The 56,980-nt window shown below is 70.7% G+C and carries 51 protein-coding genes and 1 rRNA gene (1 of these 52 cut by a window edge); 19 read left to right on the top strand and 33 right to left on the bottom strand.

What is annotated here, in order from left to right:
* The 7 genes from ccsB to hemL all read right to left on the bottom strand — a co-directional run.
* Window positions 1-822 carry the 5' portion of a c-type cytochrome biogenesis protein CcsB gene (gene ccsB, locus ACFYYF_RS05255; protein ID WP_388771687.1) on the bottom strand. It extends 300 nt beyond the left edge of the window, so the window shows 822 of its 1,122 coding nt (coding positions 1-822); it begins with the start codon at window positions 820-822; its stop codon lies off the left edge, out of view.
* The gene (locus tag ACFYYF_RS05250; RefSeq protein ID WP_388771685.1) at window positions 819-2,645 is read right to left on the bottom strand and encodes a cytochrome c biogenesis protein ResB; all 1,827 of its coding nucleotides are present in this window, start codon (window positions 2,643-2,645) and stop codon (window positions 819-821) included. Before ACFYYF_RS05250 ends, ccsB begins: the two co-directional genes overlap by 4 nt.
* 3 nt (window positions 2,646-2,648) lie before the next feature.
* On the bottom strand, window positions 2,649-3,386 hold the full coding sequence (locus tag ACFYYF_RS05245; protein WP_361677359.1) for a cytochrome c biogenesis protein CcdA: 738 nt from the start codon (window positions 3,384-3,386) through the stop codon (window positions 2,649-2,651).
* Window positions 3,387-3,436: 50 nt separating this feature from the next.
* On the bottom strand, window positions 3,437-4,054 hold the full coding sequence (locus tag ACFYYF_RS05240; RefSeq protein WP_388771682.1) for a TlpA family protein disulfide reductase: 618 nt from the start codon (window positions 4,052-4,054) through the stop codon (window positions 3,437-3,439).
* Window positions 4,055-4,120: 66 nt separating this feature from the next.
* On the bottom strand, window positions 4,121-5,383 hold the full coding sequence (locus tag ACFYYF_RS05235; RefSeq protein ID WP_388771680.1) for a hypothetical protein: 1,263 nt from the start codon (window positions 5,381-5,383) through the stop codon (window positions 4,121-4,123).
* Between the two features lie 192 nt (window positions 5,384-5,575).
* Window positions 5,576-6,277, bottom strand: coding sequence for a histidine phosphatase family protein (locus tag ACFYYF_RS05230; protein WP_361677166.1), 702 nt, complete (start codon window positions 6,275-6,277; stop codon window positions 5,576-5,578).
* Complete coding sequence (gene hemL, locus ACFYYF_RS05225; RefSeq protein ID WP_365493569.1) at window positions 6,274-7,590, bottom strand: glutamate-1-semialdehyde 2,1-aminomutase; 1,317 nt, start codon at window positions 7,588-7,590, stop codon at window positions 6,274-6,276. The genes ACFYYF_RS05230 and hemL overlap by 4 nt, the downstream gene beginning before the upstream one ends.
* A gap of 583 nt (window positions 7,591-8,173) precedes the next feature.
* Here hemL and ACFYYF_RS05220 point away from each other — a divergent pair.
* From ACFYYF_RS05220 to ACFYYF_RS05210, 3 genes are all read left to right on the top strand, one after another.
* A complete protein-coding gene (locus tag ACFYYF_RS05220) occupies window positions 8,174-8,611 on the top strand; it encodes a hypothetical protein (RefSeq protein WP_019061278.1) in 438 nt (145 codons plus the stop codon).
* 568 nt (window positions 8,612-9,179) lie between these two features.
* Window positions 9,180-9,788 carry a hypothetical protein gene (locus ACFYYF_RS05215; protein WP_361677171.1) on the top strand — a complete coding sequence of 203 codons (609 nt, stop codon included), beginning with the start codon at window positions 9,180-9,182 and terminating at the stop codon, window positions 9,786-9,788.
* Between the two features lie 488 nt (window positions 9,789-10,276).
* Complete coding sequence (locus ACFYYF_RS05210; protein WP_388771677.1) at window positions 10,277-10,975, top strand: class F sortase; 699 nt, start codon at window positions 10,277-10,279, stop codon at window positions 10,973-10,975.
* A 25-nt stretch (window positions 10,976-11,000) separates the two neighbouring features.
* On the opposite strand, the gene ACFYYF_RS05205 is transcribed toward ACFYYF_RS05210, so the two are convergent.
* Window positions 11,001-11,393: a hypothetical protein gene (locus tag ACFYYF_RS05205; protein ID WP_361677177.1), complete on the bottom strand. Its 393-nt coding sequence runs from the start codon at window positions 11,391-11,393 to the stop codon at window positions 11,001-11,003.
* A 98-nt stretch (window positions 11,394-11,491) separates the two neighbouring features.
* The gene (locus ACFYYF_RS05200; RefSeq protein WP_388771674.1) at window positions 11,492-12,394 is read right to left on the bottom strand and encodes a peptidase inhibitor family I36 protein; all 903 of its coding nucleotides are present in this window, start codon (window positions 12,392-12,394) and stop codon (window positions 11,492-11,494) included.
* 583 nt (window positions 12,395-12,977) lie between these two features.
* Between ACFYYF_RS05200 and ACFYYF_RS05195 the strand changes: the two genes are divergently transcribed.
* From ACFYYF_RS05195 to ACFYYF_RS05185, 3 genes are all read left to right on the top strand, one after another.
* A complete protein-coding gene (locus ACFYYF_RS05195) occupies window positions 12,978-14,939 on the top strand; it encodes an amino acid transporter (protein WP_388771673.1) in 1,962 nt (653 codons plus the stop codon).
* A gap of 193 nt (window positions 14,940-15,132) precedes the next feature.
* Entirely contained in the window at window positions 15,133-15,858 is a 726-nt protein-coding gene (locus ACFYYF_RS05190) for a response regulator transcription factor (protein WP_388771670.1), read from the top strand.
* On the top strand, window positions 15,859-17,322 hold the full coding sequence (locus ACFYYF_RS05185) for a sensor histidine kinase (RefSeq protein ID WP_388771667.1): 1,464 nt from the start codon (window positions 15,859-15,861) through the stop codon (window positions 17,320-17,322).
* A 519-nt stretch (window positions 17,323-17,841) separates the two neighbouring features.
* On the opposite strand, the gene ACFYYF_RS05180 is transcribed toward ACFYYF_RS05185, so the two are convergent.
* Window positions 17,842-18,537: an FMN reductase gene (locus tag ACFYYF_RS05180; RefSeq protein ID WP_388771665.1), complete on the bottom strand. Its 696-nt coding sequence runs from the start codon at window positions 18,535-18,537 to the stop codon at window positions 17,842-17,844.
* On the bottom strand, window positions 18,534-19,640 hold the full coding sequence (locus tag ACFYYF_RS05175; protein ID WP_388771662.1) for an LLM class flavin-dependent oxidoreductase: 1,107 nt from the start codon (window positions 19,638-19,640) through the stop codon (window positions 18,534-18,536). Before ACFYYF_RS05175 ends, ACFYYF_RS05180 begins: the two co-directional genes overlap by 4 nt.
* Before the next feature lie 158 nt (window positions 19,641-19,798).
* Here ACFYYF_RS05175 and ACFYYF_RS05170 point away from each other — a divergent pair, with 158 nt between their 5' ends.
* A complete protein-coding gene (locus ACFYYF_RS05170; protein ID WP_388771660.1) occupies window positions 19,799-21,220 on the top strand; it encodes an MFS transporter in 1,422 nt (473 codons plus the stop codon).
* Window positions 21,221-21,233: 13 nt separating this feature from the next.
* Here the strand turns inward: ACFYYF_RS05170 and ACFYYF_RS05165 are convergent, their stop codons facing one another.
* Window positions 21,234-22,124 (bottom strand): NADP-dependent oxidoreductase, encoded by an 891-nt coding sequence (locus tag ACFYYF_RS05165; protein WP_388771657.1) that lies wholly within the window; start codon window positions 22,122-22,124, stop codon window positions 21,234-21,236.
* Window positions 22,125-22,246: 122 nt separating this feature from the next.
* Between ACFYYF_RS05165 and ACFYYF_RS05160 the strand changes: the two genes are divergently transcribed.
* Complete coding sequence (locus ACFYYF_RS05160; protein WP_361677203.1) at window positions 22,247-22,660, top strand: helix-turn-helix domain-containing protein; 414 nt, start codon at window positions 22,247-22,249, stop codon at window positions 22,658-22,660.
* On the opposite strand, the gene ACFYYF_RS05155 is transcribed toward ACFYYF_RS05160, so the two are convergent.
* On the bottom strand, window positions 22,633-23,136 hold the full coding sequence (locus ACFYYF_RS05155) for a MarR family winged helix-turn-helix transcriptional regulator (protein WP_388771654.1): 504 nt from the start codon (window positions 23,134-23,136) through the stop codon (window positions 22,633-22,635). The genes ACFYYF_RS05160 and ACFYYF_RS05155 overlap by 28 nt on opposite strands.
* A gap of 575 nt (window positions 23,137-23,711) precedes the next feature.
* Here ACFYYF_RS05155 and ACFYYF_RS05150 point away from each other — a divergent pair.
* The 3 genes from ACFYYF_RS05150 (at window position 23,712) to ACFYYF_RS05140 (ending at window position 25,097) form a co-directional block, all read left to right on the top strand.
* Entirely contained in the window at window positions 23,712-24,050 is a 339-nt protein-coding gene (locus tag ACFYYF_RS05150) for a YnfA family protein (RefSeq protein ID WP_365493604.1), read from the top strand.
* 76 nt (window positions 24,051-24,126) lie between these two features.
* A complete protein-coding gene (locus ACFYYF_RS05145; RefSeq protein WP_361677212.1) occupies window positions 24,127-24,894 on the top strand; it encodes an SDR family oxidoreductase in 768 nt (255 codons plus the stop codon).
* Window positions 24,891-25,097: a hypothetical protein gene (locus ACFYYF_RS05140; RefSeq protein WP_388771649.1), complete on the top strand. Its 207-nt coding sequence runs from the start codon at window positions 24,891-24,893 to the stop codon at window positions 25,095-25,097. The genes ACFYYF_RS05145 and ACFYYF_RS05140 overlap by 4 nt, the downstream gene beginning before the upstream one ends.
* A gap of 74 nt (window positions 25,098-25,171) precedes the next feature.
* Here the strand turns inward: ACFYYF_RS05140 and ACFYYF_RS05135 are convergent, their stop codons facing one another.
* Entirely contained in the window at window positions 25,172-26,365 is a 1,194-nt protein-coding gene (locus tag ACFYYF_RS05135) for an RtcB family protein (protein WP_388771647.1), read from the bottom strand.
* 202 nt (window positions 26,366-26,567) lie between these two features.
* Here ACFYYF_RS05135 and ACFYYF_RS05130 point away from each other — a divergent pair, with 202 nt between their 5' ends.
* The 3 genes from ACFYYF_RS05130 to ACFYYF_RS05120 all read left to right on the top strand — a co-directional run bounded on the left by ACFYYF_RS05130 (window position 26,568) and on the right by ACFYYF_RS05120 (window position 29,997).
* On the top strand, window positions 26,568-27,413 hold the full coding sequence (locus tag ACFYYF_RS05130) for a DUF3558 domain-containing protein (RefSeq protein ID WP_388771644.1): 846 nt from the start codon (window positions 26,568-26,570) through the stop codon (window positions 27,411-27,413).
* 147 nt (window positions 27,414-27,560) lie between these two features.
* The gene (locus tag ACFYYF_RS05125) at window positions 27,561-28,457 is read left to right on the top strand and encodes a DUF3558 domain-containing protein (protein ID WP_388771642.1); all 897 of its coding nucleotides are present in this window, start codon (window positions 27,561-27,563) and stop codon (window positions 28,455-28,457) included.
* Between the two features lie 190 nt (window positions 28,458-28,647).
* The gene (locus ACFYYF_RS05120) at window positions 28,648-29,997 is read left to right on the top strand and encodes a DUF2637 domain-containing protein (RefSeq protein ID WP_388771641.1); all 1,350 of its coding nucleotides are present in this window, start codon (window positions 28,648-28,650) and stop codon (window positions 29,995-29,997) included.
* An 87-nt stretch (window positions 29,998-30,084) separates the two neighbouring features.
* On the opposite strand, the gene lysS is transcribed toward ACFYYF_RS05120, so the two are convergent.
* Window positions 30,085-31,827, bottom strand: a complete 1,743-nt coding sequence (gene lysS / locus ACFYYF_RS05115) for a lysine--tRNA ligase (protein WP_388771639.1) — start codon at window positions 31,825-31,827, stop codon at window positions 30,085-30,087.
* Between the two features lie 168 nt (window positions 31,828-31,995).
* Between lysS and argS the strand changes: the two genes are divergently transcribed.
* Complete coding sequence (gene argS / locus ACFYYF_RS05110) at window positions 31,996-33,765, top strand: arginine--tRNA ligase (RefSeq protein WP_388771637.1); 1,770 nt, start codon at window positions 31,996-31,998, stop codon at window positions 33,763-33,765.
* Between the two features lie 148 nt (window positions 33,766-33,913).
* Window positions 33,914-34,792: a DUF4253 domain-containing protein gene (locus tag ACFYYF_RS05105; RefSeq protein WP_388771635.1), complete on the top strand. Its 879-nt coding sequence runs from the start codon at window positions 33,914-33,916 to the stop codon at window positions 34,790-34,792.
* A 13-nt stretch (window positions 34,793-34,805) separates the two neighbouring features.
* Here the strand turns inward: ACFYYF_RS05105 and ACFYYF_RS05100 are convergent, their stop codons facing one another.
* The 8 genes from ACFYYF_RS05100 to ACFYYF_RS05065 all read right to left on the bottom strand — a co-directional run bounded on the left by ACFYYF_RS05100 (window position 34,806) and on the right by ACFYYF_RS05065 (window position 44,489).
* Window positions 34,806-36,014 (bottom strand): PLP-dependent aminotransferase family protein, encoded by a 1,209-nt coding sequence (locus tag ACFYYF_RS05100; protein ID WP_388771632.1) that lies wholly within the window; start codon window positions 36,012-36,014, stop codon window positions 34,806-34,808.
* A gap of 189 nt (window positions 36,015-36,203) precedes the next feature.
* A complete protein-coding gene (locus ACFYYF_RS05095; RefSeq protein WP_361677242.1) occupies window positions 36,204-37,106 on the bottom strand; it encodes an SAM-dependent methyltransferase in 903 nt (300 codons plus the stop codon).
* 160 nt (window positions 37,107-37,266) lie between these two features.
* Window positions 37,267-38,259 (bottom strand): porphobilinogen synthase, encoded by a 993-nt coding sequence (hemB, locus tag ACFYYF_RS05090; RefSeq protein ID WP_361677245.1) that lies wholly within the window; start codon window positions 38,257-38,259, stop codon window positions 37,267-37,269.
* Window positions 38,260-38,700: 441 nt separating this feature from the next.
* Window positions 38,701-40,404: a uroporphyrinogen-III synthase gene (locus ACFYYF_RS05085; protein WP_388771629.1), complete on the bottom strand. Its 1,704-nt coding sequence runs from the start codon at window positions 40,402-40,404 to the stop codon at window positions 38,701-38,703.
* Window positions 40,401-41,360: a hydroxymethylbilane synthase gene (gene hemC, locus ACFYYF_RS05080; RefSeq protein ID WP_361677251.1), complete on the bottom strand. Its 960-nt coding sequence runs from the start codon at window positions 41,358-41,360 to the stop codon at window positions 40,401-40,403. The genes ACFYYF_RS05085 and hemC overlap by 4 nt, the downstream gene beginning before the upstream one ends.
* Window positions 41,357-43,066 (bottom strand): glutamyl-tRNA reductase, encoded by a 1,710-nt coding sequence (locus ACFYYF_RS05075; protein ID WP_388771626.1) that lies wholly within the window; start codon window positions 43,064-43,066, stop codon window positions 41,357-41,359. The genes hemC and ACFYYF_RS05075 overlap by 4 nt, the downstream gene beginning before the upstream one ends.
* On the bottom strand, window positions 43,063-43,824 hold the full coding sequence (locus tag ACFYYF_RS05070; RefSeq protein WP_361677257.1) for a redox-sensing transcriptional repressor Rex: 762 nt from the start codon (window positions 43,822-43,824) through the stop codon (window positions 43,063-43,065). The genes ACFYYF_RS05075 and ACFYYF_RS05070 overlap by 4 nt, the downstream gene beginning before the upstream one ends.
* A 365-nt stretch (window positions 43,825-44,189) precedes the next feature.
* Window positions 44,190-44,489, bottom strand: a complete 300-nt coding sequence (locus ACFYYF_RS05065) for a glutaredoxin family protein (RefSeq protein ID WP_361677260.1) — start codon at window positions 44,487-44,489, stop codon at window positions 44,190-44,192.
* A gap of 186 nt (window positions 44,490-44,675) precedes the next feature.
* Here ACFYYF_RS05065 and ACFYYF_RS05060 point away from each other — a divergent pair, with 186 nt between their 5' ends.
* The 3 genes from ACFYYF_RS05060 to ACFYYF_RS05050 all read left to right on the top strand — a co-directional run bounded on the left by ACFYYF_RS05060 (window position 44,676) and on the right by ACFYYF_RS05050 (window position 48,572).
* Window positions 44,676-45,617, top strand: a complete 942-nt coding sequence (locus ACFYYF_RS05060) for an HAD-IB family hydrolase (RefSeq protein ID WP_361677263.1) — start codon at window positions 44,676-44,678, stop codon at window positions 45,615-45,617.
* A 700-nt stretch (window positions 45,618-46,317) separates the two neighbouring features.
* Window positions 46,318-47,088, top strand: a complete 771-nt coding sequence (locus tag ACFYYF_RS05055) for an ECF subfamily RNA polymerase sigma factor, BldN family (RefSeq protein WP_388771622.1) — start codon at window positions 46,318-46,320, stop codon at window positions 47,086-47,088.
* 254 nt (window positions 47,089-47,342) lie between these two features.
* Window positions 47,343-48,572 carry a DUF5667 domain-containing protein gene (locus tag ACFYYF_RS05050; protein WP_388771620.1) on the top strand — a complete coding sequence of 410 codons (1,230 nt, stop codon included), beginning with the start codon at window positions 47,343-47,345 and terminating at the stop codon, window positions 48,570-48,572.
* Between the two features lie 105 nt (window positions 48,573-48,677).
* Here ACFYYF_RS05050 and ACFYYF_RS05045 read toward each other — a convergent pair whose 3' ends face one another.
* The 10 genes from ACFYYF_RS05045 to rrf all read right to left on the bottom strand — a co-directional run.
* Window positions 48,678-49,736 (bottom strand): lysophospholipid acyltransferase family protein, encoded by a 1,059-nt coding sequence (locus ACFYYF_RS05045; protein WP_388771618.1) that lies wholly within the window; start codon window positions 49,734-49,736, stop codon window positions 48,678-48,680.
* Between the two features lie 14 nt (window positions 49,737-49,750).
* Entirely contained in the window at window positions 49,751-50,812 is a 1,062-nt protein-coding gene (locus tag ACFYYF_RS05040; RefSeq protein WP_388771615.1) for an NAD-dependent epimerase/dehydratase family protein, read from the bottom strand.
* A gap of 464 nt (window positions 50,813-51,276) precedes the next feature.
* Window positions 51,277-51,375, bottom strand: coding sequence for a 30S ribosomal protein bS22 (locus ACFYYF_RS05035; protein WP_003948845.1), 99 nt, complete (start codon window positions 51,373-51,375; stop codon window positions 51,277-51,279).
* Window positions 51,376-51,518: 143 nt separating this feature from the next.
* Window positions 51,519-51,728: a helix-turn-helix domain-containing protein gene (locus ACFYYF_RS05030; RefSeq protein ID WP_093781815.1), complete on the bottom strand. Its 210-nt coding sequence runs from the start codon at window positions 51,726-51,728 to the stop codon at window positions 51,519-51,521.
* 129 nt (window positions 51,729-51,857) lie between these two features.
* Window positions 51,858-52,673 carry a phosphatase gene (locus ACFYYF_RS05025; RefSeq protein WP_388771612.1) on the bottom strand — a complete coding sequence of 272 codons (816 nt, stop codon included), beginning with the start codon at window positions 52,671-52,673 and terminating at the stop codon, window positions 51,858-51,860.
* 86 nt (window positions 52,674-52,759) lie between these two features.
* A complete protein-coding gene (locus tag ACFYYF_RS05020; protein ID WP_388771607.1) occupies window positions 52,760-53,932 on the bottom strand; it encodes an acetoin utilization protein AcuC in 1,173 nt (390 codons plus the stop codon).
* On the bottom strand, window positions 53,883-55,106 hold the full coding sequence (locus tag ACFYYF_RS05015) for an MFS transporter (protein WP_361677284.1): 1,224 nt from the start codon (window positions 55,104-55,106) through the stop codon (window positions 53,883-53,885). The genes ACFYYF_RS05020 and ACFYYF_RS05015 overlap by 50 nt, the downstream gene beginning before the upstream one ends.
* A gap of 207 nt (window positions 55,107-55,313) precedes the next feature.
* On the bottom strand, window positions 55,314-56,045 hold the full coding sequence (locus ACFYYF_RS05010) for a VC0807 family protein (protein ID WP_388771604.1): 732 nt from the start codon (window positions 56,043-56,045) through the stop codon (window positions 55,314-55,316).
* Between the two features lie 134 nt (window positions 56,046-56,179).
* Window positions 56,180-56,824 carry an HAD family hydrolase gene (locus ACFYYF_RS05005; RefSeq protein WP_388771602.1) on the bottom strand — a complete coding sequence of 215 codons (645 nt, stop codon included), beginning with the start codon at window positions 56,822-56,824 and terminating at the stop codon, window positions 56,180-56,182.
* A 68-nt stretch (window positions 56,825-56,892) separates the two neighbouring features.
* Window positions 56,893-56,980 (bottom strand): 5S ribosomal RNA (gene rrf, locus ACFYYF_RS05000); the annotation flags it as partial.

Below are 56,980 nucleotides of genomic sequence, written 5' to 3'. Positions count from 1 at the left end.
CGAGGCCGAGGCGGGCAGCCGCTCCATGACGGAGGTGGCGAACCGGCCGGGCGTCCCGCCCTTGACGAGCTTGTTCTCGTACGAGTCCTTGAAGAGGTAGAGGATCGTGCCGACGGCGCCCACGTAGAAGACGGCGCCGCACAGGATCGCGGTCGAGACGTGGATGTACAGCCAGTACGAGTGCAGCGCGGGGACCAGCTGGTCGCTCGCGGTGTACAGGACGGTGACCGCGAGGCCGAGGTCGAGCAGGACCGAGGTGATCAGCGGGAGGCCGAGCCAGCGGACGTTCTTCTTCAGCGCGAGCAGGAGCAGGAAGACCCCGACGGCGACGGTGGAGAAGGTGATGTTGAACTCGTACATGTTGCCCCACGGGGCCCGCCGCACCGACAGGGCGCGGGCGAGCACACCGGCCGCCTCGACGCCCCAGGCCAGCACGCTGAGGGACACCGCGATGCGCCCGTAGAGGTCGCCCTGCTCGTCCCCGCCGTGCGCGCCGGGTCCGTCGGGCACGTCCCGCGAGCCCGTCGCGGACCGGGTGACGACCTTCGGCCGCTCCAGCACGGAGGTCCCGCCGGCCTTCCGCACGGTGACTTCGGGAGCCGCCGCGGCCGCCTTCTCGCCGTCCGCGGTGAGCGCGTCGGCGGTGCGGGCGACCTTGCTGCGGCTGCCGAACAGCCACTCGGCGATGAAGGCGAAGAAGGCCAGGGTGTAGACGGCCATCGCGGAGTAGATCAGCGTGTTGCTGATGTTGGCGAGGTGTTCGTTGGTCGCGGTGGCCAGTTCGGTCACGGCGCCCAGGTCGTGTGCGGTGGCGAGCGTCACTGCTTCTCGGCCCCTTCGGCGGCGGGTACGGGGGATTCGGCGTCGGCGTCGGTGGGTGCCGCGTCTTCGTCGGGCTTGGTGGGTGCCTGTTCGTGCACGAGCGCGGCCAGGTCGCCGAGCTCTTCCGGCAGTTTCGCGGACTCGCTGCGGCCGAGTCCGGCCATCTCGACGACGGTGACACCGTCGTCGCCGGCGGTCGCCCGCACCCAGACACGGCGGCGCTGGATGAACAGCGAACCGGCGAGTCCGAGGATCGCGGCGAACGCCCCGGCCAGCGCCCAGTCACTGCCGGGCTGCTGGGTGACCTGGAAGTTCGCCCACTCCTTGATGTCCTTGTCGAAGGTGATCGAACCGGCGCCGTCCGGCAGGGTCATCGTCTCGCCGGGCAGCAGCCGCGCCTTGAGGATCCCGCCCTTGGCGTCCTTGAACTGCTTCATGTGGGACGTGTCGAGCTGGTACACGTTCTGCGGGAGGCCGGCGTCGACCCCGAGGCTGCCGTGGAAACCGTTCAGCGCGAGCACGGGATAGTCGAGCGCGGGGAACTGGGAGAACATGGTGCCCTTGCCCGCCCCGGCGAAGGTCGGCACGAAGACGCCGGAGAAGCCGAGCTGTTCGGTCGTGCCCTGGGCGTTCTTGTAGCCGTCCATGACCTTGATCGCGCCGACCGAGGTGACGTTCCCGTCCTGCGGCAGCATGGGCACCGCGTCGTGGAAGACGACCTTGCCCTTGCCGTCGCGGACGGTCACCGTGGGCGCGTAGCCGTGGGCGGTCAGATAGACCTTCGTGTCGTCGATCACGAGCGGCTCGTTGACCTTGACGAGCGCCTTGCGCTCCTTGCCGTAGGCGCCCTCGCTGTAGGTGATCGCCGCCTGGTACGTACGGGGCGTGCCCTTGTTGGGGCCGGACCGCTCGTAGGTGCCGGTGAAGTTCTTCAGGTCGAAGCTGAACGGCGTCAGGTCGTCGGTGCTGAAGAGGTTGCCGGACTTGAAGTCGTCGTAGGACAGCAGCGTGTTGGAGAAGCCGTCGCCCTCGACGATCAGCTTGTCGCCCTCGGACTTGAAGAGCTGGCCCCAGGCGAAGGCGACGAGCATCACGATCAGCGCGAGGTGGAAGAGCAGGTTGCCGGTCTCGCGGAGGTAGCCCTTCTCGGCGGCGACGGCGTCCTTGTCGACGTGCGCCCGGAACCGCTTGTCCTTGAGCACCTTCAGGGCGATCTCGCGGACCTGCTCGGGCTCGGCCGCGGTGCGCCAGGTCGTGTACGCGGGCAGCCGGGTCAGCCGCCGGGGGGCGCCCGGCGGACGGCCGCGCAGCTGTCCGACGAACTGCCAGGTGCGGGGCACGATGCAGCCGATGAGCGAGACGAACAGCAGGATGTAGATCGCGGAGAACCACACCGAGCTGTACACGTGGAACAGGCCGAGCCGGTCGTAGAGCGGGCCGAGCACACTGTGCGCGTCCTTGAACTGCTGCACCTTCGCGGCGTCGGTGCCGGACTGCGGGATCAGCGAGCCCGGGATGGCGCCGAGCGACAGCAGGAAGAGCAGGATCAGCGCGACCCGCATCGACGTGAGCTGGCGCCAGATCCAGCGGACCCAGCCGGTGACCTCACGGCCGGTCCAGGCGATCCATCCCAGGGCGCCGGGGGTGCGCGCGCCGCCGAAGGAGCCGGGCATCGCCGTCTCCACGGGCGCGGTGGACAGCTGCGCCCCGGCCTCGCCGATCTCGCGGGCGTCCAGCGTCTCCGGGGAGGCCGGAACGTCCTCGCCGGCCGGCTCCCCGGCGCCGGCCGGGCCGGTCGTCTTGCCGGTGTCAGTGCTGCTCATGCGTCAGATCCCTACCGTGAAGCCGTCGGACCAGGTCTGCATCTGCTGCACGATGCCGTCCCAGGCACCGGTCAGCAGGAGAAGGCCGGTCACGATCATCATTCCGCCGCCGATCCGCATCACCCAGGTGTAGTGACGCTTCACCCAGCCGAACGCGCCGAGCGCCTTGCGGAAGGCGACCGCGGCGAGCACGAAGGGCACCCCCAGGCCGAGGCAGTAGGCGACCGTCAGTATGGCCCCGCGTCCGGCGCTCGCCTGGTCCATGGAGAGCATGTTCACCGAGGTGAGTGTCGGTCCCAGGCACGGCGTCCAGCCGATGCCGAAGAGCGCGCCCAGTATCGGTGCGCCCGCGAGTCCGGTCACCGGCCGCCGGTGGAAGCGGAACTCGCGCTGGGTGAGCCAGGGCATCAGCCCCATGAAGAACACGCCCAGCGCGATCATCAGCGCGCCGAGGATCTTGCTGAGGGTGCCGTTGTACTCGTGCAGCGTCGAGCCGAAGTATCCGAACAGCGCGCCGCCGGAGACGAACACGGCGGTGAAGCCGAGCACGAACAGACTGGCGCCCGCGACCATCCGTCCCCGTCGGGCGTCCGCCAGGTCGGTGCCGCTGACGCCGGTGACGTACGACAGATAGCCGGGAACCAGCGGCAGGACGCACGGCGAGAAGAAGGAGACGAGTCCGCCGAGCACGGCGATGGGCAGCGCGAGCAGCAGCGCGCCGCTGTAGACCGTGGTGTTCATGTCGGTCGAGGCGGCGAGCTGCGTGGATGTCTGGAGCAGGGACACGTCGGTCACTTCTCCGCGAGAACGGGGTCGAGCATCTCGCGCAGCTTGTCCTCGCTGAGCGCCTGCAGCGTGCGGGCCGCGATCTTCCCGTCCCGGTCGATGATGATCGTGGAGGGGATCGTCTGCGGGTTGAGCGTGCCCTTCTTGAAGCGGAGCATCAGCTTGCCCGTCGGGTCGTACAGGCTGGGGTACGGGACGCCCTGCGCCTTCTCGAAGGCCCTGGCCGGGGAGGTGCTGGGGTCACGGGTGTTGATGCCGACGAACTGCACGCCCTGGGCGGCGGTGTCCTTGGCGACCTTGACGAGGTTCGGCGTCTCGGCGCGGCACGGCGGGCACCAGGATCCCCACACGTTGAGGACGACGACCTTGCCCTTGTAGTCCGCGACGTCGAGCTGCTTGCCGTCGATGGTCTCGCCCGAGAGGTCGGGGGCGGCGTCCCTCGACCCCTTGGCGACGGTGGAGATGCCGTCCTTGCCGGGGACGAAGTTGCTGTTGTCCCCGCCACCGGAGGTGCCGCCGGCTCCGCACGCGGACAGCACGAGCGCGGCGACGGCGGCCCCCGCGGCGTAAAGGGCGGCGCGGGGGCGGTTCGGGCGCTGGTCTGCGCGGCAGGCGGCACTCATGTGAAAAGTTTCGCATGCCCGTTTCGGGGATCTTCCGCACCCCCCTTGCGGGTGGAAACCCGCATTTCAGGCGGCCTGCGCCCGAAGGTAGCGGTGCCAGCCGCCGACGGGCTCCTCGGCCACGTCCATGGCCTGGAGTTTCGCCAGCACGTCGGGCCGCTGGACGTCGAGCCAGTCCACGAACTGCCGGAAGGAGACGATGCGCACGTCGGCGCCGTCCTGCTTCTGCCGGGCGATGTGCGTGAAGACGTGCTCGACGGCGTCCATGTAGATGCCGCCGTTCCACTCCTCGAAGTGGTTGCCGATGAAGAACGGCGCCCGGTTCGTCTCGAAGGCCCGCTTGAATCCCGCCACGTACGACGCGGACGCCTGGGTGCGCCAGCCCGGGTAGTTGTACGAGGGGGCCCGGGTGGTGGCGATCGACTGGTTGGCCAGGATGTTGTAGTCCATCGAGAGGACCTCGAAGCGGTGCCCCGGGAAGGGCATGGCCTGCAGGGGCAGGTCCCACAGGCCGCCCTTCTTCTGCGGCCAGCGCTGGACGCCGCCGGGCGAGGAGGCGTCGTAGCGCCAGCCGAGCTCCCTGGCGGTGGGCAGCAGGCTGTTCTGGCCGAGCAGGCACGGGGTGCGGGCGCCGATGAGCTCCTTCTCGTAGTCGAAGGGCAGCGGGGGCAGGTCGGTCCAGCCCGTGTTGGTGCGCCACTCGGTGACGAAGGACTTGGCCTGCTCGATCTCGCTGGCCCACTGCCGGGCCGTCCAGTTGCCGACCGAGCCGGAGCCGCCGCAGAAGTGGCCGTTGAAGTGGGTGCCGATCTCGTGGCCGTCGAGCCAGGCCTGCCGGATCAGCTTCAGGGTGGAGCGGACGTGGTCGTCGCTCAGGTACCCGATGTCCGAGGCTCCGCGCGGGTTGTTCGGCGGGTCGTAGAGGCGCTTCTTCGACTCGGGCAGCACGTACAGGCCGGAGAGGAAGAACGTCATGTGCGCGTCGTTCTGGCGGGCGAGCCGGAGGAAGCGGTCGAAGAGGCCGGTGCCGACCTCGCCGGCTCCGTCCCAGGAGAAGACCACGAACTGCGGCGGGGTCTCGCCGGGTTCCAGCGGCACGGGAGCCCCCGGCTGGCGCGGCTGCTTGCCGGTGTAGGCGGTGGAGCCGTCACCGATGAGGCGCACGGCCGGCTTCTTCGGGGCGCCCGGCCGCCCGGTGCCCGCCGTGGCGGAGGCGTCGGGATGCCTCGCGGCGTCCTTGCCCGACGTGGTGCCGCACGCGGCAAGTCCGAGCGCGGTCGCGGCACCCGCACCGAGGCCGATCATTCCCCTTCGGCTGACGTCCCGCATACGGTCCTCTTTTCATCGCACCCTCTCAGCTGACTTTCAGCTGGCATCCCATGAGAGGGCACGATGAAGTCCGAGGTTCCGCTTAACGCGCGGTGATTTATATGATTTTACGAAGATACGCTCATTTGGTCCGGGTTTTGGATGCGCCCGCCGGCCCCCGGGCGTCGGCCCCCGGGCGCCGGACCGCGCGCATCAGGCCCCGAACGCCTTGCTCTTGCCCGGCACCGGCTTGGCGCCCGCCAGGAGATGAGCCGGCACCAGATCGCGCGCGGGCTCGGTGTAGCCCACCGACACGATCTTGTCGCCGCGGTAGGTGAACGTCGTCAGCGACGCCAGGGTGCACTGCCGCTTGCGCGGGTCGTGCCACAGCCGCCGCTTCTCCGCGTAGCTGCGGACGATCCAGATCGGCAGCTGATGACTCACCAGCACCGCCTCGTGGCCGCGCGCGGCGTCCTTGGCGGCGTCCAGCGCACCCATCATGCGGACGACCTGGTCCACGTACGGCTCGCCCCAGGACGGCTTGAAGGGGTTGACCAGGTGCTTCCAGTTCTCCGGCCGCCGCAGCGCGCCGTCCCCGACGCCGAAGGTCTTGCCCTGGAAGACGTTGTCGGCCTCGATGAGCCGCCCGTCGGTCGCCAGATCGAGCCCGTGGGCCTTCGCGATCGGCGTGGCCGTCTCCTGCGCCCGCTCCAGCGGCGAGGCCACGACATGCGTGACATCGCGCGTGCTGAGGTGCTCGGCCACCCGGTCGGCCATCTGCCGTCCCAGCTCGGACAGGTGATATCCGGGCAGCCGCCCGTAGAGCACCCCGTCCGGGTTGGCGACCTCGCCGTGCCGCATCAGATGAACGACCGTGATGTCGCCCGCGCCGTTCGTACCGGTGGTCTCGCTCATGCCGTGGCCTCCGCCGCTGCCCGTGCCGCCGCCGGAAGGGCGTCGGCGATCCTCTGAACCGCCCGGTCGTCATGGGCCGTCGACACGAACCACGACTCGAAGGACGACGGCGGCAGGTAGACACCCTGCGCCAGCATCGAGTGGAAGAACGCGGTGTAGCGGAAGGACTCCTGTCCCTTCGCGTCCTCGTAGTCGCGCACCTCGCGTCCCGTGAAGAACACGGAGAACATGTTGGAGGCGCTCTGCAGACGGTGGGTCACACCCTCCTTGGCGAGCGCCTCGCTCACCAGCGTCCGGATCCGCTCCGACACCGCGTCGATCGTGTCGTACGCGGCCTGGTCGAGCAGCCGCAGCTGCGCGAGCCCGGCGGCCGTGGCGACGGGATTGCCCGAGAGCGTGCCCGCCTGGTACACCGGCCCGGCCGGCGCGAGGTGCGCCATCACGTCCGCGCGGCCACCGAACGCGGCGGCCGGGAAGCCGCCGCCCATCACCTTGCCGAACGTCATCAGGTCGGGACGCACGCCGTCGATCCCGTACCAGCCGGCCCTGCTCGTGCGGAAGCCGGTCATGACCTCGTCGGAGATGAACAGGGCGCCGTTCTTCGCGCAGGCGTCCTTGAGGCCCTGGTTGAAGCCGGGCGCCGGCGGCACCACACCCATGTTGCCGGGCGAGGCCTCGGTGATCACACAGGCGATCTCACCGGGGTGCGCGTGGAACGCGGCCTGCACGGCCTCGAGGTCGTTGTAGGGCAGGACGATGGTGTCGGCGGCCTGGGCACCGGTGACGCCGGGCGTGTCGGGCAGCGCGAAGGTCGCGACCCCGCTGCCCGCCGCGGCCAGCAGCGAGTCCACGTGGCCGTGGTAGCAGCCGGCGAACTTGATCACCTTCGTACGCCGGGTGAACCCGCGGGCGAGCCGGATGGCCGACATGGTGGCCTCGGTGCCGCTGGAGACGAGCCGGACCTGCTCGACGGGCTCGACACGGGCGACGATCTCCTCGGCGAGGGCCACCTCCCCCTCACCGGGCGTGCCGAAGGACGTACCGCGCGCGACGGCCTCCTGAACGGCGGCGACCACCTCGGGGCGGGAGTGCCCGAGGATCATCGGACCCCAGGAGCAGACGAGGTCGACGTACTCACGGCCGTCGGCGTCGGTCAGATACGGACCGGTACCGGACACCATGAACCGGGGCGTACCGCCCACGGCGCGGAAGGCGCGCACCGGAGAATTCACGCCACCTGGTGTGACGGCCGACGCACGGTCGAACAGCGACTGCGAGGCTGGGGCTTCGTAGGGATAAGGCAGTTCGGTCATGACCTGCGACGTCTCCGACTCCGGGGGGCTAGTGACCTCCTCAGGGTAGGCCAGGGGCCCCGGTGGACCGCGCGGGGAAGAGCGGGGGCGCCGTGAACGCAGCGACCCGGCCCGACGTACGGCTCCACAGAGAATGATCCCGGCCATCGCCGGGCCGGTGTGACGGAGCCCGGGACGACAACCGGGTCCCTTCCCCCGGCCATCTGCGAAACTGGGAGCACGAACGGACAGCTCACATGAACGACGGTGTTCAGGGGCCGCGAAGATCCCGCGGACAGGTGTTTCGGCGTACGTTTCGCCGTGCGACCGTGGGGGAGGTCACTGTCACGATGATCGGGTTGCGTGGCGGGGGTCGCGCGACTTAGAAAAGCAGTCGGGTGGAGATATGCATCGCGGTGGCGGACTGGGCGAGGGGACCGATGACCTCAACCCTCGGCGTGCCCGGCGGGGGAAACACCGACGTGAGGCGGAGGAAGCGGCGGCCGGCAGAGCCGGCCAGGTACAGGGCTCGCAGGGTGACCCCGACGAGCGGATCGATCGCGCGGTCGAGCGACTGCGGGCGGAGAGCGGGAATGGTGGCCGAGTGGGGGTGACGTACAAATATTTCGGCGCGCCGGACGGCGCCACGGCCGCCAGGGTCCCGATCTCGATGCGCCCCGAGGAACTCGGCGGCGACGAACTCGGCATGAACGGCATGTTCACCAAGATCAAGCCGGAGACGATGGCCGCGATGGTCCTCACCGGCATAGAAGGCGTCCCCCTGAACAAGGTGCCGCCGCTGGAGCTCGTCGTCCTGCACCCCGACTACGCCGTGGTCAAACTTCCGATGACCGTCGTCGACCCGCTGCGCGGCATAGGCGAGGAGGCCGTGGGCGCGGCCGCCTTCATCTGGTCCACCGTCCCGGACCGCGGCGGCCCGCGCGACGCGTTCAACGTCTACCAGCTCCTGCACGAGTGGCAGGACTTCTCCCACCGCCTGCACGAGGCGGGGCATCAGCCGTACTGCCTGGTGTGGCCCTGATCCAGATCCAGATCCAGGGGCCCTGAGGCAACGGGCGGGGTTTGCGAACCCCGCCTTTCTCATGCCTGGACGACGATCCCGGGCGACGGCCCTGGGTGACGGCCCGAGTGTGGGCCCTGAGTGACGGCCCTGGGTGATGCCGTGCACGGCAGTCCTGCGGCCCTGGGTGACGGCCCTGGATGACGGCTCCGGAAGACGATCCCGGGCGGTCGCCCGCTCCCCGCCTTCATCAGGACAAGAGCCTTCAGGGCAAAGGGATCTGACGGTCAGGACCCCGCACGGCTCATCGGGCGGAGCAGACGTGTCACCGCCGATCGGGTCATCCGACAAACCCCCCGCATGGCGGCTCCGTCCCGCGGCGGGCACGACGAATCGGCAGGTCAGACAGGTCGGACCGTCGGCGGGCAGGCATCGGAGTGACCGCCGGACGGGGGCCCAGCCGCGGTCCGGGCGCACTTCCCAAGTGGTGGGCCGCGCACTTCGGCTTGACGGTGGATCACGTCGCACCGGGTTTTTGCCTGCTGACAAGAGGTCAGCTCGGCCCGGTTCTGACGGAAGGACTCCGACAATGCGATCTGCCCGCATGCTCCTGGCCGCCGCGACGGCCACCGCCGCCCTCGCCATCGGCGCCCCCGGCGCGTTCGCCGGTGACTGGGACCACAGCGACTCCTCCTCCTCTTCCTCCTCCAGCAAGGAAGACTCCGGCTACGGCAAGGAGCACGAGGACTCCGGCAAGGAAGACTCCGGCTACGGCGCCGAGCACGGCAAGGACAGCGAGAGCGAGCACGGCAAGCCCAGCTGGCACCACCAGAAGCCGGAGGGCGGCGTGCACACCGGCGGCGGTGCGCTGACCCTCAAGACGGACGACTCCTCGAAGGGTGACAAGAAGTACGACCCGGAGACCTACAAGGACAAGGACTCCTCGAGCTCCGACAGCGGCAGCTCCTGGGGCTCCGGCACGGAGAAGGGCTCGGGCTCGTGGGACTCGAGCAGCAAGGGCTCGTGGGACTCGGGCAGCAAGGAGGAGGGCGGCCGGCCGCACGGCGGTGTCCACACCGGTGGCGGCGGTCTCGCCACGTCGTCCGGTGTCACCGCGGGCGGAGTGGGCGTCCTGGGCCTCGCGGCCGCGGGCGTGTACATGCTGCGCCGTAGGAGCACGAACGGTGGTGTGGCCTGACCATGCCTGACGACATAGCGGTCCGGGCCGCCACCCCCCTCACCCTGTGGCGGCCCGGCCGGTCCCTCCCCCGGCCGACCGGCTTGCCGTGCCGGTTGTCCTGCCCGTCCCGCCGGTTGTCCTACTCGTCCCGCCGGCCGTCCTGATCGCCCCACCGGCAGTTCCTGTTCGTCCCGTCGGCCGTCGTGCCCGTCCCGTCGGCTCTCGTCGCTCGCCCCACCGGCCGTCCTGATCGCCCCACCGGTCGTCCTGCTCGTCCCGCCGTCCGTCCTGCTTGTCGTGTCGGCCGTCCGGCTCGTCCCGTCGACCGTCCTGCTCGTCGTGTCGCCGGCCCTTCGCCGGCCCCGCTTCCGTCCCCGGTGTTGCCCGTCCCGCTTCCGGTGGCTGTCTGAACGATCCCGCTGAACTTGCTTCCGTCAACCGTCCCGCTGTCCCCGGCACTCCCGCCCAGTCCGCTCCGCTGCCCCGATCCGATGAGGTGGTACCCGATGGCAGCCCGGTTGTCCTCTCCAGCCGAGACCCCGCCCACGTCACCCGCGCGGACCTTCCGACGCCGTGCGACGTGGGTCGTGTGGTGCGCCGGCATCGCGGTCCTGCTGGCCACGAACGTGCTCCACCGCCAGGACGAGTCGTCCGGCCCCTCCCCCACCACTCCCGCCGCGGCGGCCCCCCGGCACGTGCACGCGCCCGGGTCCTCGGCCTCCCCCTCGAACGACCGGCCGGCCGCGAAGCATCTCCCGCGGGCCGAGCCGATCCGGCTGCGCATCCCGAAGATCTCGGTGGACGCGCCCTTCACCGAGCTCACCCTCGACACCACGGGCAAGCTCCAGCCGCCGCCCCCGGACGACACGAACCTGGTGGGCTGGTACGCCAAGGGCGTCTCCCCCGGCGAGGTGGGGACGGCGATCATCGCCGGGCACGTCGACACGAAGACCTCCGCCGCCGTGTTCGCGGGTCTCGGAGACCTGAAGAAGGGCGACAAGTTCAGCGTCGAGCGGTCCGACGGCCGGACGGCGTCGTTCGTCGTCGACAGCGCGGAGACCTACGCGAAGGACGCCTTCCCCGACGACAAGGTGTACGCCGACACCCCCGACGCCGAGGTCCGCCTCATCACCTGCGCCGGCACCTACGACCGTGCCGTCAAGGACTACACCGACAACCTGGTGGTCTTCGCCCACCTCGTCTGAGGGGCTAGCAGGACGAGCGGTCCGGCTATCGCGTCACCAGCGAGTCGCCGTAGACGTTGTAGACGGTCACCGAGACCTCCTTGCCGTCGCCCTTCGCGTAGGCGCGGTAGGCGGCGGCGACCTTCTCGGCCCTGCCGATCGCGTCGTCCTCGGCCCCGATGTCGGTGGAGATCAGAGCATGGCCGTCGGTACGTTCCTGGATGCGCTCGACGTCCTCGGTGACCCGCGCGAGGCTGTGGGCCCTGCCGTAGTCGCGCAGCGCCTTCGCGTTGGACTTCATGTCCGCGCTGTCGCCGGTCGCGGGGAACTTCTCGGGGATGGCCGACTCCTTGGGGGCCTCGCTGGTGCAGGCCGTGGCCAGCAGGCACACGGCGAGGACGGGGAGGGCCACGAAAGCGGCGGCACGGCGGATGATCACGATCGTCTCCTAGTGGGGGGAGGACGGCGGGGGCCCGGTCGGGGCCTCCGCCGTCGGACGTGGGACGTCAGGTCAGGTCATAGCTCGATGGCGTCGACTCAGTACTTGATGGCGTCGACCTTGTCGTTCCAGTTGCCACCACCCGAGAGCCAGGGGTAGTCGTAGCCCTTGAAGTTCTTGTAGAGGGAATACCCGGCGCCCAGGAACAGGTGGGGATCAGGCTGTCCGGTGCGGATGTCGTAGCACTCGACACCGCGCTGCGGGCGGTTGACGTACGCGCTCGACGTCTTGTCCCGGAAGCCCCACTCGGACAGGTGCCGGGTCTTGGCGGTGTCGTGGGTCGGGAACTTCAGCATGCGGCCCTTGTAGCCGGCGTCCGCCCACAGGCAGACGTTGCCCGCGGGGCAGGCCGTGTACAGCTTGGAGATGATGCCGGAGCCGGGGCCTGCAGGTTCCGGCTGATCGGGGGCCGGCGTGGTGCTGCCGCCGTCGCCGGTGGCGTCGTCGGTGTAGTCGTCGCCGGTGCCGTCGCCGGTGTCACCGTCGGCGGGAGCCGCGGCCGGACGGGCCGCGGCGGCCATCGCCGTCTTCTTGCCCTTCGCGGTCTTCGTGGCGCTCGCGCTCGTGCTCGTGCTGGTGCTGGTGCTGGTGCTCGGCGAAGCGTGCGCCGCGTCGGCCGCGTCGCGGTTGGAGTCCTCGACGGAGTCCCAGCACTTGGCCTCGCCCGTGTCCGGGTCCTCGCCGCAGACCTGGGCTCCCTGCCAGCCCTCGGCGAGATTGATCTTCTTGCCGTTGTAGTCGGCGATGACGCCCCCGCGCGCCTCGTCGTCCGCGGCGACGGCCTTGTGCAGCCGGGTCTCCTCGTCCGGAGACAGCAGGCCGGAGACCGGCCTCTTCCCGGCGGACGGCGCGGTGCCGTGGCCGAGGGTGCCGGCGGTGGCCGGCGTGGACATGAGAGCCGCGGTCACGGCGGCTATCCCGACATAGATCATTTTGTGCATGCCGTGACTATATGGTCATGTACATGGCGCAATTTTCCGAAAGGGCCACAAAGTCGAGTGATCATCCTCACTTCGGGCATTCGGCACCTCATCGGACATCGGGTCGGCGACCGAACCGGCCTCCGTCACTCCCCGTCACTCCCGCAAGACGAGCCGACGAGGCGTCAGGTCACCGCGAGGGGATGTGAGTTGGGTCACCGAGCGCGGTGGGTCCGCGGCGGCGGGACCGCTCCGCCGCCGTTTCGGACCGCACCCCTCGCCCACGCACCCCTCGCCCCGGCACCCCTCACGCAGCCCGTCCCCACCCCCGCGCATCCATCCCTCACCCACCAGATCCGGCCACTTTCGGCGGACATCCGGGAGGCGGGACCTGCCGAGCCCTGAGCCGATGGACACCTGAACGGGCGACGAACACCGCTCTCTCGGCGCTCCCGTGATGCGCGACCGGCCGGTCTTAACGCAAGCTTGACGCCCGAGGCCCCTTCACGCTCAGGCCTCGGGATCACTCTCTGCATACGCTGATGGGCGCCGTCTCCTCGATGGCCGGAACCGTTCGACGAGACGTACGTCAGGAGAGTCACCGATGGCCAGCACCGAGCCCGCCCCGCCGAGCCGCTTGCGGGCGTGGATGCTGGAAGGCCTGTCCGACATGGGCAAGGGCAAGGGCCGTCAGCTGCCCCGCCCGGCCACCGAGCCCGCGCCCGTGCACAAGGGACAGCGCTGGTGGCGCGTCATGTGCCTGACCGGCGTCGACTACTTCTCCACGCTCGGCTACCAGCCCGGCATCGCCGCCCTCGCGGCCGGACTCCTCTCCCCCGTCGCGACCATCGTGCTCGTCATCGTCACCCTGGCGGGAGCCCTGCCCGTCTACCGCCGGGTCGCGGAGGAGAGCCCGCACGGCGAGGGCTCCATCGCGATGCTGGAACGCCTGCTCTCCTTCTGGAAGGGCAAGCTGTTCGTCCTCACCCTGCTCGGCTTCGCCGCCACCGACTTCCTGATCACCATCACCCTCTCGGCGGCCGACGCCTCCACCCACCTGGTGGAGAACCCCCACCTGAACAGCGCCCTGCACGACAAGCAGATGGTGATCACCCTGTTCCTGGTGGCCCTGCTGGGCGCGGTCTTCCTCAAGGGCTTCCTGGAGGCGATCGGCGTCGCCGTCGTCCTCGTGGGCATCTACCTCGGGCTCAACGTCGTGGTCGCCGTGGCGGGAGTCTGGGAGGTCATCACCCACGAGCACCTCGTCACCGACTGGACCACCGCGCTGACCGCCGAACACGGCAACGTCCTGGCCATGATCGGCGTGTCCCTGCTGGTCTTCCCGAAGCTCGCGCTCGGCCTCTCCGGTTTCGAGACCGGCGTCGCGGTCATGCCGCACGTCGAGGGCGAACCGTCCGACACCGAGGAGAAGCCCGCCGGGCGCATCCGCGACACCAAGAAGCTCCTGACCACCGCCGCCGTGATCATGAGCGTCTTCCTGATCGTCACCAGCTTCATCACCACCGTGCTGATCCCGGAGAAGGAGTTCGAGCCGGGCGGCCAGGCCAACGGCCGCGCCCTCGCCTACCTGGCCCACGAATACCTCGGCAACGCCTTCGGCACGGTCTACGACGTCTCCACCATCTGCATCCTCTGGTTCGCCGGCGCCTCCGCCATGGCCGGGCTGCTCAACCTCATGCCGCGCTATCTCCCGCGCTACGGCATGGCCCCGCACTGGGCCCGCGCCGTCCGCCCCATGGTCATCGTCTTCACCCTGGTCGCGTTCCTGGTCACCTGGATCTTCGACGCCGACGTCGACGCCCAGGGCGGCGCGTACGCGACCGGTGTCCTCGTCCTGATCAGCTCCGCCGCCATCGCCGTCACCATCGCCGCCCGCAAGGCCCGCCAGAAGCACTGGACCATCGCGTTCGCGGTCATCTCGGTCGTCTTCCTCTACACGACCGTCGTCAACATCATCGAGCGCCCCGACGGCGTGAAGATCGGCGCCTGCTTCATCGCCGGCATCATGCTCGTCTCCTTCCTCTCCCGGCTCGCCCGTGCCTTCGAGCTGCGGGTGACCAGCGTGACCCTGGACGACATGGCCGAGCGGTTCGCCCGGGACATCGCGAGCCGGCGGATCCGCTTCATCGCCAACGAGCCCGACAAGCGCGACATCACCGAGTACCGCGAGAAGATCGAGCAGATCCGCGCCGACCACGACCTCCCGCCCCAGGAGGACTTCGTCTTCCTGGAGGTCACCGTGGGCGACCCCTCGGAGTTCGAGTCCGTCATGAACGTACGCGGCGAGGTCATGCACGGCCGCTACCGCGTCCTCACCCTGGAGTCCGCCTCCATCCCCAACGCCCTCGCCGCCCTGCTCCTCTACGTCCGCGACACCACCGGCGGCATCCCGCACATCTACTTCGAGTGGACCGAGGGCAGCCCGTTCACCAACTTCCTGCGCTTCTTCCTCTTCGGCCAGGGCGAGGTCGCCCCCGTCACCCGGGAGGTCCTGCGCGAGGCCGAACCCGACCGCTCACGCCGGCCGCGGGTGCACGTCGGCTGACACCTCCGGTCGGGCCCTGCGGAGCTCCGTGGGGCCCGATGGGGCCCCGGTGGGGTTCGGAGGGGGCGGAGGGCCCGGGGAACCTTTCCGGGCCCGTCCGACACACCGGAGAGCGGTGAGAGGCCGGTAAGAAGGCCCGCCCCGGACCCGCTCACCAGGTCGCACGGCGCCGACGGCTTGGCAGACTGGTCGAGTGCCCCAGAACGTACTGCTCGCCGAGGACGACCGCGCCATCCGCCACGCCCTGGAAAGGGCACTGACACTGGAGGGCTACACGGTGACCGCCGTGGCCGACGGGGTGGAGGCGCTGGCCCAGGCCCACCGCACCCCGCCGGACGTCCTCGTCCTCGACGTCATGATGCCCGGCATCGACGGCCTCCAGGTGTGCCGCGTGCTGCGCGCCGAGGGCGACCGCACCCCGATCCTGATGCTCACCGCGCTCGTCGAGACCGCCGACCGCATCGCCGGCCTCGACGCCGGCGCCGACGACTACGTCGTCAAGCCCTTCGACGTCGAGGAGGTCTTCGCCCGGCTCCGCGCGCTGCTGCGCCGCACCGGGAACGGCTCCTTCGACGAGGACACCACGGCCCCCGCCCCCCGGGAACCCCGGACGTCCGGGGCGCAGGTCTCCGCGGCCGGACTGCGCATGGACATCCAGGCCCGCCGGGCCTGGCGCGGCCGGCGCGAGCTGGAGCTGACCCGCACCGAGTTCGAACTCCTCGAACTGCTCGTCCGCAACGCGGGCATCGTCCTCGACCACTCCACGATCTACGACCGGATCTGGGGCTACGACTTCGGGCCCGGCTCCAAGAACCTCGCCGTCTACGTGGGCTACCTGCGGCGCAAGCTCGACGAGCCGGGCGCTCCGGCGCTGATCCACACCGTGCGGGGCGTGGGGTACGTCCTGAGGGAGGACTGAGTGCGACGACGGCTGCGGCAGGTGTCCTCGCTGCGGGCCACGTTCACCGTGTCCTTCGCGGCCGTCGCCGCCGCCGTCACGGTCCTCGTCGGGTTCCTGAGCTACGACGCCGCCGCGCGGCTGGTGCGGGTCGACCAGCAGACCGTCTTCGCCGAGCTGGTGCAGGACCTGCGCGACCAGGTCCGTGAACACCCCCTGCGCACAGGCGACTTCGCCTCCTCGGACACGGAACACGACGGGCCCCTGGAGGACATCATCCGGCCCAGCCGCACCGACGTGCAGGTGCTCGGGCCGGGCGGCTCGGTCGTCGACCACGGCGTGCCGCCGCTGCCCGTGAACGGCCGCGACCGGGCGGTCGCCGACGACGCCACGTCGGGCGGGCTGGTCGAGCACAAGGACGTGGACGTAGGCGGTGACCGCTACCGGCTCGCGACCGTCTCCCTCGGTGGCGGGCGGGGTGCGGTGCAGGTCGCCCAGCAGTTCAGCGACACCGAGGACCTGCTCCGGGAGCTCCAGCAGCGGACCGTACTGCTCGTCGGGGCCGTCGTGATCGCCGCGGGTCTGTTCGGCTGGTGGCTGGCCCGGCGCATCACCCGGCGCCTGGTGCGGCTCGCGGGGGCGGCCGAGGACGTGGCGCGCACCGGTCGTCTCGGCATCCAGGTGCCGGTCACCGGATACGACGAAGTGGCCCGGCTCGGGCGCTCCTTCGACCGGATGCTCGGCCGGCTCGCCCAGTCCGAGGAGGACCAGCGGCGCCTGGTCCAGGACGCGGGGCACGAGCTCCGTACGCCGTTGACCTCCCTGCGGACGAACATCTCGATGCTGCGCCGGATCGACGAGCTGCCGCCCGACGCCCGTGAGGAACTGGTCGCCGATCTGGCGCTGGAGTCCCGGGAGCTGACCGACCTCGTCAACGAGCTGGTGGCCCTCGCGGCCGGTCAGTCGGACACCGAGCCCGTGCGGCGGCTCGACCTCGCCGAACTCGCCGAGGACGTCGCGGTCGTCGCGCGCCGCCGTACCGGGCGGGACATCACCGTCCGGGCCACCGGTGACGCCTCGGTCGACGGCCGCCCAACCGCGCTGCAGCGGGCCGTCTCCAACCTCGTGGAGAACGCGACCAAGTTCGACCGGTCCGGAACGGCGCCGATCGAGGTCGTGGTGACGGGCCGGACCCCGGCGGACCCCGCGAGCCCCGAGAACTCGTCCGGCTCCGGCGGCCGTCCCCAACCCGTACGGGTCGAGGTGCTGGACCGGGGTCCCGGCATCGGCGACGAGGACCTCGCCCGCGTCTTCGACCGCTTCTACCGAACCGCCGACGCCCGGAGCCTGCCGGGCTCGGGGCTCGGCCTGTCGATCGTCCGCGAGGTCTCCACGGCCCACGGAGGCACCCCGTTCGCCCATCCCCGGCCGGGCGGCGGCACGGTGATCGGCTTCACGGTGGAAGGCACACCGGCACCGGACTGACGCCCGCGCGGGTGCGGTCCGGCGGGCGGCTCGGGGCCGTCACCGGTGGACGTCGCGGGTTCCGCCGGTGGGTGGGTCGGGGCCGTCACCGGTGGACGTCGCGGGCTCCGCCGGTGGGCGGGTCAGGGCCGTCACCGGTGGACGTCGCGGGTTCCGCCGGTGGGTGGGCCGGGGCCGCGCCGGTGCATCAGGCCGCCGCTGTCGGGCAGAGAAGTGACGGTTAGTGGCGACGGCCATCGATGTACCGACACGTCCCCTCCCGCCGGATCCCGGCTGCGGATGCGTCGTGGTGACCGCCGCCCAGGACAAACTCACTTCCGGCTCGCGCAATTCCAGCCCCGGCCGGGAAAATCCAGCCCCTCCGGCGTTTGAGGAGCGGGGTCCGGGGCGGAGCCCCGGGGGCCCACCTCTCGGGTGCCGGGCAACAATTCAGCCCCTCCGGCGTTTGAGGAGCGGGGTCTGGGGCGGAGCCCCAGGTACGGGACGGGTAGGGGCGGAGGGGGCGAAACAAACGACCCGCTACACCCGGAGCGCCGCGAGCTGTTCCTCGAACGGGACCACGTGGAACCCGTCCGCCCGCGCGGGCGATGGCTGAGCAGGGACAGGGACAGGGGTGGGGACAGCGACGACGGCGGCCTCCTCGGTGTCGGCCGAAGGCGAAGGGGAATTCGACGGGGGGCTGGGCTCCGCGGGGGCCACCAGGGCCGACATGAGGGCGGCCAGCTCACCCCCGGCCCTCTCGACCCGCTCGGCCAACCCCTCCACCCCCCAGTCCTCCGAAGCCGCATACACCCCGGTCGGCACGACAACAGCCCGCAGATAGGCGAACAACGGCCGCAAGGCATGCTCAAGGACGAGCGAGTGCCGCCCGGTCCCCCCGGTCGCCCCCACCAGCACGGGCTTGCCCACCAACGCGTCCTTGTCGAGCACGTCGAAGAACGACTTGAACAGCCCGCTGTAGGACGCGGAGAAGACGGGCGTGACGACGATCAGCCCGTCGGCGGAGGTCACGTCCTCGATCGCGGCGGACAGCACCCGCCCGGGAAACCCGTTGGTGAGGTTGTGGGCGATCTCGACGGCGAGGTCACGCAGTTCGACGACCCGCACATCCACCGCGCCGGACACCCGGCCGGCGGTCGCGGCCGCCAGCCGGTCGGCCAGCAGCCGCGTGGACGACGGAACACTCAGCCCCGCCGAGACGACGACGAGCTTCATGCGCGGCTCACCTCTTCCTTGATCGCGTCTTCCTTGGCCGCGGCCACCCGGGCAGCGTGGGTCGGTGCCTCCGGCACGTCGGCCGGACGGTTCTTGGCGAACTCCTCGCGCAGCACCGGCACGACCTGCTCGCCGAGGAGGTCGAGCTGCTCCAGGACCGTCTTGAGCGGCAGCCCGGCGTGGTCCATCAGGAACAGCTGGCGCTGGTAGTCACCGGCGTACTCGCGGAAGGCCAGCGTCTTCTCGATGACCTGCTGCGGCGAGCCGACGGTCAGCGGCGTCTGCTCGGTGAAGTCCTCCAGCGACGGCCCGTGCCCGTAGACCGGCGCGTTGTCGAAGTAGGGCCGGAACTCCCGTATCGCGTCCTGCGAGTTGGGCCGCATGAACACCTGGCCGCCGAGGCCGACGATCGCCTGCTCGGCCGTGCCGTGCCCGTAGTGCGCGTACCGCTCGCGGTAGAGCTCGACCATCCGCTTGGTGTGGTCGGCGGGCCAGAAGATGTTGTTGTGGAAGAAGCCGTCGCCGTAGTACGCGGCCTGTTCCGCGATCTCGGGCGAGCGGATCGAGCCGTGCCAGACGAACGGCGGGACGTCGTCCATCGGGCGCGGGGTCGAGGTGAACGACTGGAGCGGCGTACGGAACTTGCCCTCCCACGTCACCACGTCCTCGCGCCACAGCCGGTGCAGCAGCGCGTAGTTCTCGACGGCGAGGTTGATGCCCTGCCGGATGTCCTTCCCGAACCAGGGATAGACCGGCCCGGTGTTGCCGCGGCCCATCATCAGGTCGACCCGGCCGTCCGCGAGGTGCTGGAGCATCGCGTAGTCCTCGGCGATCTTCACCGGGTCGTTGGTGGTGATCAGCGTCGTGGACGTGGACAGGATGAGCTTCTCGGTGCGTGCCGCGATGTAGCCGAGCATCGTGGTCGGGGACGAGGGCACGAACGGCGGGTTGTGGTGCTCGCCCGTCGCGAAGACGTCGAGGCCGACCTCCTCGGCCTTCTGCGCGATGGCGACCATGGCCTTGATGCGCTCGCGCTCGGTCGGCTCCCGGCCCGTGGTGGGGTCCGCCGTCACATCACCGACGCTGAAGATCCCGAACTGCATGGTCGCTCACCCTCCAAGTTGTTGACGGTTCAACTATACCCTCGAACCACCACCCCTCTCCAGGTATTCCGCCACCGCCGGCAACCCCCTACGACCCTTGCCCCGCCGCCCCATATCCCGCTTGACCGCACCCCACCCCATGCCTCACATTTGTCTGCGTGACACAGATACTGCATGACACAAAAGAAAATTCCGGGCACCCTCCCGCCCGCGTCCGCTGGGCGGTGCTCGGCGTCGTCCTCGCCGCCGACGTCCTGGACCTCCTCGACGGCACCATCACCAACATCGCCGCCCCGACCATCGCCCACGACCTCGGCGGCGGCACCGCCCTCATCCAGTGGCTCGGCGCCTCCTACGCCCTCGCGCTCGGCGTCCTGCTCGTCCTCGGCGGACGGCTCGGCGACAAGTACGGCCGCCGCCGGCTCTTCCTGACCGGACTCGCGGGCTTCACCGCCGCCTCGGTCGCCTGCGGCCTCGCGCCCACGCCGGAAACCCTCGTCGCCGCCCGGCTCGTCCAGGGCGCGTTCGGCGCGCTCGTCATCCCGCAGGGCTTCGGCATCCTCGGGGCGACCTGGCCCCGGGACCAGATCGGCAAGGCGTACAGCCTGTTCGGGCCGGTCATGGGCCTGTCCGCCGTCGGCGGCCCCGTCCTCGCCGGGTTCATCGTCGACGCCGACCTCGGCGGTCTCGGCTGGCGCCCGATGTTCCTCATCAACCTCGTCCTCGGCGGCGCCGCGCTCCTCGCCGCCGCCCGCCTGCTCCCCCGCGACACCGGCGACCGCGCGACCACCGTCGACGTCCCCGGCTCCGCCCTCCTCGGCACCACCATGCTCGCCCTGCTCAGCGGCCTCATCGAGGGCTCGGCCCACGGCTGGGACGCACTCCCCGTCCTGCTCCTGCTCACCGGCCTCGCGCTCTTCGCGGGGTTCTGCCACCGCCAGCGCACCGCGCCCAGCCCCCTGATCAAGCCGTCCCTCCTGCACAACCGCGGCTTCACCTCGGGACTGGTCATCGGCGTCGTCTTCTTCGCCGCGGTCGCCGGTCTCCTCTACGTCGTCTCCCTCTTCCTCCAGCAGACCCTCGGCCGCTCCCCCACGGACGCCGCGCTCGCCCTGACGCCCCTGTCCGCGGGCATCGTCATCGCCTCGATCGCCTGCTACCGCCTGATCGCCCGCCTCGGCCGCCGCCTCGTGCTCATCGGCTTCCTGGTCACCCTCGCCGGAACGGCCCACCTCCTCGTCCTGGTCACCGTCTCCGGCACGGACACCGGCGGCTGGGCCCTCGTCCCGCCGCTGCTCGTCGTCGGCCTCGGCATGGGCGCCTGCTTCGGATCGCTCTACGACGTCACCGTCGGCGACATCGAGCCCGCCGAGGCCGGCAGCGCGGGCGGCTCGCTCGGCGCGGTCCAGCAGCTCGCCAACGCCCTCGGGGCCGCCGCCGTCACCACCGTCTACTTCCGGGCGGACGGCGGCGGGACCCACGCCACCACCGTGAGCCTCACCGTCGTGGCCGCCATCACGCTCCTGTGCTGCCCCCTCGTACGCCTGCTCCCCCTCAAGGCACCGGAGCAGCACCACTAGCCCAACCGCCGCCCTAGGGCACCAGGACCAGCCGGCCCCGCAGGCCGCCCTCCGCGAGCCGCGCGTGCGCCTTGACGGCCTCGTCGAGCGCGTACGTACCGGCGACCCGGGTCGTCAGCGCCCCGTCGTCGACGAGCGCCACCAGCTCCGCGAGCCGGGCCCCGTCGGCCGCGACCTCCACGGCGCCGGTCCGCACCCCGCGCACGGACGCAGGGTGGGCTCCCGGGATGACACCCATGAAGGCACCACCGTCCCGCACCCACTCCAGGGCGTCCGCGCCCAGGATCGCCGCGTCCAGCACCGCGTCCACGCTCCGCGGGGCCACCCCGTCCGACACGAACCGGTCCGCCCCCAGGGCCCGTACGAGCTCCTCGTCGCCCGCACGGGCCAGCGCGGTCACGCTCACACCGAGCCGGGCGGCGAGCTGCACGGCGTACCCGCCGACCGCGCCCGCGGCCCCGGTGACCAGCAGACTCTGCCCGGGCTCCAGGCCCAGCCGGTCCAGGGCCTGGGCCGCGGTCAGCGCGTTGAGCGGCAGGCTCGCCGCGTGCGCCGCGTCGACCGAGCGGGGCGCCACGGCCACCGCGTCGGCGTCGACGACCACGAGATCGGCGTGCGTGCCGAGGGACTTGGCCGTCCCGTAGACCAGCGCCACCACCTCGTCACCCACACTCCACCCCGAGGCGACCCCGACCGCCTCCACCACACCGGCCACGTCCCAGCCGAGCCCCAGCCGCTTCCCGGCGCCCCCGAAGACACCGGAGCGCACCCCGGCGTCCACGGGGTTGACCCCCGCGGCCGCCACCTTGATCCGCACCTGCCGGGCCCCCGGCTCCGGCAGGGCGACCTCGACGATCTCGACGGCTTCCGGACCACCGAACGACGTCACTACCGCTGCACGCATCCCAGCTCACCCCATCCGTAGGTCATCCGCGGGTCTCTCACCCGCCACAACAACCCTAGGAAGAGCTACTATCCATCGGTAAGTAGGCACCTGAAGGTGCGTACCTCACCCGGAGGTGAGTCATGGCGACCACGACGGCGGCCCAGCGGCGCCACCAGGCTCGCGTCGAGTACGACGCGTTCCTCAAGAGCTGCCCCACCAACCAGCTCCTGGACCGCATCAGCGACAAGTGGGTCAGCCTGATCGTGAGCGCGCTCGCCGACGCGGGCGGGCCGATGCGCTACAGCGACCTCGGCCGCAAGATCGCCGGAGTGAGCCCCAAGATGCTGACGCAGACACTGCGGTCGCTGGAGCGGGACGGCATCCTCTCCCGCACGGTCACCCCCTCCGTGCCGGTCCGCGTCGACTACGAGCTGACGCCGCTGGGCACGAACCTGAGCTGCCTGCTCACCGCCGTCAAGGACTGGGCGGAGCACCACATCGAGGAGGTCGTCGAGGCCCGCGAGCGCTACGACACCTCGTCCGAGGCGTCCTGAAGGTCCCCGGACCGCAGCCGGGCGACCTGCTCGGCGCTGAAGTCGACCGTGCGGCGCATGTGCCCGATGATCAGGGCGACCTCGTCGTCGGCGAGCCCGTCGAAAAGGCCGTACCAACCACCGCTCAGCCGCTCCCACATGCGCCCGAACTCGGCGATCTTCTCGGGCACGGTCGCCACCAGCACCCGCCGCCGGTCGACCACGTCGCGCTCGCGCACCACGTAACCGGCCTTCTCCAGCCGGTCCACCAGCCGCGTGGCCGAGCCGGTGGTCAGCCCCGTCATCTCGGCGATCCGCCCGGTGGTCACGGGCCCGTCCTCCAGGCCGAGCAGGTTCACGCACTGCACGTCCGTCGGGTGGAGGCCGACGTGGTCGGCGAGGGCCTGGTTGAACAGGGCGTACGAGGCCATGTACCGGCGCGAGACGTCCGCCAACTCCGCGAGCAGTCGTCCCCGCGTTTCCCCAGCGATGGCCATACGGCCCCTTTCCACCAGCCCACCCAGAATCGTACGCCGCACACCCCCCACCCCAGACCGGCCACCGCCCGCACCCCAGGCCGCCCCCCCCCCCGGAATCGAGCACCAACCCCACAAGCGTTCCTTCGCCCCCTCCGCCCCTACCCGTCCCACCCCTGGGGCTCCGCCCCAGACCCCGCTCCTCAAACGCCGGAGGGGCTGAATTTTCCCCGGCGCACCCGGCGGCCGGGATCCAGCGGCGCGGCCCGGACGGGCCGCCACGACGCATCCGCACCCGGCGACGCATGGAGGGGGCCTGGCGGGCCACCACGACGCATCCGCAGCCGGCGACGCACGGAAGGGGCTGGGAGGGCGGGTCACCACGGCGCAGCCGTAGTCGGCGGCGCACGGAAGGGGCTGGGAGGGCGGGTCACCACGGCGCAGCCGCAGTCGGGATGCGGCGGGAGGGGGCGTGGCGGTACATCGATGGCCGTCGCCACTAACCGTCACTTCTCTGCCCGACAGCGGCGGCCTGATGCACCGGCGCGGCCCCGACCCACCCACCGGCGGGAACCGGGTCCTGCGAGAGTGACCCCATGCTGATCGCCCGTTCCGCGCTTCTCTTCGCCCTCGCCGCCCTCCTGGAGATCGGCGGCGCCTGGCTCGTCTGGCAGGGCGTGCGCGAGCACCGAGGCGCCCTCTGGATCGGCGCAGGCGTGATGACGCTGGGCCTGTACGGCTTCGTCGCCACGCTCCAGCCGGACGCCGAGTTCGGCCGCGTCCTGGCCGCGTACGGCGGAGTCTTCGTCGCCGGCTCCCTCGCCTGGGGCGTCGTCGCCGACGGCTACCGCCCCGACCGCTGGGACATCACCGGCGCCCTGATCTGCCTGGCCGGAGCCGCCGTGATCATGTACGCCCCCAGAGGCGGCAATTGACCCCCGCCTATCCTGACCGGAGAGATCCAAGAACCGTAGACACCGAAGACACACAGACACGCCAAGGAGCCGCCGTATGACCCCCGCCGCCGCGTCCCGTATCGCCGTCATCACCGGTGCAAGCAGCGGAATCGGTGCCGCGACGGCCCGGCAGCTCGCGGCCGAGGGCTACCGCGTCGTCCTCACCGCCCGCCGCAAGGACCGCATCGAGGCGCTGGCGGAGGAGATCACCGCGGCGGGCGGCCAGGCCACCGCGTACGCCCTGGACGTCACGGACCGCACGGCGGTCGACGAGTTCGCGACGGCGTTCAAGACGATCGGCGTGCTGGTCAACAACGCCGGCGGCGCCCTCGGCGCCGACCCGGTCGCGACGGGCGACCCGGCCCAGTGGCGCCAGATGTACGAGACGAACGTCATCGGCACCCTGAACGTCACCCAGGCCCTCCTCCCGGCGCTCACCGCGAGCGGCGACGGCACGGTCGTCGTCCTGTCGTCCACGGCGGGCTTCGCCACGTACGAGGGCGGCGGCGGCTACGTGGCCGCGAAGCACGCCGAACACGTGCTCGCGGAGACCCTGCGCCTGGAGATCGTCGGGACGCCGGTGCGGGTCATCGAGGTGGCCCCGGGCATGGTCAAGACGGAGGAGTTCGCCCTCACCCGGTTCGACGGGGACACCGAGAAGGCCGCCAAGGTCTACGCGGGTGTGGCCCAGCCCCTCACCGCGGACGACGTCGCCGACACGATCAAGTGGGCCGTCACCCGCCCCAGCCACGTGAACATCGACCTCCTGGTCGTCCGCCCCCGCGCGCAGGCGTCGAACTCGAAGGTCCACCGGGAACTGTGACCCCGGACCCGACCCCGGCCGAGCCGGCGCCCCCGGACCCGCCCTCGGACCCGACCCCGCCCCCGCCCGCGCCCGGCGAACAGGCCCGCCTGGCCCTGGAGAAGAAGCGCGAACGCTACGTCTGGTACTACCTCGCGTACTTCCTCTTCGGCATCCACATCGTGGCCTTCGTCATGATCTACGCGGTCCTGAGCACGAAGTGAACGCGAAGGGCCCGAGCCGTCGACGGCTCGGGCCCTCAGGCCGGCGGACGGCGAACGCACCGGCGCCGCGGGCGTCAGCCCTTCACGCAGACGACCTGCTTCAGCTTCGCCACGACCTGCACGAGATCGCGCTGCTGCTCGATGACCTGCTCGATCGGCTTGTAGGCGCCCGGGATCTCGTCCACGACGCCGGAGTCCTTGCGGCACTCGACGCCCTGCGTCTGGTCCTCCAGGTCCTTCGTCGAGAAGCGCCGCTTGGCCGCGTTGCGGCTCATGCGCCGACCCGCCCCGTGCGAGGCCGAATTGAAGGACTTCTCGTTGCCGAGGCCCTTCACGATGTACGACCCGGTCCCCATCGAGCCCGGAATGATGCCGAACTCCCCGGACCCCGCACGGATGGCGCCCTTGCGGGTGACGAGCAGGTCCATTCCGTCGTACCGCTCCTCCGAGACGTAGTTGTGGTGGCAGCTGATCTCCGGCTCGAAGACCGGCTTCGCCTTCTTGAACTCCTTGCGGATCACGTCCTTGAGGAGCGCCATCATGAGCGTGCGGTTGTTCTTCGCGTACTCCTGGGCCCAGAACAGGTCGTTGCGGTACGCCGCCATCTGGGGCGTGTCCGCGACGAAGACGGCGAGGTCCCGGTCCACCAGCCCCTGGTTGTGCGGGAGCTTCTGCGCGACACCGATGTGGTGCTCGGCCAGCTCCTTGCCGATGTTCCGGGAACCGGAGTGCAGCATCAACCAGACAGAACCCTCGGAATCGACGCAAACCTCAACGAAGTGGTTGCCCCCGCCGAGCGTCGCCATCTGCTTCACGGCCCGCTCCTCGCGGAACTTCACCGCGTCCGCCACCCCGTCGAACCGCCCCCAGAAGTCGTCCCACCCGGCGGTGGCCAGGCCGTGGAAGCGGTCCGGGGTGACCGCGGAGTCGTGCATGCCCCGGCCGACCGGGATCGCCTGCTCGATCTGCGAGCGGAGCCGCGAGAGGTCGCCCGGCAGGTCGTTGGCGGTGAGGGAGGTCTTGACGGCGGACATGCCGCAGCCGATGTCGACACCCACCGCCGCCGGGCACACGGCGTCCCGCATCGCGATGACGGAGCCGACCGTCGCGCCCTTGCCGTAGTGGACGTCCGGCATGACGGCGAGGCCCTTGATCCAGGGCAGCGTCGCCACGTTCTGGAGCTGGCGGAGCGCCACGTCCTCGACGGAGGCGGGGTCGGCCCACATGCGGATGGGTACCTGCGCGCCCGGCATCTCTACGTACGACATATAGTCCTCTTCCCCCACAAAACAAACAGAAGTCTTAAATCGCAAAACCGGCGCCTAGGTCGACGTATAGGACAACGGACCGGCGTCCACGGCTGTGCGTGCGATACACATTGTCTCCAGGGGTCGCCCCCGCGCGGCAACCCAATAACCACAGGACACCCGGGCCGAAGCGCCGTCGGGAACCGTCGAGAGGAGCCTGACCGTGCAGCGGAAGGCGTACGTATCCGGCGCCGCTGTGCTCCTCGCGGCAGTGCTGGCGGGCTGCACGGGCGGTTCGGGTGTGGGCGGTCCGGCCCCGGACTCCAAGGGCGGCGACACCGGCACGACGGCCGCGGTGGCCCAGCCGGGCAAGTACCGCACCCTCCCGGAGGCGTGCGGCGCGGCCGACCGGGACACGCTCGACACCCTGCTGCCCGGCATCCAGGAGACGACCGACGAGACGCAGCAGGAGAAGGCGTACGCGGGCGAGGCCACGCTCACGTACGACACGGACCGGCGTGACGGCTGCGACTGGAAGGTGGCGTCCGCCGCCGGCACCGATCACCTCTTCGTCGACTTCGAGCGCGTGGTGTCCTACGACAACACGGTGAGCGACGAGGCCAAGGCCGAGGAGCTCTACGCCACCAAGCAGACGGCGGCCGACCTCCCGGAGCCCACCGCGTCCGCGTCCGGCGACGCCACACCGAGCCCGAGCGGCAGCGCCTCCGGCACGGCCGACGGCGACAACGGCGGCGGCGCCGACGGCAGCGGCGACGCCTCGGGCGCCCCCTCGGCCCCCTCCGCCTCCGCCTCGCAGACACCGGCCGATCTCCAGCCGCGCGTGCTCGACGACCTCGGCGACGAGGCGTTCCTCGACGACAAGCTGAACACCGGCGCGTCGACGGCTCAGCAGCGCACGGTGACTGTGGTGTTCCGCACTTCCAACGTCATCGTGACGATCGAATACTCCGAGCAGCCGACGGCTTCGACGGACGCCCCCGACAGCAAGGAAATGCAGGACAGGGCGCAGAAACTGGCCCAGGAGCTGGCCTCCCGGCTCAACGGCTAAAGGCCTCGCGGCCGCTGGGGGCACCTCGGCGCAAACCACCCGAACGGGAACCGCCCCCGTGCCCCACCGCGTACCGTGGCCCCTCGGACCCGACCGGTCGCACACGCCATGTGCGGCCGTACCACGAGCGCCACGAGTGAAGGAACCATGCACCGACCAGTACAGCGAGCAGGCCGAGTACAGCGACTCCCCCGCATCCTTGTCAGCGCGGCCGCCGTCCCCGTGATGCTCGTCGCCGCGGGCTGTTCCTCGGACTCCGGCTCCGGTGACGACTCGCAGAAGGACGCGAGCGCGGGCCCGGGAGCGACGGTGTCCGCGAGCAGCGCGGCCCCCACGATCGAGCCCGCCGCGTACACGACGTTGCCCAAGGCGTGCTCGGTGCTGTCGAAGAAGTCGCTGGGCGAACTCATACCGAAGGGTTCGAAGTCGGGCAAGTCCGGCAAGCTGGACGAGCCGAAGCAGCGCGGCAACTGCAACTGGACCAGCCTCGACAACAACGGGGTGAAGGGCTCTCAGTTCCGCTGGCTGAACGTGGCGCTGCTGCGCTTCGACTCGGACGCGCGCGGCTCCGGCGACGAACAGGCCCACGACTACTTCCAGAAGCAGGTCTCGGCCGCGCAGACGGTCGAGGGCGCGCTGGACGGCAAGTCGGCGCCGGTCTCCGGTACGGGCGACGAGGCGACGGCCGTGCGCTACGGCCTGAAGAAGAAGGAAGGCACCTTCAAGCAGCAGACGATTGTCGCGCGCGTCGAGAACGTGGTCGTGACGCTCGACTACAACGGCGCCGGCCTCGCGGGTGAGAAGACCCCGGACGCGGCCGCGCTGCTGAAGGCGGCCGAGAAGGCCACGAAGGAGGCGGTGGCCGCGGTGGCCGCCGCGAACGGTGACGGCGGCGCGGCGGGCTCGGGCTCGCCTGACCCGGCCTCGTCGTCGAAGTCCTCCTCGAAGTCCTCGTCCGCGCCGTCGGCCTCGCCGTCCAGGAGCGCCTCCGGGAGCACGTCCAAGAGCGCGTCGCCGTCGCAGTCGGCGGCGAAGAAGAGCTGATCCGGCCGCGACCGGACACGGGGCCCGATCCGGGTCTCCGGCAGACAAGTTCACGGGGCCCGGTTCCCTCCGGAACCGGGCTCCTTCCATACCGCGCATCCGTACGCCACACACATGTGCCACTCTGTTGCGCGCAACAACACGCAAGGGGAGGGGAGTACAGGTGGCCGCGCCCATACAGCTCACACGGATGCACAAGATTCTCATTGGCGTGGTCGTCGCCGGTGCGCTCATCATCGCCGGAATCGGCTTCGCCGGTTCGTACGCGGCCGTCCGCGAGCTGGCGCTGAAGAAGGGGTTCGGGAACTTCTCGTACGTCTTCCCGATCGGCATCGACGCGGGTATCGGCGTCCTGCTCGCCCTCGACCTGCTGCTGACCTGGATCCGTATCCCGTTCCCGATGCTGCGCCAGACGGCCTGGCTGCTGACGATGGCGACGATCGCGTTCAACGGCGCGGCGGCCTGGCCGGACCCGCTGGGCGTGGGCATGCACGCGGTCATCCCGGTGCTGTTCGTGGTCGCGGTCGAGGCGGCCCGCCACGCGATCGGCCGAATAGCCGACATCACCGCCGACAAGCACATGGAGGGGGTCCGCCTCACCCGCTGGCTGCTCTCCCCCATCCCCACGTTCCTGCTGTGGCGCCGCATGAAGCTGTGGGAGCTGCGCTCCTACGAGCAGGTCATCAAGCTGGAGCAGGACCGTCTGGTCTACCAGGCCCGCCTGCACTCCCGCTTCGGCCGCGCCTGGCGCCGCAAGGCCCCCGTCGAGTCGCTGATGCCGCTGCGGCTGGCCCGCTACGGCGTGCCCCTCGCGGAGACGGCCCCCGCCGGTCTCGCCGCGGCCGGCATCGAGCCCGCGGTGCTGCCTCCCGCACCCGCGCCCGCTCCCACGCCGGCCCTGGCACCGGCCGACGCGTCCGCGGGCGGTCGCACCCCCGAGCCCGCGGTGGCCCTTCAGCCCCAGACCGTCGAGCAGCGCCCCGCTCCCGAGGGCGGCGAACGCCCCGAGTCGCCGGACTACGCCGACCAGCAGAATCTGTGGCTCCAGGCGCGGAACCCCCAGTCCATCGAGTACCAGGGCGGCTACGACCCGGACGCGGCGTACCAGGAGTGGTTCGCGGAGCAGCAGCAGGCCGAGCTGTTCCAGGAACAGCAGCAGTTCTGGGCCACTCAGCAGTTGCAGGAACAGCAGCGGTTCGAGGAGCAGCGGCGGTTCGGGCAGCAGTACGAGGAGGCGTCGGCCCCCGCCCCCGAGCCCGCCCCGGAACTCGCTCCGGAGGACACCGGTACCTTCCCGATCCCGTCCGGCCCGGGACGTACCCGTGGGCTGGGTTCGGGCGGCAGCACGGAGCCGACCGAGGAGGACTACTACCTGGTCTTCAAGAAGTCGATAGACGGCAGCTACCCGACCTCCGGCCAGTTCAGGGGTGACGTTGAGGCGACGTACCGCGTCACGCTCCCGCAGCGTGAGGCCGACCGTATGGTCCAGCGCTTCACCAACCGCCACACGGCGGAACTCCAGGAGGACCACATCGCCTAGGCACGTCGGCGAGCGAGTGCGTCGGCGTGTACGAGGAAGGGGCGCCCGGTGATCACCGGGCGCCCCTTCCTCGTACGGCCGGAGCCGCTACGCCGAGAGCAGCTTGCGCACCCGGTCCTGTCCTACGGCCAGCAGCAGCGTGGGCAGACGCGGGCCGGTGTCGCGGCCGACGAGCAGGTGGTACAGCAGCGCGAAGAACGTGCGCTGGGCGACCTTGATCTCGGCGGGGAGTTCCTTGGCGGTCGCGTCGGCGGAGAAGCCCGCCTGGACCTTGGGAACGCCGTAGACGAGGTGGGTGAGGCCGTCCAGGGACCAGTTCTCCTCCAGTCCGTCGAGGAGCAGGCGCAGCGACTCGCGGCCCTGGTCGTCGAGGGACTTCAGGAGTTCGGCGTCGGGCTCGTCGCGGACGACGGTGCGCTCCTCGGCGGGGACCTGGGTGTTGATCCAGGTCTCGGCCTTGTCCAGCCGGGGCCGGACCTCGTCCAGGGACGTGAGCGGGTTCTCGGGGTCGAGTTCGCTCAGGATGCGCAGGGTCTGGTCCTCGGCGCCGGCGGTGATGTCGGCGACGGAGGCGAGGGTGCGGTACGCCATCGGGCGGGCGGTCGCGGGCAGCTGTCCGGCGGCGGTGCCGACGGCACGGCTGTACGCGGCGGCGTCGGCCGGGAGGACCGAGCCGTCGGCGACCTTGCCGGCGAGCTTGTCCCACTCGTCGTAGAGCCGCTGGATCTCCTGGTCGAAGGCGATCTTGAACGACTGGTTGGGACGGCGGCGGGCGTACAGCCAGCGCAGCAGCTGCGGTTCCATGATCTGGAGCGCGTCGGACGCGGTGGGGACCCCGCCCTTGCTACTGGACATCTTGGCCATGCCGGAGATGCCGACGAAGGCGTACATCGGGCCGATGGGCTGCTTGCCGCCGAAGATCCCGACGATCTGGCCGCCGACCTGGAAGGAGGAGCCCGGGGAGGAGTGGTCGACGCCGCTCGGCTCGAAGATCACGCCTTCGTAGGCCCAGCGCATGGGCCAGTCGACCTTCCAGACCAGCTTGCCGCGGTTGAACTCGCTGAGCAGGACGGTCTCGGCGAAGCCGCAGGCGGAGCAGGTGTACGACAGCTCCGTCGTCGTGTCGTCGTAGGCGGTGACGGTGGTCAGGTCCTTCTCGCACTGCCCGCAGTAGGGCTTGTACGGGTAGTACCCGGAGGTGGAGCTGCCGTCGTCCTCGGCGGCGGCGCCCGATCCCTCGGCGGCCTCCAGCTCGGCCTCGTCGACCGGCTTCTGGCCCTGCTGCTTCTTGGCGGGGGCCTTCTTGGTGCGGTACTGCTCCAGGATCGCGTCGATGTCGGCGCGGTGCTTCATCGCGAACAGGACCTGCTCGCGGTAGGTGCCCGCGGTGTACTGCTCGGTCTGGCTGATCCCGTCGTACTCGACGCCGAGCTCGGCCAGGGCCTCGGTCATGGCGGCCTTGAAGTGCTCGGCCCAGTTCGGGTACGCGGAGCCGGCGGGGGCCGGGACGGAGGTCAGCGGCTTGCCGATGTGCTCGGCCCAGGACCCGTCGATGCCCGCCACGCCGTTCGGGACCTTGCGGTAGCGGTCGTAGTCGTCCCAGGAGATCAGGTGGCGCACGGTGTGCCCGCGGCGGCGGATCTCGTCGGCGACGAGGTGCGGGGTCATGACCTCGCGGAGGTTGCCGAGGTGGATCGGGCCGGAGGGGGAGAGGCCGGACGCGACGACGACGGGTTTGCCCGGGGCCCGGCGCTCCGACTCCTCGATGACCTCATCCGCGAAACGGGAGACCCAGTCGGTGGTCTCGGTGCTCTGAGCCACGATCGGCACGTCCTTCTTCCTCATACACGAGTACGGCTGACGCGCCCATTCTCCCAGCTCGGACCCGAACCGCGAAAACGGCTTTTCACCGCGTGGGATACTGGCTTTCCCTGTACTCAGCTCGTACCCCTTCGTACGGGCGAACTCCGGAACCCGAGCAGAAACGGCAGCCACTCCATGGCCTCGGTCACGTCCCTCACCGCTTCCGTCCATCAGCGCCTCGCGGACGCCCTCTCGGCAGCTCTGCCGGAGGCGGGCTCCGCGGACCCGCTGCTGCGCCGAAGCGACCGGGCCGATTTCCAGGCCAACGGGATCCTGGCCCTCGCCAAGAAGGCGAAGGCGAACCCGCGCGAGCTGGCGACGCAGGTCGTGTCCCGGGTCGAGTCGGGTGACGTGATCAAGGACATCGAGGTCTCCGGCCCCGGCTTCCTGAACATCACGATCACCGACCGGGCGATCGTGACGAACCTGGCGGAGCGGTACGCGGACGGTGAGCGCCTCGGGGTGCCCCTCGCGGAGAACCCGGGCACGACGGTGATCGACTACGCGCAGCCGAACGTGGCCAAGGAGATGCACGTCGGGCATCTGCGGTCCGCGGTGATCGGTGACGCGGTGGTGCAGATCCTGGAGTTCACGGGCGAGTCCGTCGTGCGCCGGCACCACATCGGCGACTGGGGCACGCAGTTCGGCATGCTCATCCAGTACCTGATCGAGCACCCGCACGAGCTGGACCACAAGGGCGGCGAGGTCTCCGGCGAGGAGGCCATGTCGAACCTGAACCGGCTCTACAAGGCGGCGCGGACCGTCTTCGACTCCGACGAGGAGTTCAAGACGCGGGCGCGGCGCCGGGTGGTGGACCTCCAGGCGGGTGAGCCCGAGACGCTGGCCATGTGGCAGAAGTTCGTGGACGAGTCGAAGATCTACTTCTACTCGGTCTTCGACAAGCTGGACATGGAGATCCGGGACCCGGACGTGGTCGGCGAGTCGGGTTACAACGACATGCTGGACGAGACGTGCCGCCTCCTGGAGGAGTCGGGTGTGGCGGTCCGTTCGGACGGCGCGCTGTGCGTGTTCTTCGACGACGTGAAGGGCCCGGACGGCAACCCGGTGCCGCTGATCGTGAAGAAGTCGGACGGCGGCTACGGCTACGCGGCCACCGACCTGTCGGCGATCCGCGACCGTGTCTTCAACCTGAAGGCCGACAGCCTGATCTACGTGGTGGACGCGCGGCAGTCCCTGCACTTCAAGATGGTCTTCGAGACCGCGCGCAGGGCCGGCTGGCTGAACGACGACGTCAAGGCCCACCAGCTCGCGTTCGGCACGGTGCTGGGCAAGGACGGCAAGCCGTTCAAGACCCGTGAGGGCGAGACGGTGCGGCTGGTCGACCTGCTGGACGAGGCGATCGACCGGGCGACGGCCGTCGTGCGGGAGAAGGCCGAGAAGGTGGGTCTGAGCGAGCGGGAGATCGAGGAGAACGGCCGGTTCGTCGGCATCGGCGCCGTGAAGTACGCGGACCTGTCCACCTCGGCCGTGCGGGACTACAAGTTCGACCTGGACCAGATGGTCTCGCTGAACGGTGACACGTCCGTGTACCTCCAGTACGCGTACGCCCGTATCCGGTCGATCTTCGGCAAGGCCGGTGACCGTACGCCGCTGGCCCACCCGGAGCTCGAACTGGCCCCGGCGGAGCGGGCGCTGGGTCTGCACCTGGACCGGTTCGGCGAGACGCTGGAGGAGGTCGCGGCCGAGTACGCCCCGCACAAGCTGGCGGCGTACCTGTACCAACTGGCCTCGCTGTACACGACGTTCTACGACCAGTGCCCGGTCATCAAGCCCGCCCCGGAGCAGGAGGTCGCGGAGAACCGCCTGTTCCTCTGCGACCTGACGGCCCGCACCCTCCACCAGGGCATGTCCCTGCTGGGCATCAGGACGCCCGAGCGGCTCTGACGGCGCCGGTTCCGCCACGGTCGAACGGTTTGCTTTCCCATCAACTCCTTTCAGCCGTAGGGGTATTGGAGCGACAAGCAGAGAGCGCCCGAGTGCTCGCGGGCGGGCGGTCGGCGCGTTGTCAGTGCCGGGTTCTACAGTCACCGGCATGGCGACCCTTCCCAATCCGCTGCCGCGGCTGACGGCAGATCCGAGCGGGCGCACGCTCGGGCTTCAGCTCCCTCCCGGGAGCCTCGTCGACACGACCCACGACGGCCCGTGGCACGAGCCGCTGCTGTGGCATGCCGAGGAGCGGGCGGTTCCCGGCGGCTGGGCGGCCCTGTCCGCGGCGCGGTCCTCGGGGCTGTTGCCGGTGCTGCTCGACGTGGGCGGCCCGCAGAACGGCCCGGAGGACTGGGAGTTGATGCCCGACGAGATGTCGTATCCCGGGGATCACGACGCCGAGGAGGTGCTGGCGGAGTTCTGGGAGACGTACGCGGCGTACGAACCCGGCCCGGACCAGGACTACCCCGGCAAAGAGAGGGTCGTCGAGGTCTTCGGGGAGCAGCCGGCCTTCGACGAGACGATCGCACCGTACGGCCCCGTCTGGCCCGGTCAGGCCGCCGCGCCCCCGCTCGACGCCGATCCGGACGCCCGCGCCGCCGAGATCGCCGACTCCCTGACAGGGTCCGGCTCCTGGCTGAAGGACCCTCGTGTCGCGCTCGTCCCGGCGCGCCGCAGTGCCGACATCCCGGCGGTCATCGGCTGGCCCGGCCCCCTGAACCACGAGAACGACGTGGCACGTCTGTGCGCGGTGCTCCGCTCGTGGGAGGACCGCTTCGGCATACGCGTGGTGGCCCTCACCTTCGACCAGCTGGTCCTCTCGGTGGCGGCCCCGCCGTCCACCGCGGCCGAGGCCGAGGCGGTGGCGGCGGAGCACTTCGCCTTCTGCCCGGACAACATCACCCAGGGCCACCACGAGAGTCTGCGGGAGTACGCGGGGCGGGAGGTGCTGAACGGGCGGGTGTGGTCGTTCTGGTGGGACTGAGCGGGCTCGCCCCTCAGCGCCGCAGCCCGCGGGCGAGTCTCCGCAGCCCCTCCTCGATCTCCTCCGGGGTCTGGGTGACGAAGCACAGGCGCAGGGTCGACGGCTCCGGGGGGCCCGCGTAGAAGGGGGTGCCGGGCACGTAGGCCACGCCCTGGGCCACCACCCGGTGGAGCAGGGCCGTGGTGTCGTACGCGGCGGGGAGACGGGCCCAGAGGAACATGCCGCCCTCCGGGCGGGTCCAGGTGGATCCGGCGGGGAGGGCGGCGCCGATTCCCGCGAGCATGGCGTCACGCCGTTCGCGGTAGACGGCCGCGACCTGGGCCACGTGGGAGTCCAGGTCGCGGTCGGCCAGGTAGCGGGCGGCGGCCAGCTGGTTGACGGTCGGGGTGTGCAGGTCGGCGGCCTGCTTGGCGACGGCGCAGGCGCGCCGCAGGGCCGCGGGTGCCCGCAGCCAGCCGAGCCGCATGCCCGGTGCCATGACCTTGGAGAAGGAGCCGAGCAGGACGGTCCGGTCCTCGGCTCCTTCGTGGGAGGCGATCCACGGGACCCGCTCGCCCTCGAAGCGCAGCTCTCCGTACGGGTCGTCCTCGACGATCCACAGGCCGTGCGCGGCGGCGGCCCGGGCGACGGCGGCCCGTCGTCCGGCGGGCAGGGTCCGTCCGGTCGGGTTCTGGAAGGTGGGCACGGTGTAGAGCAGCTTCGGACGCTCGCGGGCCACCAGGTCGCCGAGGGCGTCGGGGTCGAGGCCGTCGTCGTCGCCCGGCACGGCCAGCACCCTCGCTCCCGCGAAGGCGAACGCCTGAAGTGCCGCCAGATAGCAGGGGCTTTCGACCAGGACGGCGTCGCCCGGTTCGATGAGGGCGGTGGCGAGCAGTGACAGCGCCTGCTGCGAGCCGGTGGTGACCAGGACGTCGTCGGGGCCGGTCGGCAGTCCGCGCGCGCTCATGCGGTCGGCGAGGGCCGTCCGCAGCGAGGGTTCGCCCTCGGTCGTCGAGTACTGAAGGGCTCGTTCGGGTTGCTCGGCGAGGACGTCACGGTAGGCGGCGGCGATGCCGGCGGCGTCGAAGAGTTCCGGGGCGGGCAGCCCGCCCGCGAAGTTGATCACCTCGGGTCGTGCGGTGACCGCGAGGATGTCCCGTACCGGCGAACCGCCGATCGCGGTGGCCCGCGCGGCGAGCGGGGGCACGGGTGCGGCCTGGGCGACGGGTTCGGTGACGGTCACGGTGACGGCTCCTTGTCCTTGCGGGCGCCTGCCTCGCGGGCGAGGGCCCGCGGGCGACGGGCCCTGCGGCGGCGTCCGGCGGGCGGCCCCGTCGTGCCGGGGCCGCCCCTGACCGCACCCTAGGCCGGTGCATGGCCTCTACACCCGTCGGTTCCGCGATGCGGACCGCTCGCAACTCGCCCAGGGCGCCTAGGGCTTGACGCCCGTGGCGACGTACACGTTGATGTCCGCGTCGGTGACGTCGTTGATGTCGAGGTAGCGGACCTTGTCGACGGCGTCGAGCGTGGCGAGGAAGGCGGGTTCGGCGGTCTCGGGGGCCGGGGTGCCGCCGTCGGGGCGCCAGTGGTGGGCGGGGACGACGCCGGGCTCGTCCAGGACCAGGCCGTTCTCGGTGAAGAAGCGCTCGACCTCCGCCTTCGAGCGCAGGACGAAGGTGAATCCCCGCTCGGTGAAGGTCCGCTGGACCGCGCGGATGTCCTCCGCGTTCAGGTCCTCGGTGAGGTGGCTCAGGACCAGGCGGCTGCCGGACGGCAGCGCGTCGACGAGCCCGCGCACGATGGGGTACGCCTCCGCGTCCTCGACGAAGTGCAGGATGGCGACCAGGACCAGGGCGACGGGCTGCTCGAAGTCGAGCGTCTCGACGGCCTGTTCGAGGATCTGCTTGGGCTCCTTGAAGTCCGCGTCGATGTAGTCCGTACGGCCCTCGGGTCCGCTGGTGAGCAGGGCGCGCGCGTGGGCCAGGACCACCGGGTCGTTGTCGACGTACACGACCCGCGCGTCCGGGGTGATCCGCTGGGCGATCTGGTGGACGTTCTCCTGGGTGGGCAGCCCGGTGCCGATGTCCAGGAACTGCCGGATGCCGCCGTCCGAGGCCAGCGTGGTCACGGCACGGCGCAGGAAGTCCCGGTTGTGCCGGACGTCGAGGTAGCCGCGGGGGTTCGCGGCGAGCGCGGCGGCGGCCGCGTTCCGGTCGACGGGGTAGTTGTCCTTGCCGCCGAGGAGGACGTCGTAGACCCGGGCGGGGTGCGCCTTGGTGGTGTCGATCCTCCTTCTCAGCTCGGCGGGGTCCTGGCTGAGGGCGTCACCGGGCATGGGGCATCTCCCTGGAGGGTCGCGTCACCTGACGGCCAACAACCTAACTCCTGAAGGGACTTGCCCGCGCCCTGTCACGCGATGCGGTCCAACTCCCCGCTGCCGCACGGCGGGAGGGCCGGCGAGGCCACGGACTCGCCGGCCCGCTCCGACGACACGGCTACCGCAGGCCGCGGGCCACCTCGGTCGCCCAGTACGTGAGGATGTTCTGCGCGCCGGCGCGCTTGATGCCGGTCAGGGACTCCAGGATCGCGCGGTCGCGGTCGATCCAGCCCTTCTCCGCGGCGGCCTCGACCATCGAGTACTCGCCGGAGATCTGGTAGGCGACGACCGGCACCTCGGACGCGTCGGCGACGCGGGCGAGGATGTCGAGGTAGGGACCGGCGGGCTTCACCATCACCATGTCGGCGCCCTCCTCCAGGTCCAGCGCCAGCTCCCGCAGCGACTCCCGCGCGTTCGCCGGGTCCTGCTGGTACGTCTTGCGGTCGCCCTTCAGGGACGAGCCGACGGCCTCCCGGAACGGGCCGTAGAAGGCGGAGGCGTACTTGACGGTGTAGGCGAGGATCGCCACGTCCTCGCGGCCGATCTGGTCGAGGGCGTCGCGGATGACCCCGACCTGGCCGTCCATCATCCCGCTGGGGCCCACGACATGGGCGCCGGCGTCGGCCTGCACCTGGGCCATCTCCGCGTACCGCTCCAGGGTCGCGTCGTTGTCGACCCGGCCCTGGTCGTCGAGCACACCGCAGTGCCCGTGGTCGGTGGTCTCGTCCAGGCACAGGTCGGACATGACGAGCAGCTCGTCGCCGACCTCGGCGCGCACGTCGCGCAGCGCGACCTGGAGGATCCCGTCCGGATCGGTGCCGGGCGTCCCGACCGCGTCCTTCTTCTCGTCCTCGGGGACCCCGAAGAGCATGATCCCGGAGATCCCGGCCTCCGCCGCCTCCAGGGCGGCCTTCTTCAGGCTGTCCCGCGTGTGCTGCACGACCCCGGGCATCGACCCGATCGGCACCGGCTCGCTCACACCCTCGCGGACGAACGCGGGGAGGATGAAGTCGGCGGGGTGCAGCCGGGTCTCGGCGACCATCCGGCGCATGACGGGGGTGGTGCGCAGCCGCCGGGGACGCGTACCGGGGAAGGATCCGTACTTCGTCATGCCGTCTACGCTACGCCCGTCACGGGGGCACCTTTACCGACGATCCGTCGGAGCCGGCACAGCCGTCCCGGCGGGTTTCAGGCACCGGCGCCACGGGCCGGGGCGAGGCCGGTTTCGCCACTCCAAGCCCGGGCCGGGTTCACCACTCCGACCGCCGGGGCCGGGTTCGCCACTCCTGCCGTGGGGAGCGGGTTCGTCACCACGACCACCGGGCCGGATTCGTCGTTCCGACCGCCGGGCCGGATTCGTCGTTCCGACCGCCGGGGCAGCCTCGTCACGCCGACCGCCGGAGCGGGTTCGCCACTCCGACCGCCCGGGCCGCTTCCCGGCGTCCTCACGACCGGCCCTCCCAGCCCGACCGGCCCCACGACGCGGCACGCCCCGCCGTCTCCCCGGGGGGGGAGAGACGGCGGGGCGTGTGTGCTTCGGGAACGCGGGGCGTCAGGTCGTCCGGCGCCTGCGTGAACCGGGGCGGCGCTCGCTCGGGCGGGTCACCGGGTCCCCGGCGTCCAGCGCGGCGGCACGGCGGCGCAGGCCGAACTCGGCCAGCGCCTCCGCCAGCTTGTGCACGGACGGCTCGGGGGCCATCACGTCGACCCGCAGCCCGTGCTCCTCGGCCGTCTTGGCCGTCGCGGGACCGATACAGGCGATCACCGTCACGTTGTGCGGCTTGCCGGCGATGCCGACCAGGTTCCGCACCGTGGAGGACGACGTGAAGAGCACGGCGTCGAAGCCGCCGCCCTTGATCGCCTCACGGGTGTCCGCCGGCGGCGGCGACGCGCGCACGGTGCGGTACGCCGTGACGTCGTCGACCTCCCAGCCCAGCTCGATGAGCCCGGCGACCAGGGTCTCCGTGGCGATGTCGGCCCGCGGCAGGAAGACACGGTCGATCGGGTCGAAGACCGGGTCGTAGGGCGGCCAGTCCTCCAGCAGGCCCGCGGCCGACTGCTCGCCGCTCGGCACCAGGTCCGGCTTCACGCCGAAGGCGATCAGCGCGTTGGCGGTCTGCTCGCCCACCGCGGCGACCTTGATGCCCGCGAAGGCGCGCGCGTCGAGGCCGTACTCCTCGAACTTCTCCCGGACCGCCTTGACGGCGTTGACCGAGGTGAAGGCGATCCACTCATAGCGGCCGGTCACCAGGCCCTTGACCGCGCGCTCCATCTGCTGGGGCGTGCGCGGCGGCTCGACGGCGATCGTCGGCACCTCGTAGGGCACGGCCCCGTACGACCTGAGCTGGTCGGAGAGCGACGCCGCCTGCTCCTTCGTACGCGGCACGAGCACCTTCCAGCCGAACAGCGGCTTGGACTCGAACCACGACAGCTGGTCGCGCTGGGCGGCGGAGGATCGCTCACCGACCACGGCTATCACCGGGCGGCCGCCGTCCGGGGACGGCAGCACCTTCGCCTGCTTCAGCGTCTGCGCGATCGTGCCGAGGGTGGCCGACCAGGTGCGCTGGCGGGTCGTCGTACCGGCGATCGTCACGGACATCGGGGTGTCGGGCTTGCGGCCGGAGGCCACCAGCTCACCCGCGGCCGCGGCGACGGAGTCGAGCGTCGCCGACACCACGACGGTGCCGTCGGACGCGCCGACCTCGGTCCAGCAGCGGTTCGACGCGGTCCGCGCGTCGACGAACCGTACGTCGGCGCCCTGGGCGTCCCGCAGCGGCACACCCGCGTACGCGGGCACACCGACGGCCGCCGCGATACCGGGAACCACCTCGAACGGAACACCCGCGGCGACGCAGGCCAGCATCTCCTCGGCGGCGTACGTGTCGAGTCCGGGGTCACCGGACACCGCACGCACGACCCGCTTGCCGCCCCGCGCGGCCGTCATGACAAGATTGGCCGCGTCCCTCGACGCGGGGTCACCAACGGTTGTTGACGCGCTGTCAACAACCGTCAGCTGAGGCGTGCCTGTGCCCTGGTACGGAACCGGCGAAGTGTCCGGATCCGTGTTCAGAACGGCGACGCCTTGTCTGGCGTGAACGCGCACCACGTCGAGCACGTCGTGCTCGGCGACGAGGACGTCCGCGTTCGCCAGCGCCTCCACGGCGCGCAGTGTCAGTAGCCCTGGATCTCCGGGTCCGGCACCCAGGAAGGTGACGTGCCCGTGGACCGGAGCGGCGGGAAGGTTGGTGGGGCTCACAGTGCTCGCTCCCCCATCAGACCGGCCGCGCCCTTGGCAAGCATCTCGGCGGCGAGTTCACGGCCGAGCGACATCGCCTGGTCGTGTGTCTCGGGCACGGGACCGGTGGTGGACAGCTGCACCAGCGTCGAGCCGTCGGTCGTGCCGACGACGCCGCGCAGGCGCATCTCCTTGACAATCTGCCCGTCGGCCAGAAGATCGGCGTACGCGCCCACGGGAGCGCTGCAGCCGGCCTCCAGGGCGGCGAGCAGGGATCGCTCGGCGGTCACGGCGGCCCGGGTGTACGGGTCGTCGAGCTCGGCGAGCGCGGCGACGAGGTCCGCGTTGTCCGCGGAGCACTCGATCGCCAGGGCCCCCTGGCCGGGGGCGGGCAAAACCGTGTCGACCGGCAGGAAGTCGGTGACCTCGTCGATGCGGCCGATCCGGTTGAGTCCGGCGGCGGCGAGCACGACGGCGTCGAGCTCCCCGGCGTGGACGTACCCGATACGGGTGTCGACGTTGCCCCGGATGGCGACCGTCTCGATCGACATGCCGTGGCTGCGCGCGTACGCGTTGAGCTGGGCCATGCGGCGCGGCGAACCGGTGCCGACGCGCGCGCCGTCCGGAAGCTGCTCGAACGTCAGTCCGTCGCGGGCGACGAGCACGTCACGGACGTCCTCGCGCACCGGCACGGCGGCCAGCGCGAGCTCCTCGGGCTGCGTGGTCGGCAGATCCTTGAGGGAGTGCACGGCGAAGTCGACCTCGCCGCGCACCAGTGCCTCCCGCAGCGCGGTCACGAAGACACCCGTGCCGCCGATCTGCGCGAGGTTCTCGCGGGAAACATCGCCGTACGTCGTGATCTCAACGAGCTCGACGGGCCGTCCGGTCACCCGGCTCACGGCATCCGCCACCTGCCCGGACTGGGCCATGGCGAGTTTGCTTCGCCTCGTCCCCAGTCTCAAAGCCTGCTCACTCATGCTCGCCCTCGGTTCTTGGCGTTCTCGGTGTTGTTCTCGGCCCGCGAGACGGCGGCGACCGTCTCCGGGTCCAGGTCGAACAGGGTCCGCAGCGCGTCCGCGTACCCGGCACCGCCGGGCTCGGCGGCGAGTTGCTTGACCCGTACGGTCGGGGCGTGCAGCAGCTTGTCGACGACGCGCCGCACGGTCTGGGTGATCTCGCCGCGCTGCTTGTCGTCGAGGTCCGGCAGCCGTCCGTCCAGTCGCGCGATCTCGTTCGCGACGACGTCGGCGGCCATGGCGCGCAGCGCGACCACGGTGGGGGTGATGTGCGCGGCCCGCTGGGCGGCGCCGAACGCGGCCACCTCGTCGGAGACGATCCGGCGCACCTGGTCCACGTCGGCGGCCATCGGCGCGTCCGCGGAGGCCTCGGCCAGCGTCTCCAGGTCGACGAACCGCACGCCGAGCAGCCGGTGGACGGCCGCGTCGATGTCACGGGGCATCGCGAGGTCGAGCAGGGCGAGCACCGGCGCGGGGCGGGACACCTCGGCGACGGGTTCGGGCCTGCGGCGCTCGGGGATGCGGCCGACCGTCGCGGCGGTGGCGGCCAGCGCGGCGATGAGGTCGGCGTCGGCCTCGGCGTCCTCGACGGGCGTACGACGGCCGTCGCGGCGCTCGACGGTTCCGGTGCCCTTGTCCACCCAGGCCGCGTGCTGCTCCAGGGTGGCCGCGTCCATGCCGGCGACGGCGGCCTCGCCCATGACGGAGAAGCCGGTGGCGCCCTGCACGGCGGACAGGTCCAGCGGGCAGGCGTCCTCGGCGTCGGCGGGCGCGAGGTGACCGGCCGGGCCGGCCGCCGTCTCCCGCAGTGCCGCGGGCGTTCCCGTACGTCCTTCGACGGCCGCCGCCACGGTCTCGGCCGTCAGGACGAGTCCGGTGGCCCCGGTGCACGAGACGGCGATGTCGGCACGTGTCAGCTCGACCGGCACCGAGTCCATCGGTACCGCGCGGGCCAGCACGTCCGTGTCGTCGCCGCCGGTGAGGATCTCGGCGAGGCGCTCGGCGCGGTCGGGGGTGCGGTTGGCGATCACGATCTCGCCGACGCCGACGCGCGCGAGCGTCGCGGCGGCCAGCGAGGACATCGAGCCCGCGCCGATGACGAGGGCCTTCTTGTCCTTGGCCCAGGCCTCGACGGCCCGCCCGGCGGCCAGCTGCTCCAGGCCGAAGGTGACCAGCGACTGTCCGGCCCGGTCGATGCCGGTCTCGGAGTGGGCGCGCTTGCCGACCCGCAGGGCCTGCTGGAACAGGTCGTTCAGCAGCCGGCCCGCGGTGTGCAGTTCCTGCGCGGTGGCGAGCGCGTCCTTGATCTGGCCGAGGATCTGGCCCTCGCCGACGACCATCGAGTCGAGGCCGCAGGCCACCGAGAAGAGGTGGTGGACGGCCCGGTCCTCGTAGTGCACGTACAGGTGGGGGGTGAGCTCCTCCAGGCCGACGCCGCTGTGCTGGGCGAGGAGCGTGGACAGCTCGGCGACGCCCGCGTGGAACTTGTCCACGTCGGCGTACAGCTCGATGCGGTTGCAGGTGGCGAGCACCGCGCCCTCGGTGGCCGGCTCGGTGGCGAGCGTGTCCTGGAGCAGCTTGACCTGGGCGTCCGCGGACAGCGCGGCCCGTTCGAGGACGCTGACCGGAGCGCTGCGGTGGCTCAGCCCGACGACGAGGAGACTCATGCCGGCATCACCGCTGGGAGGTCGCCGTCGGGACCCTTGCCGTCGTTGCCCCGCTCGGCCGGGGCGGCGGCGGCACCGGCCTGGGCCTCCGCCTCCTCGCCGGCCTTGCGCTGCTCGTGGAACGCGAGGATCTGCAGCTCGATCGAGAGGTCGACCTTGCGCACGTCGACGCCGTCCGGGACGGACAGGACGGTCGGCGCGAAGTTCAGGATGGAGGTGACGCCGGCGGCGACCAGGCGGTCGCAGACGGGCTGGGCGGCCCCGGCCGGGGTGGCGATGACACCGATCGAGACACCGTTCTCGTCGATGATCCTCTCCAGGTCGTCCGTGTGCTGGACCGGGATCCCGGCGACGGGCTTGCCGGCCATCGCGGGGTCGGCGTCGATGAGCGCCGCCACACGGAATCCACGGGAGGCGAACCCTCCGTAGTTGGCCAGTGCCGCGCCGAGGTTTCCGATACCGACGATCACTACCGGCCAGTCCTGGGTCAGGCCCAGTTCGCGGGAGATCTGGTAGACGAGATACTCGACGTCGTACCCCACGCCACGGGTCCCGTAGGAACCGAGGTAGGAGAAGTCCTTGCGGAGCTTCGCGGAGTTGACCCCCGCGGCGGCCGCGAGCTCCTCGGAGGAGACCGTGGGAACCGAGCGCTCCGACAGTGCGGTGAGGGCTCGGAGGTACAGCGGAAGCCGGGCGACGGTGGCCTCGGGAATTCCTCGGCTGCGGGTCGCCGGTCGGTGAGTTCGGCCAGTTGCCACGGTGCTCCTGCGGGTAGAGCGGGGCTGCAGGCGGTCACACGTTCCCGGACCGCCCCGTCGAGTGCAGGCTATGTCTTTGTGAACGCGTGCACAAAGATGGTGTCCGATTTGCCCGGCCAACGTGACCGGGGTCACGCATGTCCCGCACACCGGTATGCAACCGGCGCGCGGGCGACTCCGCTCCGTACACGAAGGGGGCAAAACCGCACACTCTCCTCAACGAATCCCGCCCCCGAGACCAATCGCCGTCGATCCTAGGCGACTTTCCGGACGCTTTGGACGGGTCAGACAGGTCACAAGTCGGGATACATCACGGGCACCCCCGGCCCCACGGGGCCCGGCTCACCCCGTGAGGGCTTCGCGCATCACCCCGTGAGGGCTTTGCGAAGGCGTTCCTCGTTCACGCGCCAGAAGGTGTGCTGCGCGCCGTCCACCAGCACGACCGGGATCTGCTCCCAGTACTGGCGGTGCAGTTCCTCGTCCTCGGTGATGTCCTTTCCTTCCCAGGGGACCCCGAGCTCGGCGCACACCTTCTCGATCACCTCCTGTGCGTCATCACACAGATGGCACCCCGGCTTCCTGATCAGTGTGACCAGGTGATCCGCGGGCGCCTTCGTCTCCGTACGGCGGTCGCTGCGCCGGAAGATGGGGCTCATACGCGCCATTCTCCCGCCCCGGACGGCCGGGTGGGCACCGTCCGCGCGGCTCGCGGCGGCATGGCCCCGTCCTGGTTCGACGCGCCGTGGGTGCGGTGGGCCGGAGCGCTCGTTTAACGGCATGGCCGCGGAGAGTTCACAGCACCGAATCCTGTCGACTCCGGAAGCGCCGAACAGACTGGCTATGCTCACGACATGGCCGCTCTCGGATGGCTCACTCCCCGTAGGCGCTCCGCAACCGCGCGGAGCGTGTTGGCAGGCGAGGCCTCGGCGGAGGCAGCGCGCAAGTCCTCGCAGGAACTGCAGGAACTGGAAGAACTGGCGCCACCGGACGCCGTGGAGGAACCCGACTTCCCGGTGCTCGGCGACGACCGGGCCGCCGCGTTCTTCGATCTCGACAACACCGTGATGCAAGGTGCTGCCCTCTTCCACTTCGGACGCGGGCTGTACAAGCGGAAGTTCTTCGAGACCCGCGATCTCGCGAAGTTCGCCTGGCAGCAGGCGTGGTTCAGGCTGGCCGGGGTCGAGGACCCCGAGCACATGCAGGAAGCGCGTGACTCCGCGCTGTCGATCGTGAAGGGCCACCGGGTCTCCGAGCTGATGTCGATCGGCGAGGAGATCTACGACGAGTACATGGCCGAGCGGATCTGGCCCGGGACCCGGGCGCTCGCCCAGGCGCACCTGGACGCCGGGCAGAAGGTGTGGCTCGTCACGGCGGCGCCGGTGGAGATCGCCACCGTGATCGCGCGGCGGCTCGGTCTCACGGGTGCGCTGGGGACGGTCGCGGAGTCGGTGGACGGGATCTACACCGGCAAGCTGGTCGGTGAGCCCCTGCACGGTCCGGCGAAGGCGGAGGCCGTCCGGGCGCTGGCGTCCGCGGAGGGCCTGGACCTCTCGCGCTGCGCGGCGTACAGCGACTCGCACAACGACATTCCGATGCTCTCGCTGGTCGGGCACCCCTACGCGATCAACCCGGACTCGAAACTGCGCAAGCACGCGCGGGACTTCGACTGGCGGCTGCGGGACTACCGCACCGCGCGCAAGGCCGCGAAGGTCGGGATTCCCGCCGCGGCCGGGGTCGGCGCGGTGGCCGGCGGCACGGCCGCCGCGATCGCCCTGCATCGTCGCCGCCGGTAGCCCCGTCGCGGGTGCGGTTCCGGCTTCCGCCGGTGGGTGGGTCGGGGCCGCGCCGGTGCATCAGGCCGCCGCTGTCGGGCAGAGAAGTGACCGTTAGTGGCGACGGCCATCGATGTACCGCCACGTCCCCTCACGCCGGACCCCGACTGCGCGCACATCGTGGTGACGGTCTCAGCCCAAGATTTCAGCCCCGGCCGGCAAAAGTTCAGCCCCTCCGGCGATTGAGCAGCGGGGTCTGGGGCGGAGCCCCAGGGGGTCACTTCTCGGGTGCGGGGCAAGATTTCAGCCCCTCCGGCGCTTGAGGAGCGGGGTCCGGGGCGGAGCCCCAGGTACGGGACGGGTAGGGGCGGAGGGGGCGAAAACCTGTCCGGACCTGGGGTGGGGCCGTCGGTCGCGGGGGCAATCACATCGTCCTACCCACGTCGTGGGCGACTCAGTCACGCTCGCCGCAGGCGGGCACAACACGCCCTGCACTCAGACGGAACACGAACCGATGCGATCAACAAGCGGTCACCGACCGGTACTTGAACAGGCATCGATCCGTGCCAAAAGCGTCGTAATCGATGATTTTAGCAACTGGGTGTAGTGCTGCCTGTACGAAGCGTTATTCTCCTCAGACGCAAACCGGTACCTCTCTGTCGTCACGACGAGTGAAAGGTCCCGTACTGCACGTGATGGAAGCTCTGCCTCTGGGAGTCCCGTGTACTCACACGTCGGGGTTGACGCCTCGGGCCTGGCTACGCTGCGCGCAACGGTCCTGGACCGTTTGCGCGGCTTCGTCCCCACCGCGTACGCCGTCCCCGCCTTCGCCCTCCCCGCGCCCGTCGGACCTTGCTACGCCCTGGCCGACGGCAACGCGGCGGTCGGCAGGCGAGGCCGCTCGGGCTCGGCCACCACCGCACGCCGTCCGGCCGCGGACAGCGACAGCGCCCGGATGATGGATCTCGTGGAGCGCGCCCAGGCCGGCGAGGCCGACGCCTTCGGACGGCTCTACGACCAGTACAGCGACACCGTGTACCGCTACATCTATTACCGGGTCGGAGGCAAGGCGACCGCCGAGGACCTCACGAGTGAGACCTTTCTGCGGGCGCTGCGCCGGATCGGCACCTTCACCTGGCAGGGGCGGGACTTCGGCGCCTGGCTCGTGACCATCGCCCGGAACCTGGTGGCCGACCATTTCAAGTCCAGCCGCTTCCGGCTGGAAGTGACCACCGGCGAGATGCTCGACGCCAACGAGGTCGAGCGCTCCCCCGAGGACTCCGTCCTGGAGTCCCTGTCGAACGCCGCGCTGCTCGAAGCCGTCCGACGGCTCAACCCGCAGCAGCAGGAGTGCGTGACGCTCCGCTTCCTCCAGGGGCTCTCGGTCGCCGAGACCGCCCGGGTGATGGGCAAGAACGAGGGCGCCATCAAGACCCTCCAGTACCGGGCCGTGCGCACGCTGGCCCGGCTCCTGCCCGACGACGTGCGCTGAGCCCGCCTCGGGCCCCAGTGGCCCCGCACGCTCAGCGACGTCCAACTCACCTTCTGTAATGGTCTGTTGACTTCGCGGTCCGCTCACCGGTCGTCCGTAACCCAAGTGCCGTGACGCTCGTTGTGCGGGATACAGGCTCCCTGTGGTCACGCCTTGGCCAGCGCCGATCACCCGATCGTGTGCACACGGCCAGGGGGTGCAACCCTCAGGACCCCCTGGGGAGTCGACCGTCATGACGAGAGGAGGTGCCGCCAGTGATCGCGAACGTATCGGCACACCGGCGGGCGAACGCCTTCGCCCAGGCCCTGGAGGAGATCGACCAGGGCACGGCGGCCGAGCAGCCGGATGGTTCGGCACCGTCCCGGGCTGCTGCGGAACAGACCGAGCAAGGGCTGCTGTTGGCCCTCGCCACCGGTCTGGGCGAGCTGCCCGAACCGGAGCTGGACCCCGAGGTCAAGATCGTGCAGCGAGCCCAGCTCGTCGCCGCGATGGAGGCCATGCTGCAGGAGGGCACCGCCGGAGGCGAGGGTCCGGGCCGCGCTCTGCCCGAACAGCGGTCCCATCGGGCCAAGGGCTCGCACCGGGCGACCGGACTGGGGAAGCTGCGTCCCCGGTCCCGGCTGTCCAAGGGGCTGGCCGCGGGCGGGCTCACCGTCGGCGTGGCCGCCGGAGCCTTCGGCGGTGTGGCCGCCGCGAGCTCCGACGCCCTGCCCGGTGACTCGCTCTACGGGCTCAAGCGCGGCATGGAGGACATCAAACTGGGGCTGGCCCACGGCGACAGCGACCGCGGCGAGCTCTATCTGGACCAGGCCTCCAACCGCCTGAACGAAGCCCGCCGGCTGATGGAGCGGGGCCGCTCGGGACACCTGGACCACGAGTCCCTGGGCGAGATCCGCCGCGCTCTGTCCGGCATGCAGCACGACGCCTCCGAGGGCCACCGACTGCTGCACGAGGCGTACGCACGGGACGGCTCACTGGGCCCCATCCAGACCCTGTCCGCCTTCTCCCGGTCGCACCGGGAGGCCTGGGGCGCTCTGCGCGACCGGCTGCCCGTGCAGCTCGGTGACGTCAGTGACCAGGTCTCGTCGGTCTTCGACGCCATAGACGAAGAGGTCGACCCGCTGCGCTCGCAGCTGCCCAGGACGCCCGCCCCCGAGGGCACGGGCCGTCACCGGGGCAAGAGCGAGGAGTCCGCCGGCTCGTCGGGCACGGACACGACCGCGCCCAGCGCCGGCAGCAGCTCCGCCGGCGCGAGTCACAGCAGCGGCAAGCCCAAGCCGTCCAGTTCCGGCAGCAGCAGCGAGGGCCTGCTCGGCGGCGGCACCGGCGGTCTGCTCGACCCGCCGCAGGACGACACCAGCACCACCCCGTCGTCCAGCGCCGGCGGCAAGAACAGCGCGACGAGCGAACCGGACGTCACCCTGCCGCCCCTGCTCCCCGGTCTCCTGCCGGGCCTCGGCATCGACACGCAGGACAGCGACTGACGGGCCCACCGCGGTCACGTCGATGGGGGCGCCCTCCCTGAGGAGGGCGCCCCCATCGACGTACCGGCATATCAGGACATGATCAACAGAATCGTATTTGCATGATCAGAAGAAAACGGACCTGCGCTGCACCAGCAGCTTGTAGAGGGTGTGCTGGATCTGCTCCCTGACCTGGTCGGTCAGGTTGAACATCAGCATCGGGTCGTCGGCCGCCTCCGGCGGATAGCCGTCCGTGCGGATCGGTTCGCCGAACTGGATCGTCCACTTGGTGGGCAGCGGGATCGCGCCGAGCGGGCCCAGCCACGGGAAGGTCGGCGTGATCGGGAAGTACGGGAATCCCAGCAGCCGCGCGAGCGTCTTCGCGTTGCCGATCATCGGGTAGATCTCCTCCGCCCCGACGATCGAGCACGGAATGATCGGGGTGCCCGCGCGCAGGGCCGTCGAGACGAAGCCGCCCCGGCCGAACCGCTGGAGCTTGTAGCGCTCGCTGAACGGCTTGCCGATGCCCTTGAAGCCCTCCGGCATCACACCGACCAGTTCACCGCGCTCCAGCAGCCGTTCGGCGTCCTCCGAGCAGGCCAGCGTGTGACCGGCCTTGCGGGCCAGCTCGTTGACGACCGGGAGCATGAAGACCAGGTCGGCGGCGAGCAGACGCAGATGACGGTTCGCGGGATGGTTGTCGTGGACGGCGACCTGCATCATCAGGCCGTCCAGCGGAAGGGTGCCCGAGTGGTTGGCGACGATCAACGCGCCGCCTTCGGACGGGATGTTCTCGACGCCCTTCACCTCGACGCGGAAGTACTTCTCGTACACCGGCCGGATCAGGGACATCAGGACCTGGTCGGTCAGCTCCTGGTCGTAGCCGAACTCGTCGATCTCGTAGTCACCGGTGAGCCTGCGGCGCAGGAAGGAGAGACCTCCCGCGATGCGCTGCTCCAGGCTCGTACCCGTGCCGCCCTGCTGGGGCTTGCGGGGCGGCTGTTCCTCCTGCGTCACCGGAACATCATCCTGCGGGAGGGCCCGTCCGGGCATGGGCTGGACCTCGCGTACGACCACGGGATCGCCCTTGCGCCGGCTCCCCGCGGCCCGGCGCCTCGCCGGGCGCTGCACCGCAGCCCCGCGCGAGCGGTCGTCGTCGAACGGAATGACCTTGGCGTCCGCCATCGTTGATGCGCTCCTCAGTTGGCGCTCTGCGTCGGGGGGTGGCCGCCGCCCAGAACGGGCAGCGCGGCGATCTTGTCCACGGCCCCCGCAAGGGCCTCCGGGGGCAGGAGTCCGGGACCCCTGCTCTGGGCGAAGTCCGCGAAGGTCTCCGCCGTCGTGTACTTCGGCTGGTAGCCCAGGGTTTCGCGCATCTGGACCGTCGCGACCACCCTGCCGTGCGTGAGCAGCCGCAGCTGTTCCGGCGAGAAATCCGTCACCCCCAGGGTACGCACGGCCGTGCCGGCCCAGCTCAGGGCCGGCAGCAGGAGAGGGACGGTGGCGCGGCCGAGCCGTCGCGCGCACTGGGAGAGCAGCAGGACGCCGTCCCCGGCGACGTTGAACGTGCCGCTGTTGAGCGTGCCCCGCTGCGGCTCGTGCGCGGCGAGCCGCAGCACCTCGATGACGTCGCTCTCGTGGACGAACTGCAGCCGCGGGTCGTAGCCGAACACGGTCGGCAGCACCGGCAGCGAGAAGTACGAGGCGAGCGGCGAATCAGCGCTGGGTCCGAGGATGTTGGCGAACCGCAGCACGCACACGGCGACATCGGGCCTGCGGCGCGCGAAGCCGCGTACGTAGCCCTCGACCTCGACCGTGTCCTTCGCGAAGCCGCCGCTGGGCAGCGACTTGGGCGAGGTGGTCTCGGTGAAGACGGCCGGGTCGCGGGGCGCCGAACCGTAGACGTTCGTGCTGGACTTCACGACGAGCCGCTTGACCGTCGGGGACTTCTGGCAGGCACCGAGGAGCTGCATGGTGCCGATGACGTTGGTCTCCTTGACCGTCGTCCGGCTGCCGGAGGCCAGCGCCGTGCCCGTGACGTCCATGTGGACGACCGTGTCGACGGAGTACTCGGCGAGCACCCGGGCGATGGTGGGCTGCCGGATGTCGGCCTGCACGAAGTCGGCGCCGCCGATGTGGTGCTCGGGCGGCACCGCGTCCACGGCGATCACCCGGTCCACCTGCGGGTCACGCTGGATCCGTCGTACGAACCGGCCCCCGAGCTGCCGGGCCACCCCGGTCACGAGCACGACCTTCCCCAAGATCAGCGCCTTCCTTCCAGAACTGGACCTAGCTCCGCTCGTACCTGCCGAGTTCCCCGTGTGCGGCCAACTTAGCGGGTTGATGTTGCGCTGTGATGACCGCCCGATGCACGAAGTGACGACAGCCATGGACGTACGACCAGACCCAGCCATTCGGCCCACAGCCGTGCGGGGCGCGCGTGGCCGAGGACGTTCGACGGTCGAGCGGAATTTCGGGGTTCCCCTCCCCGCCGTCGTCATGCCTGTCGGAGCGTTCCCGGCGACCGCCGTACCGGAGCCAGCGGGCTGGAACCGGCTGGGACCGGCGGAGCGGAACAGCCGCCCGCCGGAAAGCGTCGGGCCGGAACTCCTCGGCAGCCGCCACGACGGCCTCGGCCGGCCCTCGTGCGGTTTTCCCCGGGCGGATACGCCTGTGGCCCCCCACCCGCTGGTGAGAGGCCACAGTACGCGTTTCCGCGCGTCGCTTACTTCTTGTTGCGACGCTGAACGCGAGTGCGCTTGAGCAGCTTGCGGTGCTTCTTCTTCGCCATCCGCTTGCGCCGCTTCTTGATAACAGAGCCCACGACTACCCTCGCTCACTTCTCTTTACTCGGTGCTGGGCTGCATGGGCCCACACGACCTATGAGGGGCCAGCCTACCCGCCCGAGAGCTGAGGTCGTAATCGAGGTGTTTTCCGGGAGATCGCGAACGGTCTCCCGGAACGCCGTCAGGCGGTCTCCACCCCCACATAGCTCTCACGGAGGTACTCGTGAACCGCTTGCTCCGGCACCCGGAAGGACCTCCCCACCCGGATCGCCGGCAGATGACCGCTGTGCACCAGGCGGTACACGGTCATCTTCGACACTCGCATCACCGAGGCGACTTCCGCCACGGTAAGGAACTGAACCTCGTTCAGAGGCCTCTCGCCTGCAGCCATGTCACACCTGCACCTTCCGCACTCGACGGCCACCGGCTTCCCCTTCCGGTGACTCTTCGTCGTTGCGCACTCACTCCCCAATGTAGGGGCGGGTGATGCGAGTGGGGAAGAGGAGATGCCATCGGCCGCCTACTGTGACAGACACGCTCGATTGAGTACATAGCGAGTAAGCGGTCGGTAGTAATCAGACCGCACAGCGTCATCTAGCGGAACGACGACGGACACGCGCCCCTCTGCCTCTCCGACGAACAGGGCGGGATCGTCCGTGTCGGCCAGCCCGATGGCCTCGAACCCCAGCTGACCTGCCCCGCAGACCCATCCGTGGTCTCCGATGACCAGCTCCGGGAGGGGCTCTCCGGCCTCGGCCGCGGCCGCCAGAACCGTCCTGACGGGGAGGGGTGAATGGGAGTGTGCGCCGGTCGCACGACCGGCGGCCTCCGCCTCCGGTTCACGCACGAACGCGACACCTCGTACGTAGTCGAGGTTGTATGTGCGTAGACCGAACCGGGTCGTTATGTCGATAGAGCTACCCTGCGCGGGGGTGAGGACGACACATCCAGCCGCCGACAGGGCGTCCGCGAGCGCGGCGTAGAAATCGATCAGACGGTGCGGGTGACCGGTACCGAGAAGCACGGGGTGACGGCGTCGGGCGGCTTCGCCGAGCCGTTCCGCGAACGCGTCGAGGGCCGCCAGGGTCCGCTCCGGGTCGATCACATCATGCCCCGAAGTGTGGGACGGATCAGCCGAGACCCCGCATTTGTCGGCCATCAACTCGATCAGATCCCGCTGGCGCCAGGTCCATTCGGGATCGAGTCCGAGCAGCAGACGAGGGTCGCGGGCGGCGAAGAGCCGGTAGCTGCGCAGGCTCTCCTCGCGCGACGTGGCCACAGGACCGGCGAGCCGGGCGGCCAGCAGATGTGCGCGCAAGGCTCCGGTGCTCAACACGTCAGCGATGCTGGCTCATCCACCGGCACCCTATGCCCACAATGCGGAATATGCCCCACAGTTGGCCTAATGGTCCCTGGCCAGTCCTACGGAAGCATCCCCCGCAGCGGGAACACGGCCTTGCGCGTCGCCACGATCGCCTGATCGAGGCGGTCCGCCGGGTCGTACCCCGACTCCCAGTCCTTGAAGGACACCGGCCACCGGCCGTCCGTCATCCGCATCGGCGCCAACTGCCGTGTGCGGGCGAAGACCTCCTGCCGCCAGCTCTCGGGGATCACCGTCTCCGGCTCGACGGGACGGCCCGCCGCCACGGCCACGAGATGCGTCCACGAGCGCGGCACCACCTCCACCACCGCGTATCCGCCGCCCCCCAGAGCGACCCAGCGGCCGTCGGCGTACGTGTGCGCCAGGTCGTGACAGGCGACCTGCACGGCCCGCTGCGCGTCGAGCGAGACGGCCAGGTGCGCGAGCGGGTCCTCGAAGTGGGTGTCCGCGCCGTGCTGGGTGACCAACACCTGCGGCCGGAAATCGGCGATCAGTTCCGGCACCACGGAGTGGAACGCCCGCAGCCAGCCCGCGTCCGCGGTGCCCGCCGGCAACGCGAGATTCACGGCCGTGCCCTCCGCGCTGCCCGCCCCGGTCTCCTCGGGCCACCCGGAGCCCGGGAACAGCGTCCGCGGATGCTCGTGCAGCGAGATCGTCAGGACCCGCGGATCCTCCCAGAAGGCCGCCTGGACACCGTCACCGTGATGCACGTCGACATCGATGTACGCGACCCGCTCGGCGCCCAGCTCCAGCAGCCGGGCGATGGCGAGAGCGGCGTCGTTGTAGACGCAGAACCCGGAGGCCGCGCCGGGCATCGCGTGATGCAGGCCGCCGGCGAAGTTCACCGCGTGCAGCGCCTCACCGCGCCACACGGCCTCCGCGGCCCCCACGGACTGCCCGGCGATCATCGCGGACACGTCGTGCATCCCGGCGAACGCGGGATCGTCCATGGTCCCGAGGCCGTACGACGGGTCGGCCGAGGCGGGATCGGCGGACGCCGCCCTGACGGCCGCCACGTAGTCCTCGCGGTGCACCAGCCGCAGGGTCGAATCCCCGGCGGGCTTCGCCGCGACGACGTCGACCGCCCGGTCGAGCCCGAAGGCCTCGACGAGTCCCCTCGTCAGCCGGAGCCGGACCGGATCCATCGGATGGTCCGGACCGAAGTCATACCCCGTTACTGCCTCGTCCCACATCAGCTGTGCGCGGCCGCTCATGCACGTCACCGTATCGGTCCGGTTGAGGTTCGAACGACCGGGCGTACCCCAAGGTCGCGAGGACCAGCACCATCGGTACGAGCATGGCCCCGCGGTAGTTCCACGCGTCGCCCAGCGCGCCCACCAACGGGGAACCGATCAGGAATCCGACGTAGTTGAAGATGTTCAGCCGCGCGATCGCCGTGTCGGACGCCCCCGGGAAGAGCCGCCCGGCGGCCGCGAAGGTCTGCGGCACGATCACGCACAGCCCGAGCCCGAGCAGCGTGAACCCCAGCATGCCCACCCCGGCCCCCGGTGCGACCGCCACCACGCCGAACCCGAGCGCGGCGACCACGGCGCCCAGCCGCACCACCGCCACGGCCCCGAACCGCCGCACCCCGAAGTCCCCGACGGCCCGCCCCACCAGCGTCATCACCATGTAGACGTTGTACGGAACGGTCGCCGTCTGCTCCGAACTGCCCAGCACGTCCGTGAGGTACTTCGCGCTCCAGTTGGAGACCGTCGAGTCGCCGATGTAGGCGAACGTCATGACCAGGCACAGCGGGAGCAGGAGCTTGAAGACGAGGGGACCGGCACCGGCACCGGCCTGCGCGTCCTTCGTCCCGTCGGCGTCCGAGCCCCCGTCGACGTACCACCGGCTGCCGACCAGGGCGAGCGGCAGCAGCACCAGCACGGCCGGCAGATACGACACGAAGAGCGACAGATGCCAGTGCGCGCCGGCCCACGCGAGCGAGGCGCCCACGATCCCGCCCAGGCTGTACGCGGCATGGAAGCCGAGCATGATGCTGCGCCCGTACGACCGCTGGAGGCTCACCCCGAGCATGTTCATCGAGGCGTCGAGGGCTCCGACCGCCAGACCGAAGACACCGAGACAGACGGCCACCTCGGCGAGCTGGTCACCGGCGCCGACGCCCAGCAGGGCCAGCAGCACGACGGGCTGCGACCACCGCAGGATCCGGCTGGGGCGTATGCGCTTGACGAGGTGCTCGGTGGTGACGCTGCCCAGCCCGGCGAGGACCGGGACGGCCGCCAGGAAGACCGGCAGGAGGGCGTCGGAGATCCCGTAGCGGTCCTGGATGGCCGGGATACGTGTCACGAGCAGCGCGAAGGCGGCGCCCTGAGCGAAGAAGCTGAACGCCAAAGAGGCCCTACCGCGCCGCAGCACATCTGTCATGGCGGCGAGCGTAGGGCCCCGGCTTACCGGTGGGTAGATCAAGCCGAAGATGAATTTTGCTCATCTCTTCGGAGGTGGGGGTGGGGAGGGACTGACGACCTCTTCGTGGCGGACCCGTCCCCGGCGTCGGTGCGGGGGTCCGGGGTCCTCGGCGCGGGGGTCCGGGGTCCTCGGTGCGGGGGTCCGGGGTCCTCGGTGCGGGGCCGTTCAGCCCCGCGGCCCGGTCTCGGCGGCGAGCTCGTGCTCCAGCATCTTCTGCATCGGGACGACGGCGAAGCGGCCGCTGAGCAGGAAGGCGAGGACCATCGAGGCGATCGTGACGACCGTGCCGAGCCAGACCATGGTGTCGATCGGCAGCGTGTAGGCACCCACGGCCTTCGCGACGCACTCGCTGAGCAGGACCGTGCCCCACACCAGCGAGAACGTCCGCTCGGCCTTCCGGAACGCCTCCGAGCCCGCCGCCAGCCGGTCCCAGGCCGCGGCCCGCGCCGCGTCGCCCTTCACCAGGAACGGCTTCATCCCCTGCGTCATCATCGGCCGTCCGAGCCTGACCGACACCAGGACACCGATCCCGATCGTGCTGCTGACCGCGCTGTCCTTGGCCAGCATCAGCCGCGGGTCACCGGCGACCAGGCTGAGCGCGAGCCCGACCACGTTGACGAACAGGATCAGCGCGGCCAGCGCGTTGACCCTGCGCTCGTTCACCACGCTCCACACGGTCCGCACGGCCGGAACGACACTGCTCCAGCCGAGGGCCGCCATCGTGCTCATCCCGAACCCGTTCTTCAGCAGGTAGTACGAGCCGACGGGCACCGCCACGTCCACGATCAGCGGCAGGAAGCTCGGCCGGGGGCCGGCGGTCTCCGCGGTGGTGGCCACCTCCGCCCGGGCAGCGCGGGTGGTCGCTCCAGTGCTGATCTCGGTGGCGGTGATGGTCATGATCGGGTCCCTCCGTCGTCGCTGTGTACGTCCCGTTTCGATGTACTCAGCTTCGCGGTCGGACCCCGCCCCCCGACAGAAACGATCGTCCGGAGCTCGGCATGACAAATGTCAGCGCCGGCCGATGGGTGACGTCATTTCAGCAGGTCAGCCAACTCCCCCATGTCGGAGAAGAGTTGGGTGGCACCGGTCAGCCGGTCGGCCGGTGTCATGGCGGTGAACCCGTACACGTCCATCCCGGCCGCGTTGGCCGCCTGGACGCCGAGAGGACTGTCCTCGACGACGGCACACCTCTCCGGTCGTACGCCCATGCGCTCGGCGGCGTACAGGAACAGATCGGGAGCCGGCTTGCCCCGCCCGACGTCCTGCGAGCTGAAGATCCGGTCCTCGTCGAACCACCGGTCGAGCCCCGTCGTCCGATGCCCGACCCGGATCCGCTCATGACTCCCGGAGGACGCCACGCAGTACGGAACTCCGTCCGCGGCCAGCTTCTCCAGCACCTGGCCGGCCCCGGGAACGGGCTTCAACTCCCGTTCGAAGGCGGCGAAGACCCGGGCGTGGAACACGTCGTCGAAGTCGTCCGGCAACCGCCGGCCGGTGCGCTCCAGGACCAGATCGTGGATGCGGTGCATCGCGGACCCCATGTAGTCCCGCAGGGAGTCCTCGTAGGAGGTGGGGTGCCCCAGCTCGGTCAGGTAGGCAGCCAGGTGGGTATTGGAGATCGGTTCGCTGTCCACGAGGACGCCGTCGTTGTCGAAAATAATCAAGTCGTAGCGCATACCAAAGACCCTAAACGCAGAGAACCCCCGGACCGGTATCCCCGGTCCGGGGGTTCTCTTCAAAATTTGTTCGGCGGCGTCCTACTCTCCCACAGGGTCCCCCCTGCAGTACCATCGGCGCTGTGAGGCTTAGCTTCCGGGTTCGGAATGTAACCG

Origin of the sequence: Streptomyces sp. NPDC001914 (assembly GCF_042891215.1) — a bacterium.
Lineage (GTDB): Bacteria > Actinomycetota > Actinomycetes > Streptomycetales > Streptomycetaceae > Streptomyces.
The sequence above is the reverse complement of the archived record's forward strand: the minus strand, read 5'-3'. Positions and strand labels throughout refer to the sequence as shown.

Coding starts and splice junctions, on each gene's coding strand:
- ACFYYF_RS05230 (WP_361677166.1), bottom strand. CDS start 6,277: ATGAGCGAGACCACCGGTACGAACGGCGCGGGCGACATCACGGTCGTT.
- ACFYYF_RS05155 (WP_388771654.1), bottom strand. CDS start 23,136: ATGGCCATCGCTGGGGAAACGCGGGGACGACTGCTCGCGGAGTTGGCG.
- argS (WP_388771637.1), top strand. CDS start 31,996: ATGGCCTCGGTCACGTCCCTCACCGCTTCCGTCCATCAGCGCCTCGCG.
- ACFYYF_RS05010 (WP_388771604.1), bottom strand. CDS start 56,045: ATGACCATCACCGCCACCGAGATCAGCACTGGAGCGACCACCCGCGCT.
- ACFYYF_RS05240 (WP_388771682.1), bottom strand. CDS start 4,054: ATGAGTGCCGCCTGCCGCGCAGACCAGCGCCCGAACCGCCCCCGCGCC.
- ACFYYF_RS05235 (WP_388771680.1), bottom strand. CDS start 5,383: ATGCGGGACGTCAGCCGAAGGGGAATGATCGGCCTCGGTGCGGGTGCC.
- ACFYYF_RS05160 (WP_361677203.1), top strand. CDS start 22,247: ATGGCGACCACGACGGCGGCCCAGCGGCGCCACCAGGCTCGCGTCGAG.
- ACFYYF_RS05150 (WP_365493604.1), top strand. CDS start 23,712: ATGCTGATCGCCCGTTCCGCGCTTCTCTTCGCCCTCGCCGCCCTCCTG.
- ACFYYF_RS05250 (WP_388771685.1), bottom strand. CDS start 2,645: ATGAGCAGCACTGACACCGGCAAGACGACCGGCCCGGCCGGCGCCGGG.
- ACFYYF_RS05180 (WP_388771665.1), bottom strand. CDS start 18,537: ATGAAGCTCGTCGTCGTCTCGGCGGGGCTGAGTGTTCCGTCGTCCACG.
- hemC (WP_361677251.1), bottom strand. CDS start 41,360: ATGAGTGAGCAGGCTTTGAGACTGGGGACGAGGCGAAGCAAACTCGCC.
- ACFYYF_RS05245 (WP_361677359.1), bottom strand. CDS start 3,386: ATGAACACCACGGTCTACAGCGGCGCGCTGCTGCTCGCGCTGCCCATC.
- ACFYYF_RS05145 (WP_361677212.1), top strand. CDS start 24,127: ATGACCCCCGCCGCCGCGTCCCGTATCGCCGTCATCACCGGTGCAAGC.
- ACFYYF_RS05175 (WP_388771662.1), bottom strand. CDS start 19,640: ATGCAGTTCGGGATCTTCAGCGTCGGTGATGTGACGGCGGACCCCACC.
- ACFYYF_RS05015 (WP_361677284.1), bottom strand. CDS start 55,106: ATGACAGATGTGCTGCGGCGCGGTAGGGCCTCTTTGGCGTTCAGCTTC.
- ACFYYF_RS05045 (WP_388771618.1), bottom strand. CDS start 49,736: ATGGCGGACGCCAAGGTCATTCCGTTCGACGACGACCGCTCGCGCGGG.
- ACFYYF_RS05065 (WP_361677260.1), bottom strand. CDS start 44,489: ATGGCGCGTATGAGCCCCATCTTCCGGCGCAGCGACCGCCGTACGGAG.
- ACFYYF_RS05135 (WP_388771647.1), bottom strand. CDS start 26,365: ATGTCGTACGTAGAGATGCCGGGCGCGCAGGTACCCATCCGCATGTGG.
- ACFYYF_RS05030 (WP_093781815.1), bottom strand. CDS start 51,728: ATGGCTGCAGGCGAGAGGCCTCTGAACGAGGTTCAGTTCCTTACCGTG.
- ACFYYF_RS05005 (WP_388771602.1), bottom strand. CDS start 56,824: ATGCGCTACGACTTGATTATTTTCGACAACGACGGCGTCCTCGTGGAC.
- hemL (WP_365493569.1), bottom strand. CDS start 7,590: ATGACCGAACTGCCTTATCCCTACGAAGCCCCAGCCTCGCAGTCGCTG.
- ACFYYF_RS05200 (WP_388771674.1), bottom strand. CDS start 12,394: ATGCACAAAATGATCTATGTCGGGATAGCCGCCGTGACCGCGGCTCTC.
- ACFYYF_RS05105 (WP_388771635.1), top strand. CDS start 33,914: ATGGCGACCCTTCCCAATCCGCTGCCGCGGCTGACGGCAGATCCGAGC.
- ACFYYF_RS05165 (WP_388771657.1), bottom strand. CDS start 22,124: ATGCGTGCAGCGGTAGTGACGTCGTTCGGTGGTCCGGAAGCCGTCGAG.
- ACFYYF_RS05120 (WP_388771641.1), top strand. CDS start 28,648: ATGCACAAGATTCTCATTGGCGTGGTCGTCGCCGGTGCGCTCATCATC.
- hemB (WP_361677245.1), bottom strand. CDS start 38,259: ATGACGAAGTACGGATCCTTCCCCGGTACGCGTCCCCGGCGGCTGCGC.
- ACFYYF_RS05195 (WP_388771673.1), top strand. CDS start 12,978: ATGGCCAGCACCGAGCCCGCCCCGCCGAGCCGCTTGCGGGCGTGGATG.
- ACFYYF_RS05095 (WP_361677242.1), bottom strand. CDS start 37,106: ATGCCCGGTGACGCCCTCAGCCAGGACCCCGCCGAGCTGAGAAGGAGG.
- ACFYYF_RS05020 (WP_388771607.1), bottom strand. CDS start 53,932: ATGAGCGGCCGCGCACAGCTGATGTGGGACGAGGCAGTAACGGGGTAT.
- ACFYYF_RS05075 (WP_388771626.1), bottom strand. CDS start 43,066: ATGAGTCTCCTCGTCGTCGGGCTGAGCCACCGCAGCGCTCCGGTCAGC.
- ACFYYF_RS05210 (WP_388771677.1), top strand. CDS start 10,277: ATGGCAGCCCGGTTGTCCTCTCCAGCCGAGACCCCGCCCACGTCACCC.
- ACFYYF_RS05125 (WP_388771642.1), top strand. CDS start 27,561: ATGCACCGACCAGTACAGCGAGCAGGCCGAGTACAGCGACTCCCCCGC.
- ACFYYF_RS05060 (WP_361677263.1), top strand. CDS start 44,676: ATGGCCGCTCTCGGATGGCTCACTCCCCGTAGGCGCTCCGCAACCGCG.
- ACFYYF_RS05215 (WP_361677171.1), top strand. CDS start 9,180: ATGCGATCTGCCCGCATGCTCCTGGCCGCCGCGACGGCCACCGCCGCC.